This is a genomic window from uncultured Aliiroseovarius sp. (assembly GCF_947497285.1).
In the GTDB taxonomy this organism is placed as follows: Bacteria; Pseudomonadota; Alphaproteobacteria; order Rhodobacterales; family Rhodobacteraceae; genus Aliiroseovarius.
The window spans coordinates 1-52,436 of record NZ_CANMFT010000005.1 but is presented as its reverse complement, the minus strand read 5'-3'; the positions used below and the strand labels follow the sequence as shown (position 1 = coordinate 52,436).

Annotated in this window: 69 protein-coding genes (1 of these 69 running past the window's edge); 24 read left to right on the top strand and 45 right to left on the bottom strand. The window is 57.2% G+C overall.

Annotation, left to right across the window (positions count from 1 at the left end; genetic code table 11):
- Nucleotides 1-199: the end of a ribonuclease P protein component gene (gene rnpA / locus Q0864_RS10430; protein WP_298568985.1), read on the top strand. 242 nt of this gene lie to the left of the window's left edge; 199 of the gene's 441 nt are visible here — the last part of the coding sequence; the start codon falls outside the window, past its left edge; its stop codon occupies nt 197-199.
- The gene (gene yidD / locus Q0864_RS10425) at nt 196-450 is read left to right on the top strand and encodes a membrane protein insertion efficiency factor YidD (RefSeq protein WP_298568983.1); all 255 of its coding nucleotides are present in this window, start codon (nt 196-198) and stop codon (nt 448-450) included. Before rnpA ends, yidD begins: the two co-directional genes overlap by 4 nt.
- 321 nt (nt 451-771) lie before the next feature.
- Here yidD and Q0864_RS10420 read toward each other — a convergent pair whose 3' ends face one another.
- The gene (locus Q0864_RS10420) at nt 772-936 is read right to left on the bottom strand and encodes a hypothetical protein (RefSeq protein WP_298568981.1); all 165 of its coding nucleotides are present in this window, start codon (nt 934-936) and stop codon (nt 772-774) included.
- Between the two features lie 204 nt (nt 937-1,140).
- Here Q0864_RS10420 and Q0864_RS10415 point away from each other — a divergent pair, with 204 nt between their 5' ends.
- The 6 genes from Q0864_RS10415 (at nt 1,141) to yihA (ending at nt 7,316) form a co-directional block, all read left to right on the top strand.
- Nucleotides 1,141-1,371, top strand: coding sequence for a hypothetical protein (locus Q0864_RS10415; protein WP_298568979.1), 231 nt, complete (start codon nt 1,141-1,143; stop codon nt 1,369-1,371).
- A gap of 141 nt (nt 1,372-1,512) precedes the next feature.
- Nucleotides 1,513-2,358 carry a tRNA 2-thiocytidine(32) synthetase TtcA gene (ttcA, locus tag Q0864_RS10410; RefSeq protein ID WP_298569488.1) on the top strand — a complete coding sequence of 282 codons (846 nt, stop codon included), beginning with the start codon at nt 1,513-1,515 and terminating at the stop codon, nt 2,356-2,358.
- A 110-nt stretch (nt 2,359-2,468) separates the two neighbouring features.
- Nucleotides 2,469-4,001 (top strand): bifunctional diguanylate cyclase/phosphodiesterase, encoded by a 1,533-nt coding sequence (locus tag Q0864_RS10405; protein ID WP_298568977.1) that lies wholly within the window; start codon nt 2,469-2,471, stop codon nt 3,999-4,001.
- A 107-nt stretch (nt 4,002-4,108) separates the two neighbouring features.
- Complete coding sequence (gene yidC, locus Q0864_RS10400) at nt 4,109-5,914, top strand: membrane protein insertase YidC (RefSeq protein WP_298568975.1); 1,806 nt, start codon at nt 4,109-4,111, stop codon at nt 5,912-5,914.
- On the top strand, nt 5,914-6,666 hold the full coding sequence (locus Q0864_RS10395; RefSeq protein WP_298568973.1) for an MOSC domain-containing protein: 753 nt from the start codon (nt 5,914-5,916) through the stop codon (nt 6,664-6,666). Before yidC ends, Q0864_RS10395 begins: the two co-directional genes overlap by 1 nt.
- A complete protein-coding gene (yihA, locus tag Q0864_RS10390; protein ID WP_298568971.1) occupies nt 6,663-7,316 on the top strand; it encodes a ribosome biogenesis GTP-binding protein YihA/YsxC in 654 nt (217 codons plus the stop codon). Before Q0864_RS10395 ends, yihA begins: the two co-directional genes overlap by 4 nt.
- Before the next feature lie 12 nt (nt 7,317-7,328).
- Here the strand turns inward: yihA and Q0864_RS10385 are convergent, their stop codons facing one another.
- A complete protein-coding gene (locus Q0864_RS10385; RefSeq protein ID WP_298569485.1) occupies nt 7,329-8,072 on the bottom strand; it encodes an SDR family oxidoreductase in 744 nt (247 codons plus the stop codon).
- A gap of 108 nt (nt 8,073-8,180) precedes the next feature.
- On the opposite strand from Q0864_RS10385, the gene argB reads away from it, so the two are divergent.
- The 4 genes from argB (at nt 8,181) to Q0864_RS10365 (ending at nt 11,026) form a co-directional block, all read left to right on the top strand.
- On the top strand, nt 8,181-9,041 hold the full coding sequence (gene argB, locus Q0864_RS10380) for an acetylglutamate kinase (RefSeq protein WP_298568969.1): 861 nt from the start codon (nt 8,181-8,183) through the stop codon (nt 9,039-9,041).
- Between the two features lie 67 nt (nt 9,042-9,108).
- Nucleotides 9,109-9,903 carry a sterol desaturase family protein gene (locus tag Q0864_RS10375; protein WP_298568967.1) on the top strand — a complete coding sequence of 265 codons (795 nt, stop codon included), beginning with the start codon at nt 9,109-9,111 and terminating at the stop codon, nt 9,901-9,903.
- Nucleotides 9,840-10,526, top strand: a complete 687-nt coding sequence (locus Q0864_RS10370; RefSeq protein ID WP_298568965.1) for a ferredoxin — start codon at nt 9,840-9,842, stop codon at nt 10,524-10,526. The genes Q0864_RS10375 and Q0864_RS10370 overlap by 64 nt, the downstream gene beginning before the upstream one ends.
- Entirely contained in the window at nt 10,523-11,026 is a 504-nt protein-coding gene (locus tag Q0864_RS10365; RefSeq protein WP_298568963.1) for a histidine phosphatase family protein, read from the top strand. Before Q0864_RS10370 ends, Q0864_RS10365 begins: the two co-directional genes overlap by 4 nt.
- Nucleotides 11,027-11,117: 91 nt before the next feature.
- Here the strand turns inward: Q0864_RS10365 and Q0864_RS10360 are convergent, their stop codons facing one another.
- From Q0864_RS10360 to Q0864_RS10215, 30 genes are all read right to left on the bottom strand, one after another.
- Entirely contained in the window at nt 11,118-11,903 is a 786-nt protein-coding gene (locus Q0864_RS10360; RefSeq protein ID WP_298568961.1) for an amino acid ABC transporter ATP-binding protein, read from the bottom strand.
- An 11-nt stretch (nt 11,904-11,914) separates the two neighbouring features.
- A complete protein-coding gene (locus tag Q0864_RS10355; protein WP_298568959.1) occupies nt 11,915-13,393 on the bottom strand; it encodes an amino acid ABC transporter permease in 1,479 nt (492 codons plus the stop codon).
- 1 nt (nt 13,394) lies between these two features.
- Entirely contained in the window at nt 13,395-14,657 is a 1,263-nt protein-coding gene (locus Q0864_RS10350) for an ABC transporter permease subunit (RefSeq protein WP_298568957.1), read from the bottom strand.
- Nucleotides 14,658-14,777: 120 nt separating this feature from the next.
- Nucleotides 14,778-15,797 (bottom strand): amino acid ABC transporter substrate-binding protein, encoded by a 1,020-nt coding sequence (locus tag Q0864_RS10345; RefSeq protein ID WP_298568956.1) that lies wholly within the window; start codon nt 15,795-15,797, stop codon nt 14,778-14,780.
- A 210-nt stretch (nt 15,798-16,007) separates the two neighbouring features.
- Nucleotides 16,008-16,724 (bottom strand): ATP12 family protein, encoded by a 717-nt coding sequence (locus tag Q0864_RS10340; protein ID WP_298568955.1) that lies wholly within the window; start codon nt 16,722-16,724, stop codon nt 16,008-16,010.
- Nucleotides 16,721-17,410, bottom strand: a complete 690-nt coding sequence (locus Q0864_RS10335) for an HAD-IA family hydrolase (protein ID WP_298568953.1) — start codon at nt 17,408-17,410, stop codon at nt 16,721-16,723. The genes Q0864_RS10340 and Q0864_RS10335 overlap by 4 nt, the downstream gene beginning before the upstream one ends.
- Nucleotides 17,407-18,456 carry an RluA family pseudouridine synthase gene (locus Q0864_RS10330; RefSeq protein ID WP_298568952.1) on the bottom strand — a complete coding sequence of 350 codons (1,050 nt, stop codon included), beginning with the start codon at nt 18,454-18,456 and terminating at the stop codon, nt 17,407-17,409. Before Q0864_RS10330 ends, Q0864_RS10335 begins: the two co-directional genes overlap by 4 nt.
- Nucleotides 18,453-18,830 (bottom strand): fluoride efflux transporter CrcB, encoded by a 378-nt coding sequence (gene crcB, locus Q0864_RS10325; RefSeq protein ID WP_298568951.1) that lies wholly within the window; start codon nt 18,828-18,830, stop codon nt 18,453-18,455. The genes Q0864_RS10330 and crcB overlap by 4 nt, the downstream gene beginning before the upstream one ends.
- A gap of 54 nt (nt 18,831-18,884) precedes the next feature.
- Nucleotides 18,885-19,478 (bottom strand): cytochrome b/b6 domain-containing protein, encoded by a 594-nt coding sequence (locus Q0864_RS10320; RefSeq protein ID WP_298568949.1) that lies wholly within the window; start codon nt 19,476-19,478, stop codon nt 18,885-18,887.
- Nucleotides 19,479-19,522: 44 nt separating this feature from the next.
- Complete coding sequence (locus Q0864_RS10315) at nt 19,523-20,845, bottom strand: replication-associated recombination protein A (RefSeq protein ID WP_298568947.1); 1,323 nt, start codon at nt 20,843-20,845, stop codon at nt 19,523-19,525.
- Nucleotides 20,846-20,905: 60 nt separating this feature from the next.
- Nucleotides 20,906-21,517, bottom strand: coding sequence for an autoinducer binding domain-containing protein (locus Q0864_RS10310; protein ID WP_298568945.1), 612 nt, complete (start codon nt 21,515-21,517; stop codon nt 20,906-20,908).
- A 211-nt stretch (nt 21,518-21,728) separates the two neighbouring features.
- Nucleotides 21,729-22,151 (bottom strand): 50S ribosomal protein L17, encoded by a 423-nt coding sequence (gene rplQ, locus Q0864_RS10305; protein WP_298568943.1) that lies wholly within the window; start codon nt 22,149-22,151, stop codon nt 21,729-21,731.
- Between the two features lie 150 nt (nt 22,152-22,301).
- Complete coding sequence (locus Q0864_RS10300) at nt 22,302-23,318, bottom strand: DNA-directed RNA polymerase subunit alpha (protein WP_298568941.1); 1,017 nt, start codon at nt 23,316-23,318, stop codon at nt 22,302-22,304.
- A 105-nt stretch (nt 23,319-23,423) separates the two neighbouring features.
- Nucleotides 23,424-23,813 carry a 30S ribosomal protein S11 gene (gene rpsK, locus Q0864_RS10295; RefSeq protein WP_298568939.1) on the bottom strand — a complete coding sequence of 130 codons (390 nt, stop codon included), beginning with the start codon at nt 23,811-23,813 and terminating at the stop codon, nt 23,424-23,426.
- 15 nt (nt 23,814-23,828) lie between these two features.
- Complete coding sequence (gene rpsM / locus Q0864_RS10290; RefSeq protein ID WP_298568936.1) at nt 23,829-24,197, bottom strand: 30S ribosomal protein S13; 369 nt, start codon at nt 24,195-24,197, stop codon at nt 23,829-23,831.
- A 287-nt stretch (nt 24,198-24,484) separates the two neighbouring features.
- Nucleotides 24,485-25,129: an adenylate kinase gene (locus Q0864_RS10285; RefSeq protein WP_298568934.1), complete on the bottom strand. Its 645-nt coding sequence runs from the start codon at nt 25,127-25,129 to the stop codon at nt 24,485-24,487.
- The gene (gene secY / locus Q0864_RS10280; RefSeq protein ID WP_298568932.1) at nt 25,126-26,481 is read right to left on the bottom strand and encodes a preprotein translocase subunit SecY; all 1,356 of its coding nucleotides are present in this window, start codon (nt 26,479-26,481) and stop codon (nt 25,126-25,128) included. The genes Q0864_RS10285 and secY overlap by 4 nt, the downstream gene beginning before the upstream one ends.
- A gap of 106 nt (nt 26,482-26,587) precedes the next feature.
- On the bottom strand, nt 26,588-27,058 hold the full coding sequence (rplO, locus tag Q0864_RS10275; protein WP_298568930.1) for a 50S ribosomal protein L15: 471 nt from the start codon (nt 27,056-27,058) through the stop codon (nt 26,588-26,590).
- An 824-nt stretch (nt 27,059-27,882) separates the two neighbouring features.
- Nucleotides 27,883-28,071 (bottom strand): 50S ribosomal protein L30, encoded by a 189-nt coding sequence (gene rpmD, locus Q0864_RS10270; RefSeq protein WP_298568928.1) that lies wholly within the window; start codon nt 28,069-28,071, stop codon nt 27,883-27,885.
- Nucleotides 28,072-28,083: 12 nt separating this feature from the next.
- The gene (rpsE, locus tag Q0864_RS10265; RefSeq protein ID WP_298568926.1) at nt 28,084-28,653 is read right to left on the bottom strand and encodes a 30S ribosomal protein S5; all 570 of its coding nucleotides are present in this window, start codon (nt 28,651-28,653) and stop codon (nt 28,084-28,086) included.
- 119 nt (nt 28,654-28,772) lie between these two features.
- On the bottom strand, nt 28,773-29,132 hold the full coding sequence (gene rplR / locus Q0864_RS10260; protein WP_298568924.1) for a 50S ribosomal protein L18: 360 nt from the start codon (nt 29,130-29,132) through the stop codon (nt 28,773-28,775).
- Nucleotides 29,133-29,143: 11 nt separating this feature from the next.
- Nucleotides 29,144-29,677, bottom strand: coding sequence for a 50S ribosomal protein L6 (rplF, locus tag Q0864_RS10255; protein WP_298568922.1), 534 nt, complete (start codon nt 29,675-29,677; stop codon nt 29,144-29,146).
- Between the two features lie 10 nt (nt 29,678-29,687).
- Nucleotides 29,688-30,080 (bottom strand): 30S ribosomal protein S8, encoded by a 393-nt coding sequence (gene rpsH, locus Q0864_RS10250; RefSeq protein WP_275394163.1) that lies wholly within the window; start codon nt 30,078-30,080, stop codon nt 29,688-29,690.
- A gap of 13 nt (nt 30,081-30,093) precedes the next feature.
- Nucleotides 30,094-30,399 (bottom strand): 30S ribosomal protein S14, encoded by a 306-nt coding sequence (gene rpsN / locus Q0864_RS10245; RefSeq protein ID WP_260518123.1) that lies wholly within the window; start codon nt 30,397-30,399, stop codon nt 30,094-30,096.
- A gap of 19 nt (nt 30,400-30,418) precedes the next feature.
- On the bottom strand, nt 30,419-30,982 hold the full coding sequence (gene rplE, locus Q0864_RS10240) for a 50S ribosomal protein L5 (protein WP_298568917.1): 564 nt from the start codon (nt 30,980-30,982) through the stop codon (nt 30,419-30,421).
- Entirely contained in the window at nt 30,982-31,287 is a 306-nt protein-coding gene (rplX, locus tag Q0864_RS10235) for a 50S ribosomal protein L24 (RefSeq protein ID WP_298568915.1), read from the bottom strand. The genes rplE and rplX overlap by 1 nt, the downstream gene beginning before the upstream one ends.
- Before the next feature lies 1 nt (nt 31,288).
- Nucleotides 31,289-31,657 carry a 50S ribosomal protein L14 gene (gene rplN, locus Q0864_RS10230; protein ID WP_248368122.1) on the bottom strand — a complete coding sequence of 123 codons (369 nt, stop codon included), beginning with the start codon at nt 31,655-31,657 and terminating at the stop codon, nt 31,289-31,291.
- Nucleotides 31,658-31,741: 84 nt separating this feature from the next.
- Nucleotides 31,742-31,972 carry a 30S ribosomal protein S17 gene (rpsQ, locus tag Q0864_RS10225; protein ID WP_260518120.1) on the bottom strand — a complete coding sequence of 77 codons (231 nt, stop codon included), beginning with the start codon at nt 31,970-31,972 and terminating at the stop codon, nt 31,742-31,744.
- Between the two features lie 14 nt (nt 31,973-31,986).
- The gene (gene rpmC, locus Q0864_RS10220) at nt 31,987-32,187 is read right to left on the bottom strand and encodes a 50S ribosomal protein L29 (RefSeq protein ID WP_298568911.1); all 201 of its coding nucleotides are present in this window, start codon (nt 32,185-32,187) and stop codon (nt 31,987-31,989) included.
- Nucleotides 32,188-32,367: 180 nt separating this feature from the next.
- Complete coding sequence (locus tag Q0864_RS10215; RefSeq protein WP_298568909.1) at nt 32,368-32,853, bottom strand: bacterioferritin; 486 nt, start codon at nt 32,851-32,853, stop codon at nt 32,368-32,370.
- Nucleotides 32,854-32,974: 121 nt separating this feature from the next.
- Between Q0864_RS10215 and Q0864_RS10210 the strand changes: the two genes are divergently transcribed.
- The 3 genes from Q0864_RS10210 to Q0864_RS10200 all read left to right on the top strand — a co-directional run bounded on the left by Q0864_RS10210 (nt 32,975) and on the right by Q0864_RS10200 (nt 34,760).
- A complete protein-coding gene (locus Q0864_RS10210; RefSeq protein ID WP_298568907.1) occupies nt 32,975-33,598 on the top strand; it encodes a TIGR02466 family protein in 624 nt (207 codons plus the stop codon).
- Between the two features lie 169 nt (nt 33,599-33,767).
- Nucleotides 33,768-34,136, top strand: a complete 369-nt coding sequence (locus Q0864_RS10205) for a hypothetical protein (RefSeq protein WP_298568905.1) — start codon at nt 33,768-33,770, stop codon at nt 34,134-34,136.
- A gap of 42 nt (nt 34,137-34,178) precedes the next feature.
- Nucleotides 34,179-34,760, top strand: coding sequence for a hemerythrin domain-containing protein (locus tag Q0864_RS10200; RefSeq protein WP_298568903.1), 582 nt, complete (start codon nt 34,179-34,181; stop codon nt 34,758-34,760).
- 693 nt (nt 34,761-35,453) lie between these two features.
- On the opposite strand, the gene rplP is transcribed toward Q0864_RS10200, so the two are convergent.
- Genes rplP through rplB form a run of 5 tightly spaced genes read right to left on the bottom strand, consistent with a single transcriptional unit; the run spans nt 35,454 to nt 38,095 of the window.
- Nucleotides 35,454-35,867, bottom strand: coding sequence for a 50S ribosomal protein L16 (gene rplP / locus Q0864_RS10195; RefSeq protein ID WP_298568901.1), 414 nt, complete (start codon nt 35,865-35,867; stop codon nt 35,454-35,456).
- Between the two features lie 12 nt (nt 35,868-35,879).
- Nucleotides 35,880-36,587, bottom strand: coding sequence for a 30S ribosomal protein S3 (rpsC, locus tag Q0864_RS10190; RefSeq protein ID WP_298568899.1), 708 nt, complete (start codon nt 36,585-36,587; stop codon nt 35,880-35,882).
- Nucleotides 36,587-36,967 (bottom strand): 50S ribosomal protein L22, encoded by a 381-nt coding sequence (gene rplV, locus Q0864_RS10185; RefSeq protein ID WP_298568877.1) that lies wholly within the window; start codon nt 36,965-36,967, stop codon nt 36,587-36,589. The genes rpsC and rplV overlap by 1 nt, the downstream gene beginning before the upstream one ends.
- Nucleotides 36,968-36,970: 3 nt before the next feature.
- Nucleotides 36,971-37,249: a 30S ribosomal protein S19 gene (gene rpsS / locus Q0864_RS10180; RefSeq protein ID WP_246928015.1), complete on the bottom strand. Its 279-nt coding sequence runs from the start codon at nt 37,247-37,249 to the stop codon at nt 36,971-36,973.
- Nucleotides 37,250-37,252: 3 nt separating this feature from the next.
- Nucleotides 37,253-38,095, bottom strand: coding sequence for a 50S ribosomal protein L2 (gene rplB, locus Q0864_RS10175; protein WP_298568873.1), 843 nt, complete (start codon nt 38,093-38,095; stop codon nt 37,253-37,255).
- 284 nt (nt 38,096-38,379) lie between these two features.
- Here rplB and xylB point away from each other — a divergent pair, with 284 nt between their 5' ends.
- Both xylB and Q0864_RS10165 read left to right on the top strand, forming a co-directional pair.
- Complete coding sequence (gene xylB / locus Q0864_RS10170; protein WP_298568871.1) at nt 38,380-39,834, top strand: xylulokinase; 1,455 nt, start codon at nt 38,380-38,382, stop codon at nt 39,832-39,834.
- A 131-nt stretch (nt 39,835-39,965) separates the two neighbouring features.
- Nucleotides 39,966-40,253, top strand: a complete 288-nt coding sequence (locus tag Q0864_RS10165; RefSeq protein ID WP_298568869.1) for a hypothetical protein — start codon at nt 39,966-39,968, stop codon at nt 40,251-40,253.
- 6 nt (nt 40,254-40,259) lie between these two features.
- Here Q0864_RS10165 and Q0864_RS10160 read toward each other — a convergent pair whose 3' ends face one another.
- The 3 genes from Q0864_RS10160 to Q0864_RS10150 all read right to left on the bottom strand — a co-directional run bounded on the left by Q0864_RS10160 (nt 40,260) and on the right by Q0864_RS10150 (nt 43,357).
- Nucleotides 40,260-40,919, bottom strand: a complete 660-nt coding sequence (locus tag Q0864_RS10160; protein WP_298568867.1) for a L,D-transpeptidase — start codon at nt 40,917-40,919, stop codon at nt 40,260-40,262.
- A gap of 252 nt (nt 40,920-41,171) precedes the next feature.
- Nucleotides 41,172-42,539 (bottom strand): HAMP domain-containing sensor histidine kinase, encoded by a 1,368-nt coding sequence (locus tag Q0864_RS10155; RefSeq protein ID WP_298568865.1) that lies wholly within the window; start codon nt 42,537-42,539, stop codon nt 41,172-41,174.
- 80 nt (nt 42,540-42,619) lie between these two features.
- Nucleotides 42,620-43,357 (bottom strand): response regulator transcription factor, encoded by a 738-nt coding sequence (locus Q0864_RS10150; protein ID WP_298568863.1) that lies wholly within the window; start codon nt 43,355-43,357, stop codon nt 42,620-42,622.
- Between the two features lie 198 nt (nt 43,358-43,555).
- Here Q0864_RS10150 and Q0864_RS10145 point away from each other — a divergent pair, with 198 nt between their 5' ends.
- The 6 genes from Q0864_RS10145 to Q0864_RS16570 all read left to right on the top strand — a co-directional run bounded on the left by Q0864_RS10145 (nt 43,556) and on the right by Q0864_RS16570 (nt 48,070).
- The gene (locus Q0864_RS10145; RefSeq protein WP_298568861.1) at nt 43,556-44,806 is read left to right on the top strand and encodes an ABC transporter substrate-binding protein; all 1,251 of its coding nucleotides are present in this window, start codon (nt 43,556-43,558) and stop codon (nt 44,804-44,806) included.
- 70 nt (nt 44,807-44,876) lie between these two features.
- Nucleotides 44,877-45,749: a sugar ABC transporter permease gene (locus tag Q0864_RS10140; RefSeq protein ID WP_298568859.1), complete on the top strand. Its 873-nt coding sequence runs from the start codon at nt 44,877-44,879 to the stop codon at nt 45,747-45,749.
- Nucleotides 45,742-46,635 carry a carbohydrate ABC transporter permease gene (locus Q0864_RS10135; RefSeq protein WP_298568857.1) on the top strand — a complete coding sequence of 298 codons (894 nt, stop codon included), beginning with the start codon at nt 45,742-45,744 and terminating at the stop codon, nt 46,633-46,635. Before Q0864_RS10140 ends, Q0864_RS10135 begins: the two co-directional genes overlap by 8 nt.
- A 5-nt stretch (nt 46,636-46,640) precedes the next feature.
- Nucleotides 46,641-47,738 (top strand): sn-glycerol-3-phosphate ABC transporter ATP-binding protein UgpC, encoded by a 1,098-nt coding sequence (gene ugpC, locus Q0864_RS10130; protein ID WP_298568855.1) that lies wholly within the window; start codon nt 46,641-46,643, stop codon nt 47,736-47,738.
- A gap of 4 nt (nt 47,739-47,742) precedes the next feature.
- Nucleotides 47,743-47,982 (top strand): glucokinase, encoded by a 240-nt coding sequence (locus Q0864_RS16575; RefSeq protein WP_363317618.1) that lies wholly within the window; start codon nt 47,743-47,745, stop codon nt 47,980-47,982.
- The gene (locus Q0864_RS16570; protein ID WP_363317617.1) at nt 47,948-48,070 is read left to right on the top strand and encodes a glucokinase; all 123 of its coding nucleotides are present in this window, start codon (nt 47,948-47,950) and stop codon (nt 48,068-48,070) included. Before Q0864_RS16575 ends, Q0864_RS16570 begins: the two co-directional genes overlap by 35 nt.
- Before the next feature lie 426 nt (nt 48,071-48,496).
- Here Q0864_RS16570 and Q0864_RS10125 read toward each other — a convergent pair whose 3' ends face one another.
- Genes Q0864_RS10125 through rpsJ form a run of 4 tightly spaced genes read right to left on the bottom strand, consistent with a single transcriptional unit; the run spans nt 48,497 to nt 50,464 of the window.
- On the bottom strand, nt 48,497-48,793 hold the full coding sequence (locus Q0864_RS10125) for a 50S ribosomal protein L23 (protein ID WP_248368181.1): 297 nt from the start codon (nt 48,791-48,793) through the stop codon (nt 48,497-48,499).
- Nucleotides 48,790-49,407: a 50S ribosomal protein L4 gene (gene rplD / locus Q0864_RS10120; RefSeq protein WP_298568850.1), complete on the bottom strand. Its 618-nt coding sequence runs from the start codon at nt 49,405-49,407 to the stop codon at nt 48,790-48,792. The genes Q0864_RS10125 and rplD overlap by 4 nt, the downstream gene beginning before the upstream one ends.
- A complete protein-coding gene (gene rplC, locus Q0864_RS10115) occupies nt 49,404-50,141 on the bottom strand; it encodes a 50S ribosomal protein L3 (protein ID WP_298568848.1) in 738 nt (245 codons plus the stop codon). The genes rplD and rplC overlap by 4 nt, the downstream gene beginning before the upstream one ends.
- 14 nt (nt 50,142-50,155) lie before the next feature.
- The gene (rpsJ, locus tag Q0864_RS10110) at nt 50,156-50,464 is read right to left on the bottom strand and encodes a 30S ribosomal protein S10 (RefSeq protein WP_091428130.1); all 309 of its coding nucleotides are present in this window, start codon (nt 50,462-50,464) and stop codon (nt 50,156-50,158) included.
- 333 nt (nt 50,465-50,797) lie between these two features.
- On the opposite strand from rpsJ, the gene Q0864_RS10105 reads away from it, so the two are divergent.
- Nucleotides 50,798-51,598 (top strand): hypothetical protein, encoded by an 801-nt coding sequence (locus Q0864_RS10105; RefSeq protein WP_298568844.1) that lies wholly within the window; start codon nt 50,798-50,800, stop codon nt 51,596-51,598.
- A 232-nt stretch (nt 51,599-51,830) separates the two neighbouring features.
- Here the strand turns inward: Q0864_RS10105 and Q0864_RS10100 are convergent.
- Nucleotides 51,831-52,436 (bottom strand): EF-Tu/IF-2/RF-3 family GTPase (locus Q0864_RS10100; protein WP_298568842.1); only part of this gene is annotated, 606 nt, incomplete at its 5' end.

Here is a 52,436-nt window from a genome sequence, read left to right as displayed (position 1 = left end):
GAACGCTGTGGCCCGCAACCATGCCAAGCGGCGGCTGCGCGCCATCGCGCGCGACGTGCTGCCCACCTTTGGCAAACCGGGCTGGGACTATGTGCTGATCGGTCGCGCGGAAAAAACCGCAAGCCGCAGCTATGTTGATATGAAAGCGGATCTTGTCCGCGCCCTGCAACAGATCCACGCCAAGCGCAAAAAGCCATGACCCCTGCTGCCTTCATTCTGTCTCTTCCCATCCGGGCGTATCGGATGATCTTCAGCCCTTGGGTTGGCTTTAACTGTCGCTATCAACCAACCTGTAGCGCCTATGCGCTTGAGGCATTGCAGAAACATGGGGCGATCAAAGGTGGCTGGCTGGCGGCCAAGCGCATAGCGCGCTGCAACCCTTGGGGGTCATGCGGCTTTGACCCGGTGCCTGACAATCGAACGGATTGCAGTCACGACCACCGGCACTGATCGGGCTGTGACTGTCAGGCCACAACTCGTGGCGCAACGGCCACCGACGTTGATTTCCAAGCTGATTGCGCTATAAGCCCCTCACCCGCAACGCTTGAGCAAGAAGGAGGCGTTTTATGACAGATACCAGCGCTTATCACCTTGCCTGTGCCTTTGCGGTGCTTTGGGGCAGCCACGCTTCGTGACCTTCGTGTCGCGACGCTGACCACCCCTCTCCATCGCCTGTAATCAGGCAATCTCGCACCCCAAATCTCGGTTCTTCGTGACGCTCCTATTGCGTCTGCGACTTCGCCGCTTTCAGGGGTTTCAAAAACCACAACTTCAAAAAAGAGGGCCGGTGTTCGCATCGGTATCCAACCCATGATGGACTCGAATTTCCATTCTGAGCCGCTTCGGCTCAACGATCTCGTCGGCGAGCTTGTCACACATCACGGCGCTTGGCGCGTCTTGCGTGTGCTGGTCGCGCACCTTGCCACTCGGCGCCATCGGCGACCGCGCGTGGACCACATGTCCGACCACCTGCGTCGCGACGTAGGGCTTGCGCCCGGCCGCCCTCCGCCAGGGCTGCGCGACCCGCGGCTGTGATCCTTCGGGCCGTCCAAAGCGCCTACAGCGGACGGCCCAAATTACGCCTTGACCTAAAGTTTACTTGAGGTCCGAGGATCGCAAAAAATCGCCAGGAGACCCTGTATGACATATGTTTTGACACTTCCCCCGCGCAGTCGGCACCGCAAAAGGCTGCAATCCACCCTGATTGGTTTGATCGAACGCCACGGCCGCTGGCGTGTGATCCGGGCAGCCCTGTTTGCGCGCCCGTCGCAAAAGCTGCGCTACGAGGATCTGACACCGCATATGCGCCGAGATCTGAACCTGCTGGATGCGCCCCAGTCTTTGCCGTCCCAGCGACAGCATTTTCTGTGACGCCATGGGTTCGAATCAGATCACGCGGAATGTCACCGATTTCAACGCAGGTCCCGACAGGCGTTTCCCCCCGTGGCGCATCGACCCAACGCCCGACGCCTGACCCTTGCCCGGCCACCCGTTTTCCCCTATGCCGCGCCTATGTTGGACGATCTCGACGATATTCACCCGCTGTTTCACGGCGCGCCCTCGACCACCGAGTTCAAGAAGCTGCGCAAGCGGATCATTCGCAATGTCCGCGAGGCAGTGGACCAATACGGTATGGTTGAACGCGGGGCGAAATGGCTGGTCTGCCTATCCGGCGGCAAGGACAGCTACACGATGCTCGCCGCGCTTTACGAGCTGAAGTGGCGCGGCATTTTGCCCGTCGAACTGTTGGCCTGCAATCTTGATCAGGGACAACCAGGCTTTCCAGCCACTGTCTTGCCGGAATTTCTGAAAAAGATGAAAGTGCCCAACCGGATCGAATACGAAGACACCTATTCGATCGTCATGGATAAGATCCCGCAAGGTCGGACGTTTTGTTCGCTGTGTTCGCGGCTGCGGCGCGGCAATCTGTATCGCATCGCCCGCGAAGAGGGATGTTCAGCCGTGGTTCTGGGCCATCATCGCGACGATATCCTCGAGACATTCTTCATGAACCTGTTTCACGGCGGGCGCCTTGCGACCATGCCGCCCAAACTGGTGAACGAAGAAGGGGATCTGTTCGTCTACCGCCCCCTTGCCCATGTGGCAGAGGTCGACTGCGAAAAGTTTGCCACACAGATGAATTATCCGATTATTCCCTGTGACTTGTGCGGTTCGCAAGACGGGTTGCAACGTCAACAGGTCAAGAAAATCCTCGACGGGTGGGAGGCAAACTTTCCCGGCCGCCGCCAGATCATGTTCAGATCCCTGATGAACACCCGGCCCAGTCATTTGCTGGACGCACAGCTGTTCGATTTCGCGGGGCTCGCCCGACCAAACGCTGCAAATACAGAAAATTAGCAGCAGTTTTCTCGATCCCGTTAACGGCTGATTGACCAAACGTTCCTAGTTTGTCCCTGACGGGAAAAGCGGGCGCCTTAGCGGTGGCCAACACAGCAAGGGAACATAATATGGCTGCCAAATGGGATCAGTCCTCTGCGAAAAGACACCTGCGGGCACTTTTAACGGCCCCGCATCTGGCCGCGTTCTTACCGGCCGTGATGTTTGGTGCCTATTGGTATGGTGGCGAAAACCTGATGCTTCTAATCGCCATCCTGTTTCCCGGGTTGCTGGCGCTTGCAGGCTCGCTGACGCGCACACCGCCAGTTGACGCGCGGGCAAGTGATGCCATTACCGGGCTGCCCATGAAGGGCAAGCTTCTTGAATATCTTGATCGCGGTTTCACGTCGGATGCCGAGTTCGAAAAATCCTGCCTTCTGCTTGAGGTCGACGACCTTTCCGACCTGGCGCAGCAAATGGGGCACGCCGCGCGCGATCTGGTTCTGGAAACTTTGGCTGACCGCATACGGTCTGCATTGCGGCGCGACGACCTTGTTTGCTTTCTTGGCGATGGCACCTTCGGTATTGCCATCGATAAACACCAGCGCGCTGATCTGGAAGCCACCCTTCAGCTTGCCGGACGGCTGCAAACTGCTGTCAGCGACCCGATTATGGTTGATAACGCGCGCGTCCATCTTTCGGCATGCATTGGGTTTGTGCTTCCCTCGCGAGCGCCTGAGGCGACGGGCGAGGCGCTCTTTGCCGCCGCTCAGGGTGCCCTGATTGCAGCTCAGGCTGCCGGCCCGGGTAGCATTCGCGCCTTTTCCAACGGAATGCCAGGCCGATCTGCGCGGTCTGACCACACAAATGCCGACCTTGTCCAGGCGCTGGATTCGGGTCAGATCCGCCCATGGTTTCAACCCCAGATCAGCACCGATACCGGTCAACTTACCGGGGTTGAGGCGTTGGCACGCTGGCAGCACCCCAGCCTCGGCCTAATTGCCCCGGGCGCATTCCTGCCCGCCCTCGCCAAGGCTGGCTTGCTGGAGCGGCTTGGCGAAGTCATGCTTTTTGGCGCTCTCAAAGCGCTACAGGATTGGGACAAGCGTGAACTAGGGGTCCCGTCGGTTGCCTTGAACCTGTCTACGGACGAGTTGAACAATCCGAAACTATTTGAAAAAATTCGTTGGGAACTGGATCGGTTCGAAATGCCCGCAAACCGTCTGACTTGCGAAATACTTGAAAACGTCATCGCTGACGGTGACGACGAAGTCGTGACCCACAATATTGCGTCGCTCAGACGCTTGGGCTGCAACATCGACCTGGATGACTTCGGAACCGGTCATGCATCGATTGCGAACATTCGCCGTTTCGACATCAACCGGATCAAGATAGACCGCTCGTTTGTCACCCATGTAGATACTGACAGGGACCAACAAAGCATGGTCGCAGCGGTGCTGACCATGGCAGAGCAACTTGGTGTTGGCACGGTCGCCGAAGGCGTCGAAAGCCATGGCGAACATGCAATTCTGGCGCAGCTTGGTTGCGATCATGTTCAGGGATTTTCCATTGCCAAGCCAATGCCAGCCGAAAGCCTTGCCAGTTGGATTGAAAGCCACCAGACTCAAACTCCTGCTATTTCGTCCCTTCCTCGGCGGGCATAGCACTTCGTTCAGCCCAATGTTTCATAGCCGCGACGCTTAAAACTGCTTGACCTTTCGCCCCCTGCCCTGTTGAACCAGCCTGACCGAAATCTACAGTGGTGGGCCCAATGGACGACCAGAACAAGAACCTGATCCTCGCAACAGTGTTGAGCTTCCTTGTCATCACTGGCTGGATGATCTTGTTCCCACCTGCGGAACCCGTTGGCGAAACGGGTGCAGCGGTGACGGAACAGGCCGCGGGCCAAGGTCAACTGGCGCCAGCGGCACCAGTGCCGCCAAGCGCCGCAACCACCACCGACGTGACGCAACAACAAGCAAATGTCGGCCGGATCAAAATTGACACACCCGAGCTTTCTGGGTCGATTTCACTGCTTGGTGGCCGTCTGGATGATCTGAAACTCAAAGACTATCATGTCGAGCTCTCGAAGGAGAGCGACATCGTGACACTGTTGCGCCCAACCGGCGAACCCGAGGCATATTACGCCCTTTACGGTTGGACTCCCGGCGGCCAGACGGCGCTTGAAGATGTGCCCGGGCCCTCGACCATATGGACCGTAGAAAAGGGCGTAAAACTGACGCCCGAAACGCCCGTCACACTGCGCTGGGACAACAACAGTGGGCTTATCTTCCGGCGCTCCATCTCGGTTGATGAGAATTTCATGTTTACCATCAATCAGTCGGTTGAAAACGCCAGCGACAAAACGCATCGCATGGCACCCTATGGTGTTCTGGCCCGTCACGGTGAACCCACGACTCTGAAAGGGTTCTTCATTCTGCACGAAGGCGTGGTGCGCCAGGTCGATGCCGAATTGGAGGAAACTGATTATTCTGACCTCACCGATCTGTCTTATGACGAACGCGAAGGCGCGCGCGCAAGCGTGAGCCAGGTCGAGGAAAACGGCTGGATCGGTTTCACAGATCACTATTGGATGACGACCCTGATCCCTGAACCGGGCCAAGCGTTCACCTCGGTCGTTCGCTATGCTGACAATGCTGACATCTACCAGACCCAAATCCGGATGCCCACGCAAGACGTTGCGCCGGGTGCGTCGGCCAGCGTTGAAACACGATTGTTTGCCGGCGCCAAAGAATGGGAAACCATCCGCGCTTACCAAAACGATGAAGGAATCTATCGCTTCATCGACTCGATCGACTGGGGCTGGTTCTTCTTCCTGACGAAGCCGATTTTCGCCGTGCTGCACTGGCTGAATGGTGTCATCGGCAATATGGGCTGGGCCATCATCGGCCTCACCTTGGTGATCAAGGCGGTTCTATTCCCGCTCGCCTACAAATCCTATGTCTCTATGGCGAAGATGAAAGAGCTTCAGCCCGAGATGGAAAAGATCAAGGAACGCGCAGGCGACGATCGCGCGAAAGTTCAGCAGGAAATGATGGAGCTTTACAAGAGCGAGAAAGTTAACCCCGCCTCTGGTTGTCTTCCGATCCTGCTGCAAATCCCGATCTTCTTTTCGCTCTACAAGGTGATCTTCGTGACGCTGGAACTGCGTCACGCGCATTGGATCGGCTGGATCAACGACCTTTCGGCGCCCGACCCCAGCTCGATCCTGAACTTGTTCGGCCTGCTGCCCTACGCCCCTCCGGGTCCGGAAAGCCTGCTTGCGATCCTGTCGCTCGGCGTCTTGCCGATTATTCTTGGTATCTCGATGTGGCTACAGCAGAAGCTGAACCCGGCACCCACCGATGCGACACAAGCGATGATCTTCGCGTGGATGCCGTGGGTGTTCATGTTCATGTTGGGTCAATTTGCCTCGGGCCTTGTAGTTTACTGGATTGCGAACAACACGATCACGTTCATTCAGCAATACACAATCATGCGCAGCCATGGGCACAAGCCTGACGTGTTGGGCAATGTGTTGAAGACCTTCAAGCGCAAGTCGAAGGACGCGAGTTAATGGCGCACGTCGCCGAAATATGGCGACATCCGATCAAGTCGCATGGGCGTGAAGCGCTTTTGCAGGTCATGCTGAAAGTGGGTGAATGCCTGCCCCATGATCGCCAATGGGCGGTGGCGCATGAAGCTGCGAAGCTGGTTGAAACTGGCGAATGGGCGCCATGTTCGAATTTCTCACGCGGGGCGAAGGCCCCATTGCTGATGGCGTTGTCTGCAAGTTTTGACGCGACCAGCAACACGATCACGCTGACGCATCCGCTCCAGCCCGGCCTTACCTTCAATCCCGACCGCCCTGACGACAACGCGCGGTTCATCGAGTGGGTCACCCCCCTTTGCCCGCCAGAACGCGCAGCGCCTGTGCAGCTTGTAGCGGCTGATCGCGGGATGACGGACACAGATTTCCCCTCGATCTCGTTGATCAATCTGACCTCGCATAAAGCGGTCGAGGCGCATCTGAACCAAGAACTTTCACCGCAACGCTGGCGCGGAAACCTGTTGCTGGCCGGACTTGCGGCCTGGGATGAAAAAAGCTGGGGGGGCAAACATATTCAGGTGGGCGAAGCGGAGCTGGAGGTCCGCGAAGAGATTACACGTTGCCTTGCCACCACAGCCAATACGCGCTCGGGCGAGCGTGACGCAGATACATTGGGGGCGCTGAAGCAAGGCTGGGGTCATCAGGAGTTCGGCGTCTACGGCTACGTCGTAAGACCCGGTATCGTCCATGTCGACAGTCCGGTGCAGGTGATCGCATGAGCCAGTTGCCCTTCCCCTTGGCAGAAGACCCGGACGCACCGGAACGTGAAGCGGGCCGCCTGCTATTTGCCGCTAACACTGACTTTCTGAAAGGTGTTGTGGCGATGGACGGACTACCCGACCCAGACCGGATCGAGGTATGCTTCGCCGGGCGATCGAATGTTGGGAAGTCTAGCCTGATCAACGCCCTGACGGGCCGTAAGGGACTCGCACGCGCGTCAAACACGCCGGGCCGGACGCAAGAGATTAACTTCTTCACGACGACCAACGGCCCCTATCTGGTGGACCTTCCCGGCTATGGTTATGCCAACGCACCGGTAAAGGTGGTCGAGAAATGGCAGCGGCTGCTTAAATCTTACCTCTCGGGGCGTCAAAACCTGCGCCGCGCCTTCGTTTTGATCGACGCCCGCCACGGCGTGAAACCTGTGGACGACGAGATCATGTCGCTTTTGGACAAATCCGCTGTGACATTTCAGGCGGTTCTGACAAAGGCTGATAAGGTCAAGGAAAAAGACCGCGAGAAGATGCTGACGCAAGTGCGAAGCGCACTGTCCAAACACCCGGCGGCCTTTCCGGAAATGGTGCTGACATCCTCGGAAAAAGGCCTGGGCATCGAGACATTGCGCGCCATCATCGCGTCGCTGGACTAACCAAACGCGGGCCTACACGTGCTGGGCGCCATTCACCTCGATCTCGGTTCCCGAGATATACGAGCTGTCATCCGAACACAGGAAATAGATCGCGGCGGCGACTTCCTCGGGCTGACCGAGGCGGCGCATTGGCAGTTTCTCGACAATTTTTTCGGTTCCCGGCGACAAGATCGAGGTTTCGACCTCTCCGGGCGCAATCGCATTGACCCGAACACCCAGCGGCCCGAAATCATGCGCCATTTCACGGGTCAGCGCGGCAAGCGCCGCTTTTGAGGTCGCATAGGCCGCGCCAGCAAATGGGTGGACGCGCACGCCTGCGATTGACGTCACATTCACCACAGCCCCTTTGGCCGCCGCCAGTTCGTCTTTCAACCCCCGCGCCAGAACCACGGATGCAAAGAAGTTTACATGGAACACCTTGCCCCAATCCATCAGGTCAGTGTTCAGCGTGCTCAGCCGCTCTCCATTCGGCCCCTTCGGAGAAATACCGGCGTTGTTGACCAGCGCATCGAGGCGTCCATCCAGTTTATCTTGAATGACCCCAACAGCATTAATCGTATCTGTGGGGTCGGACAGGTCCACTTGCACGTGATCTTCACCAGCTCCGCCCCAGGGACATTCTTCAGGGATCGCGTGGCGCGAACAGGTGATGACCCGCCAGCCTTCAAGATTGAACCGGCGCACGGTTGCATGGCCGATACCGCGGCTTGCACCAGTCAGAAGAAGGGTCTTTTGTCGCTCGGCCATGATCACCATTCCTGTCGGTTGGGTTCGCCGCAACCCTAGCAGCACGCGGGCCGGGCGCAATGCCCCTTGGCAGCGGGTTGCCGACGCTCTAACACGGGGTGGCACGAGGAATAAAAGATGAAGACGCAAGAAATGAACCGCGACTGGATCGCCACCGCCCGCACTCTTTCCCAAGCCCTGCCCTATTTGCAGCGCTATGCCGGGGCCACTGTTGTCATCAAGTTTGGCGGCAATGCCATGGGCGATGACGAGGCGATGGCGAGCTTTGCGCGCGACATTGTCCTGATGCGTCAGGTGGGCGTGATGCCTGTGGTCGTGCATGGCGGCGGGCCGATGATCAACTCCATGCTGGATCGGTTGCAGATCAAAAGCGAGTTTGTGAACGGCAAGCGCGTGACAGACGCCGCCACCGTGGAAGTGGTCGAAATGGTGCTGTCGGGCAGCGTCAACAAGCGGATCGTGCAGGCGATCAACGCAGAAGGCGGCAAAGCCGTCGGGCTTTCGGGCAAGGACGCGAACCTTGTGATATGCGACCAGACCAACCCCGATCTGGGCTTTGTAGGCACGCCGGTCGATGTGGACGTGTCCGTTCTGCACGATCTGGCCACCACTGAAACCATACCTGTCATCGCCCCATTGGGGGCGGGCCGCAACGGTGAGACGTTCAACATCAACGGTGACACGATGGCCGGGGCAATCGCGGCTGGCCTGAAGGCGGACCGCTTGTTGCTTTTGACTGATGTCGAGGGCGTCAAGAACGCGGACGGAGAGGTTCTGACCGAACTGACGCCCACGCAAATTCGAGAGATGACGGCCGCGGGCGTGATTGCTGGGGGGATGATCCCCAAAACCGAAACCGCGCTTGCTGCGATTGACGGCGGCGTGCGGGCGGTGGTCATCCTTGATGGACGCGCGCCCAATGCCTGCCTGCTGGAACTTTACACCGATCACGGTGCAGGGTCGTTGATCCGCGCCTAGACGTCGCGGCACAATTCGTCGCGGGAATGTGTCTTGCGCTTGGGTGGGTAGTCCATAAATACGCTGTATGGAATATGAACTCATCCTTCGCCTTGGCACGTTTCTTGGCCTATTCGCGCTTTTCGCAACTGTCGAGGCCAAAGTGCCGCGACGGCCGCGCACCCAACCAAGGCAGACGCGTTGGTTCACCAATTTGTCGATCATTGTTGTCGACACCCTGACCCTGCGCTTGATGAATGTTCTTCTGCCCTTGTTGGCCGTCGGTGCAGCTTTGGATGCTGCCGCCCAAGGCTGGGGGCTGTTCAACATGATCACGCTGTCCGTCTGGGTCGAGGTCATCGCCGCCATGGTGATCCTTGATCTTGCCATCTGGGCGCAGCACCTCGTCTTTCACAAAGTGCCTGTCTTGTGGCGCCTGCACCGCGTGCATCACGCCGACCGCGATTTCGACGTGACCACCGCGCTTAGGTTTCACCCGGTCGAGATTGCGGCCTCGATGATCATCAAGATCGGGGTTGTCTATCTGATCGGCGCACCCGCGCTTGGCGTGATCTTGTTTGAGGTCGTGTTGAACGGCTCGGCCATGTTCAACCACGCCAATATGCGTCTGCCGCTGGGTCTGGACCGCTGGCTAAGGCTGATCCTCGTCACCCCCGACATGCACCGCGTGCACCATTCCGTTCACCGGGACGAAACGGACAGCAACTATGGCTTCTGTCTGTCGATCTGGGATCGTATATTCAAGACATACACGGATCAGCCCCGCGACGGGCATGACGACATGGTGATCGGGCTGCAATGGCAAGACGACAATCCATCAAAACTGGGCTGGAGCCTGATGCTGCCGTTTCGCCGGAAATGACGCTGGAGCGGCTGGCGCGGAATGCGCGTGCCGTGCAGTTGGACGTGTTCGGCGTGTTGCATGATGGGCCGGATACGGTGGTTCTGTTGGGCCCGTATGAGCCCGGTTTCTGGACGACCTTCACCGCAAGCCCTGAATACGCCGATCAAGTCGCAGACCCGATGGATCGTTGGTCCAAACGCACGATCGGGGACTTGGCAAACCGCTGGCGCGGGACTGCGGTCTTTCCATCCGATGGTCCGCCCTATCCACCGTTTTTCGACTGGGCGTTGCGATCTGGTCGGGCGTGGCAATCCCCCGTGGCGCTATTGGTTCATGATACGGCGGGGCTGTGGGTCAGCTATCGCGGCGCGGTAAGGGTGCCGGGCCATCTGACCTTGCCAGACGCGGTGGCACGCCCCTGCGACGGGTGCGCTGCCCCGTGCCGCACTGCTTGCCCGGTGGATGCGCTAGGGGCGGCAGACTACGAAGTTTCGGCCTGCATCACCCATCTGAACGGGCCCGACAGCGTTGATTGCATGGGGGAAGGATGCGCGGTTCGCCGCTCTTGCCCTGTCAGTCGGTCTTATGGCAGGTTGGCCGCTCAGTCTGCCTTCCATATGAAAGCATTTAACCCGACATGACACTGACACTGATCCTGACCCGACATGCGAAATCCAGCTGGGGCGATGCTGATCTGGAAGATCACGCCCGCCCGCTGAACAAGCGGGGACGCGCATCGGCCAAGGCGATCGGGCGTTGGCTGGTCAGCAAGGCGCTTTTCCCGGACACCGTTCTGTGTTCCGACGCCGAACGCACGCGCGAAACATGGGCGTTGATCGCTGACAAGTTCGTTGGTGCGCCGAAGGCTACGTATCTTCGCGAGCTTTATTTGGCTGACCCGGACACGATGCTGGCGGCACTCAAGAAAGCACAAAGCGAAACGGCGATGATGATTGCCCATAATCCGGGCTCGGCATATATGGCGCGTCGGCTCGCCTCCGAGCCTTTTGCCCACCCGAAATTCTTTCACTATCCGACCGCCGCGACAGCCGTAATCGAGTTTGACGTGGACAAATGGGAAGACGTGGATTGGGGCACAGGCCGGGTGGTCGACTTCGTTGTGCCGCGTGAATTGATTTAGCGACGACCCACACAGGCACGGCCCAACAGCGGGCAAAGAAAAAGCCCTGCCGGATGATGGCAGGGCTTTCGTTTTTCTGACTTATCAAGGCTCAGAGGATCTGGCTCAGGAACAGTTTGGTGCGTTCGTTCTGTGGGTTGTTGAAGAACTCTTCCGGTTCGTTCTGTTCCACGATCTGACCCGCATCCATGAAGATCACGCGGTTGGCGACTTCCTTGGCGAAGCCCATTTCGTGGGTGACGCACAGCATGGTCATGCCTTCTTCGGCAAGCTCGACCATGGTTTCAAGCACTTCCTTGATCATCTCGGGGTCAAGTGCTGAGGTGGGTTCGTCAAACAGCATGATACGCGGCATCATGCACAGCGAGCGGGCGATGGCCACACGCTGCTGCTGCCCCCCCGACAACATGCCGGGATATTTCAGCGCCTGTTCCGGGATCTTCACCTTCTCAAGAAAATGCATCGCAATTTCTTCCGCCTCTTTGCGGGGCGTCTTGCGCACCCAGATCGGCGCCAGCGTGCAGTTTTCCAGAATGGTCAGGTGCGGGAAAAGGTTGAAGTGCTGAAACACCATCCCCACTTCCGAACGCACCTTATCCACGTTCTTCAAGTCCGAGGTCAGCTCGGTTCCATCGACGATGATCTGCCCTTCCTGGTGCTCCTCCAACCGGTTGATGCAGCGGATCAGCGTCGATTTACCAGACCCTGATGGCCCCGCGATGACGATCCGTTCGCCTTGATAGACTTTCAGGTCGATGTCACGCAGCACGTGAAAGGCACCATACCACTTGTTCATGCCACGGATTTCGATGGCAACTTCGTCCGAGACTTCCATCTTGGAACGGTCGGCGTGGGTTTCGAGAGTAATAGACGACATAGGTCGCTCCTTTAACTATGGTCCGTGCGAAGTCGACGTTCGAGATACATCGAATAACGCGACATCGAGAAACAGAAGACGAAGAACATGAAGGCGATGAAGCCGTAAAGCTCCCACACCACCCCGTTCCAGTCCTGGTCTGCACGGATAGCATTTGACAGTCCCAACGGATCAAGCAGGCCGATGATCGACACCAGCACCGTGTCTTTGAACACGCCGATAAACGTCGACACGATCCCGGGGATCGAGATCTTCAGGGCTTGCGGCATGATGATCAGACGCTGGGCTTTCCAGTAGTCCAGCCCAAGCGCATCCGCGGCCTCGTATTGGCCTTTGGGAAGGGCCGCAAGCCCGCCCCGGACGACCTCGGCCATATAGGCTGCGGCGAACAGGGTCACCATGATCAGCACCCGTAGGATGATGTCAAAATTGGTGCCGGGTGGCAGGAAGATGTTCAAAAGCGTGGACGCCACGAACAGAAGCGTGATCAGCGGCACACCGCGAATGAACTCGATAAAGCCCACGCATAGCGCCTTGACGATCAACAGATCGGATTGACGCCCCAAGGCCAGAACGACGCCAATGGGCAACGAACAGGCAATGGCCACGACGCCGATGGTGATCGACAGCATGAAGCCCCCGAAATTTCGGCTTTCGACAGCCTCAAGCCCGATGGGGATGATGCTTTGCATAATGCTGGCAAAGCCACCTGTCAGAAACAGCCACCAGACCAGCGCTGCCAACACTGCGATGATCAACCCTGCAAGACTGCCAACGATAGGCGCAAGGAAGCGGTAGGCGAAGTAACCAACCACAAAACCCAGCGCGGCACCGACGGGCAACCAGATCGACCCACCCCACAGCAACCAAGGCGCGATGAAGGGGTAGATCGCCGAGAAGATGAAGGGGTTGGGCAGACGCTTGGCCCCTGATGCGATTTCGGCGGCACGATCCTCTTTCGACGTGGTGAAGGCCTTGAAGCCAACAAAGCCAGCCGCGCCAAGAAGCACCAGACCCGCGATGATACCCAATGCACCACCAAGATAGAGCCCCGCCAGACCAAGCACTACCAGCAGCAACACCCAGTTCATCCGACGCGATATCATGTTGAACAGCACCGGGATCAGCGCCACGAACAAAAGCCCAAAGCCGACGATCGGGCGCCAACGCTCTGCTTCTGGATAGAAGCCGAACAATAGCTGCACCCAGCGTTCACGGATTACGCCCCAGCAGGCAGCACCATGACCGCCATCAGCGCCAAAAATCTCGCGACATTCATTCAGCGAACCGCTGTTCCAGGTCGGCGCGAAAATCCAAGGCAGAAGTGCGGACAGAATGTACCACAGGAAAATGAGCGACAGGATGGTCAGGATCGAGTTGCCAACTCCATTGAACAGATTGGCGCGGATCCAGCCGACAAACCCAATCTGCGATGCAGGTGGAGCGCGTTCAGGCAACATTTCAGAGCGAACGTAGGACATATCAGACATATCAGCGCTCCTTCAGCTTCACGGATTCATTGTACCAGTTCATCACCGCCGAAATCGTCAGCGAGATGGTCAGGTAGACCAGCATCAGCAACAAAACCGTTTCAAGCTCGCGGCCTGTCTGGTTCATCGTGATGCCACCCAAAGTGCCCGTGATGTCCATGTAACCCACGGCAATCGCCAGCGAGCTGTTCTTGGTGAGGTTCAGGTAATTCGAAATGAGCGGCGGGATGATCACCCGCAGCGCTTGGGGCAGAACCACAAGGCTCATAGTGCGGTTCGGACGCATGCCCAAGGCACTGGCGGCTTCGGTCTGTCCTTTTGACACGGCCAGAATACCAGACCGCACGATTTCGGCGATGAAGGCCCCGGTGTAAAGCGACAGCGCCAGCCAAAGCGCAATAAGCGAGTTGCGCAGGTGCGTGCCGCCTTTGAAGTTGAAGCCCTTCAGCTCGGGATAGCCGAGGTAGAACCCCAAAACGGCCAGAACCAAAATGAACGGAACAACAATGGCGCCAAGGCGCAAGTGCCATGTGCGCGGGCGCTCACCCGTTGCCTCTTGAATAACATCGGCGCGACGTTTGATCAGCACTGAGGTCAGAATGCCCGCGATCAAAACCGCCAGAAGCGCCAGCAAGTCAAGGCTGACATCAAATCGCAGGGCAGAGGAGCCCAGAACGTGGATATCACCCAAGCTGCGCGAGAAAAGCGGCTCGGGGATATAAACACCCCGGTTCGTAATGGCCACAGTGTCCCACAGGGACATGCTGGCCTCGCCTTTGCGGAACGCGCTTGGTTGCGGCAGTGTTTCGATCAGCACCGCCATTATGAACACGATCCACAACAGAACCGGGACATTGCGGAAGCCTTCCACATACACAGCGGACAGGCGCGCGACGATCCAGTTTGGCGACAAGCGCAAAACGCCAATGATCACGCCGATGACTGTTGCAGCAATGCAGCCCATGGCTGCCACAAGAAGCGTGTTCAGAAGCCCCATAAGGGACGCGCGCAAGTGCGAATCCTGCGAATTGTAGTCGAGCAAGCGCTGATTGATGTCATAGCCCGAGGGTTCAAGCATAAAGCTGAAGCCGGGCTCTTTCCCAAGATCTGCAAGGTTTTGTGCTGTGTTGGACAGCAGCCAGCCGATCAGCATCAGAAAGCCAATCAACGCGACAATCTGAATGGTCATCGAGCGGTACCGGCTGTCATACAAAAGCATGGATAGCCGGAACTGGCCCTGATGAGGGTCGGTTGTAGTTGTCATAGAAGACGTCCCCGTTGCCCTTGGCTATTTTTATAAGACGGCGGCTTTTGCCGCGGTGCCAAGGTGCGTTCAGTTAGAAAGGAAAAGGGCGTGGATGAACCACGCCCTTCCCAATTGGTTTTACCGGAACGGCGGCGAGTAGATCAGACCGCCATCTGTCCACTGAGCGTTCAGGCCACGGGCCAGAGCGATCGGTGTGCTTTCGCCGATGTTCTTGGCGAAGACTTCACCGTAGTTACCGCCCGCCATGATGGCGCGCTTCGCCCAGTCAGCGTCAAGGCCGAGCATTTCGCCCAAGTTGCCTTCGGTGCCGAGGATCCGGTTGATTTCCGGGTTGTCGCCTGCAGCCGCCGACAGTTCGCCGATATTGGCCGAGGTGATGCCCATCTCTTCAGCCGAGATCAGCGCGTTCAGCGTCCAGCGAACGATGTCGCCCCACTCGTTGTCGCCGTGACGGACCAGCGGGCCCAGCGGCTCTTTCGAGATGATTTCAGGCAGAACGACGTGGTCCGACGGGTTTTCGAAGGTGGCGCGCGTTGCGGCCAGACCCGAAGCGTCGGTGGTGTAGGCGTCGCATGCACCAGCAAGATACTGCTGCTGACCTTCAGCGTTGGTTTCGATCGGCACGGGTTCGTAGCTGATGTTGTTTGCGCGGAAGAAGTCCGCCAGGTTCAGCTCGGTGGTGGTGCCGGTCTGGATGCAGACGGTTGCGCCGTCCAGATCCTTGGCCGAGCTTACGCCCATCTCTTTCGAGACAAGGAAGCCCTGGCCGTCATAGTAGTTCACGCCAATGAAGTCGAACTTCAGGTCGACATCGCGCGACAGCGTCCAAGTGGTGTTACGAGCCAGCATGTCAACCTCGCCCGAAGCAAGGGCGGTGAAGCGCGTTTTGCCGGTGGTCGGCACAAACTCGACTGCGTTGGCGTCGCCAAGCACTGCAGCTGCGACTGCGCGGCAAAAGTCAACGTCGAAACCTTCCCATTTGCCGTTTGCGTCCGGCGCGGCGAAGCCGACAAGACCGGTGGTCACACCGCAGTTCAGCTTGCCACGCGCCTTGACATCATCAAGGGTCGCCGCAGCCGATGCGCCAGCTGCCAAGCCAGCGACAGTCAGTGCGCCAAGAAAAACGGTTCTTTTCATGTTTACCTCTTCCTGAATATTTTACCCGCAGTTTCGGGTCATTAAGCAGCCGTTGTGACTGCGGTCATGTTTGCGAAAGGAAAGACCCCTCTCAACATGGGAAAGAGTTTGAAAGATTTGATTTGTTTTCGTCAAGGGTAACATCATCAATTGAGATGATTAACCTAAGGGAAAGATACAATGTTAGCCTAACCTAAGGTATTGGTTGCGTTATGTTTCGCGGCTACAGGCCCGAAAAAACCAAGCGGCGTTCACAAAGTCGGCACGTTTCTTTTCAGAAAGCGCAGATGCCTCTTCGTCGCTTCCCCACTGTTCTTCTTGCCAAGCCTCATCCAGCCGAGCGATCTTCCATGCGTGTTCTACGGGCAGATATTCGTCCACAACGGCCAGTGCCAGCACCAGCGAACCAGAAATCGCCACGAGATCGTGGAAAGCCGCGAGTTCAAAATTCGTCAGTCTGTGGACACGATCTTTCAAAGGCACCAATGCACTCGCAGATTGGGGCTGGTGCATCACGCCCGCAACGGGCACCAGATGCGCACTCAATGCCTGTTTTGCCCAGTCAAGAACCGGATCCCATTGATCTGCCTGACGCTGCACAAGCTCTGCCGGCGAAGTCGCGCGATAGCACAGCAAATCACTGTCGCCATAGGCGGCCAGCATTTCGGCCACGTCCTTGAATTGAACCGCCACCTTGTCGATCGCCGAATTTGCCGTGCGAGTCACGGGCATCATCGCCGGGTCGATGATTTCGACCTGCGCGTCCCATTCGTTTGCAATCGCTTGGGCTAAGGTATGGGTTGGCACGACAAGCGGGGCTTTGGCCGGCGTTTTGACAGAACGACCGTCAAGTTCGACGGAATAACCCCCATCGACCTTGATGGTGTCTGCGTGGTTCCAAAACCGTTTCGCTGTCCAAACGCTCATCCCTGCCCCCAAAGCTGTGCCAGCGCAGCCGGCAGTTCGTCAAACGCCTCGATCAACAGATCGGCGCCAGCGGCCAAAAGCCCTTCACGCGGGTGATAGCCCCATGTCACACCAATCGTGCGAAAACCTGCGGCGTGTCCCATCTCGATATCGAAGCTCGTGTCGCCGATCATCACGGCCTGAACCGCCTCGGCGCCCGTTTCCTTCAGCGCAGCATGAAGCATGGACGGATGAGGTTTCGAAGGATGGTCGTCGGCTGTTTGGCTGGTCATGAAGAAGTGGCGCAAATCGTGCGCGTCATAGGCGTGGTCAAGCCCGCGCCGCGCCTTGCCAGTTGCGACGCCAAGCAGCACCTCATCCTGCGCGTGAAGCTGTTCCAGTGCAGCACGCGCACCGGGGTATAGTGGGGCGGCAGCCTCGCCCCCTTTTTCGGCGCGCAATTTGATGAACATGTCCTTGTATCGCTGAGCGGCGATTGCCACGTCGGCCTTCGACATCGCAGGTACAAGTCGCCCGATGGCTTGATCAAGCGACAAACCCACGATTGCCAGCACCTCGGCCCGCGTAGGCAGGGGCACTCCCATTTCGCCAAAGGCACGGTTCATTGCCTCGACGATGAAGTCCTGACTGTCGATCAGGGTGCCGTCTACGTCGAACACCACAAGACGCAAGGGCGTTTCCGTCATTCCAGATCCTCAAATGGATCGGCAGGCACATCACCGTCTTGCCAGCCCATGTAGTCCCACGTGCGCTGCATGTGATCGGGCAGCGGCGCGGTGATGGTCACGGGCTTGCCTGTGGCCGGATGGGTAAAGCTGATCGAGCGTGCATGAAGGTGCAGCTTCTTCGACAGCTCGCCACCCAGTTGGGCACCCCACCCATCACCAAGGTTTTCCTGACTGGACCCACCATATTTTCCGTCACCCGCGATCGGGTGACCCAGTTCAGCCATATGGGCGCGCAATTGGTGGGTTCGCCCAGTGACAGGCACCAGCGCCACCCATGCAGCGCGGCTGGCGAGCGTCGTCAACACGGCGTAATCCGTGGTTGCGCGCTTTGCACCGGGGGTTTCATCGACATGGCGCGGATGCACGCAGATCATCTTTTCAGCCTCGCCCTTGCCGCCATGACCCGGCGCCTTGACCAGCCCCCAGCGCAGCGTTCCCCAACGCGGTTGCGGCACACCGGCAACAAGCGCCCAATAGATCTTGCGGGTGTCGCGTGCACGAAAGGCTTGCGTCAGCTCTCCGGCCATTTTCTGTGTGCGGGCCAGAAGCAGTACGCCCGACGTGTCTTTGTCGAGCCGGTGCACAAGACGTGGCTTGTCCTCGCGGCCAAATTTCAGCGCCTCGGCCAGCCCGTCTACGTGGCGGGTCTGCTTGCTGCCACCCTGACTGGGCAGGCCGGGCGGTTTGTTCAGCGCGATGATATGCTCGTCACGATACAGAACGCAGCTTTGGATAAGTTTCGCATCGGCGTCCGACACACGGGGTTGCGGCTTGGGCCGGTCTCGATCTTCTCCGGCATCCGGCAGGGGCGGCAAGCGCACCTCAGTCCCCGGTCCAACCCGCGACGACGGTTTGACCTTGGCACCATCAACCCGGATTTCGCCCTTGCGACATGCCTTCTCAATTCGCCCCTGCCCGACATGTGGGAAGTTGCGCCGCACCCAGCGGTCAAGCCGCTGTTCGGCTTCATCTTCGGCGACCGTGATCGTTTGAACACCGCTCATGCCAGTACCATTCGGGCCACGAATAGCCCGCCCAAAAACCCAAGAAGAGACAGCACCACCGAGCCGACCACATAACCGCTTGCCGTTCCGATCTGGCCACGTTCAAACAACGTGACCGCGTCCAGCGAAAAAGCAGAAAAGGTGGTGAAGCCGCCAAGCACCCCGGTCATCAGGAATGGCGCCGCAGCTTGTCCCCCCTTACGCGCCAAGACCACAACCAGAACACCCATCAGGATCGAGCCAAGCACATTCACAACCATCGTTCCCGCAGGAAAGCCATGCCCCAGCGCCCGCGTCACCGCGTTTCCGGTCAAATACCGGGCCGAAGCGCCAATCGCGCCACCAAGAGCGACTTGAAGAAGGGGTGTCATCATGGGGCTTAACTCGGATGCACGGGGCCGGTTGTCAAGCATTGCGTCTGTTTTTGGCTAGGCCTCAGGGTGGTCCTCGCGCACTTCTTTCCAGCCGGTGATCATAGGGCGGACCAGATCCTCGCCTTTCCAAAAGCGGTAATACAGAATTGCGCCAAGATGCAGGACCACAAGGGCCAACAGGAGCTTGGAAGAAAGCCGGTGCGTGTTTGCCGCCCAGCGCGCGGTGTCAAAATCCACCCAACCGGCAAGCGGTCCGGCATTCACGAAATCATCGGGATCAGCAAACAGCCCCGTCCCCACTTGCAGCGCCAAAACCGCCAGCATCGCAAAGACCGATAAGGCGCCAACCGGGTTATGTCCCGGCCAATGGCTTGGCACGCGTTTTGTCATGCGTTTGACATAGGCCCATGTGGCGCGTGGCCCGTAGATGAACGACCGAAAGCGGATCGGCTTAGGCCCCCGAAAGCCCCAATAGAGCCGCAGAGCCAACAAGCCAGCGACGGTGTAGCCCATGTAATAATGCAAGGACAGAACCGTCGGGCCAAACCGACCCAGGGACCAACCCGTCACGACAGCAATGACCAGCGACCAGTGAAACAGGCGTGTGACCGGGTCCCATATCCGTTTTTTAGGTGCGCTATGTTCCATCGTGGCTCTTTCTTTCCATTTGGCTTGCCGCCTTGCGCCCGCACTTATTCGCTGCGCTTCGCCCTCAGGCGCGCAAAATAATCGACGCGCTTCTTCAATTCCCGCTCGAACCCGCGCTCAACCGGTAGGTAATAGACACCGCGCTTCATCCCGTCGGGAAAGTAGTTCTGGCCGGAAAATCCGTCCGGCGCATCGTGATCATAGGCATAGCCTTCGCCAAAGCCCTGATCCTTCATCAACTGGGTTGGCGCGTTCAGGATGTGACTGGGCGGCGGCTCTGATCCGGTTTTTTTCGCCGCTGACATTGCCGATTTGTAAGCGGCATAGGCAGCGTTCGATTTCGGTGCCAATGCCAGATAGGCGACGGCCTGTGCCAGTGCCAACTCTCCTTCAGGGCTGCCAAGACGTTCGTAGGTTTCCCATGCATCAAGACACACGCGATGGGCTTGAAGGTCTGCCAGCCCGATATCTTCGACCGCCATCCGCGTGATGCGCCGCGCCAAATAGCGGGGGTCTTCGCCCCCGGTCAGCATCCGCGCCAACCAGTAAAGCGCCGCATCCGGGTCCGAGCCGCGCACAGATTTGTGCAGGGCCGATATCAGGTTGAAATGCTCATCCCCGGACTTGTCATAGATGGCCGCGCGGCGCATCAGCCGGGACGACAGCCCTGCGACATCCAGCTTTTCGTCAACATTCCAGGCTGCCACTTGTTCGACCAGGTTCAAAAGGGCCCGACCGTCTCCGTCCGCCATTTCAAGCAAGGCTTCGCGCGCCTCGCCTGTCAGCGGTAGCGCCTGCCCCAATTCCTGCTCTGCCCGCTGAACCAGACGTTCAAGATCCGCGAGCGTCAAACGCTTCAACACCAAGACCTGCGCGCGCGACAAGACAGCCGCGTTCAGCTCGAACGATGGGTTTTCAGTCGTGGCGCCGACCAGAAGGATGGTGCCATCCTCCATATGCGGCAGAAACCCATCTTGCTGCGCCTTGTTAAAACGATGGATTTCGTCAACGAACAACAGCGTGCCCTGCCCGTTGGACCGGCGGTGACGGGCTGCTTCGAAAACCTTGCGCAGCTCGGGCACACCGGTGAAAATCGCGCTGATCTGGATGAAATGCAGATCGGTTTCGCGCGCGAGCAGGCGCGCTATCGTCGTTTTGCCAACCCCCGGCGGACCCCAAAGAATCAATGACCCAAGGCTGCCTGACGCCAACATGGTGCCCAACGGCGCATCCGGCCCCAAAACTTGCTCCTGCCCGATCACGTCACCCAACGACTGAGGGCGCAATCGATCCGCAAGCGGCCGCGGGGCGGGTTTGCCGCCCTCACGTTGCGTGTCATTTTCCGTGGTATCGAACAGATCTGCCATAGAGCAAATCTAAGGGGCCGCGCCACCGGTTGAAAGATGTAATGATGCGGTTTGGCTGCGTTAGAGCAGATTGTATTCCTGCGCGCGCTGAATGGCTTCGGCGGTCGTGCGCACAAACAGCCGCTCGCGCGCGCTGCGCAACCGCGCTTTGAATGCGCTTTCCGATATGCCAAGCAACGCGGCCGCTTCAGCGTGGCGGCTGCCCTTGGCGATCAGCCGCAACGCCATGCGCTGTGCCGCTGTCAGTTGCTCGGGCGGCGTGGATCTATCATGTAGGTCACAAACGATTTGGTGGATCGTAGCGATCTCTGCGTCGGAAAATTCCCGATCTTCGCGCGCAAAACCACAAATGGTGCGCGACGAGGTGGGGCCGTGTGCCACCGCTATACCGTATTTCAAGCCAAAGTTGGCCGCTTGCGCCAAAATCCCATGAGGGTCGGGCAGGTCAAGTTCGCTCCACCGGATGGTGCCGGCATTGCCAAACCCCCAGAAAACCATTGGATCCGCAAGCATATAGCCCTTTTCGGTGTAAATCTGGCTCCAACGCGGGTCGTAGGTTTGGATCATGATATGCGCCGAGGCATAGCGAATATGCAGCCCCAGAGCATAGCCCTTTGGCGCCAAGTCGGACAACTTGGCCAACCCCTGATCCAGTCCAAAATGTTCTTCCATTGATGGTTCGATCCCCAAACCCCTGCACCTATCCTTTTAGACAGTGGGGGCAAAGTCAAACAACCATTAATTGTATTTTAACGCCTTTTTGGCCTCATCGCTCGAAAAGGCGTCGAATTCAACGCGCGCGCGATGCCGCCCCTTTGCAACGAAAAACCCCGCGCCAACAAGAGCGCGGGGTTCAAGAAAACCGAACAAATCGGCGAAGTGCTTAAGCGTTTTCCGCTTCTTCCTCTGCCTCAAGGCGGGCACGATCAGCAGCGCCTTTGGCGTCGGCATCGCGGTCAACGAATTCGATGATCGCCATCGGCGCCATGTCGCCATAACGGAAGCCAGCTTTCAGAACGCGAACATAACCACCTTGGCGCTCAGCGAAGCGCGGGCCCAGAACGTCGAACAATTTGGCGACGTGCTGGTCTTGCTTCAGACGCGACGCAGCCTGACGACGGGCGTGAACGTCACCGCGTTTGGCCAGCGTGATCATTTTTTCAATGATCGGGCGCAGTTCTTTTGCTTTCGGCAGGGTCGTTTTGATCTGTTCGTGTTCGATCAGCGAACCAGCCATATTTGCGAACATCGCTTTGCGGTGTTCATGTGTGCGATTCAGGCGGCGGTAACCACGAGCGTGACGCATTTTCTTAATCCTTCTTTGGTGCTCTTGAACGAGCGGTGCTTTGTCTGAGAACCGATGCGTGTCGGTCCCTCTCCTTGGGGCAGGATCGCCCAGATGTTCCCCGCCAAGTGCGGGCATGTGGGGGGCCAGAAACCCGGCCCCCGTCGATGATCAGAACTGATCTTCGAATTTCTTAGCAAGCTCTTCGATGTTCTCAGGCGGCCATTCTTCGACATCCATGCCGAGGTGCAGACCCATGCCCGAAAGCACTTCCTTGATCTCGTTCAGCGACTTGCGGCCGAAGTTCGGGGTGCGAAGCATCTCGGCTTCGGTTTTCTGGATCAAATCGCCAATATACACGATGTTGTCGTTCTTCAGGCAGTTTGCCGAACGCACAGACAGTTCCAGCTCGTCCACTTTCTTCAGCAGAAGCGGGTTGAACTCGAGCCCATCGTCTTCGTCCTGACGACCAGCCGCTTCCGGCTCGTCGAAGTTCACGAAGATCGACAGTTGGTCCTGAACGATGCGCGCGGCAAAAGCCACGGCGTCTTCCGGGGTGACCGACCCATCTGTCTCCAGCTTCAGCGTCAGCTTGTCATAGTCCAGAACCTGACCTTCACGGGTCGGTTGAACGTCATAGCTGACCTTCTTGACCGGCGAATAGATCGCATCGACCGGGATCAGGCCAATCGGCGCATCTTCCGGCTTGTTCTTGTCCGACGCAACATAGCCCTTACCGGTGTTAACGGTCAGTTCCATGAACAGGTCGGCGCCATCGTCGAGGTGACAGATCACGTGATCTTTATTCAGAATCTCAATGCCAGCGGTTTCCGAGATGTCACCAGCGGTAACAACCATCGGACCTTTGGCTGAAATCGACAGGCGCTTGGGCCCTTCGACTTCCATGTTGATCGCGACACCTTTGAGGTTCAGAACGATGTCGGTCACGTCTTCACGCACGCCGGCAACCGAGCTAAACTCGTGCAGCACGTTGTCGATCTGCACCGACGTTACGGCCGCACCTTGCAGGCTGCTCATCAGCACGCGGCGCAGGGCGTTACCCAAGGTCAGACCAAAGCCACGCTCCAGCGGCTCGGCTACAACAGTTGCCTGCCGTGCGGGATCATTGCCCGGCTTAATGTCCAGCTGTGTCGGCTTGATCAATTCAGCCCAATTTTTATGGATCATGCGTCCCTCCATACCAGTCCTGTCCCCATGTCCAAAGGGCAGGACGCCCGAGGTTAAAATGACGGAAAACCGGGCGGCGACTATCGCAGCCCGGTGAAAACTTGATTATACGCGGCGGCGCTTCGGCGGGCGGCAGCCGTTGTGGGCAATCGGGGTCACATCACGGATCGAAGTGATGTTGAAGCCGACAGCAGCCAAAGCACGCAGAGCCGATTCACGGCCCGAACCGGGGCCTTGCACTTCGACTTCCAGCGTCTTGACGCCGTGTTCCTGGGCCTTCTTGCCAGCATCTTCTGCCGCCATCTGAGCCGCATAAGGGGTCGATTTGCGCGAACCCTTGAAGCCCATGGTGCCAGCCGATGACCAGGCAATTGCGTTGCCTTGCACGTCCGAGATCAGGATCTTTGTGTTGTTGAACGAAGAGTTCACATGAGCAACGCCAGAGGCAATGTTCTTACGCTCTTTACGCTTGGTACGAGTCTTTTCGCGAGCCATTGGTCAAACCCTCCCTTATTTCTTCTTACCGGCAATAGCCTTTGCGGGGCCTTTGCGGGTACGAGCGTTGGTGTGAGTACGCTGACCGCGCACAGGGAGGTTGCGGCGATGACGCAGGCCGCGATAGCAACCAAGATCCATCAAACGCTTGATGTTCATCTGCGTTTCACGACGCAGGTCGCCTTCGACGGAATAGGTCGCGTCAATGTGCTCGCGAATGGCAAGGACTTCCGCGTCCGACAGTTCGTTGACACGACGGGTTTCGTCGATCTTGACTGCTTCGCAAATGGCTTTGGCCGAAGTATGACCAATTCCGGTGATATATGTCAGGGCGATCGGGACCCGTTTGTGGGTCGGGATGTTTACGCCGGCGATACGTGCCACGTGTCACTTTCCTTTTCGTTGCGGTTCCGTAGCTCCGGAACCTTTTTTCACAACGGAAGCCCGCCGGATTTTTCCTGCGGGCCGCGCTGAATTTCTGGTCTGGCGGCCTAGGGGAGCGACCCCCGAACACACGCCGATTCCCATTAGGGATGGGGTGACTTAGATGGGAATGCCTTGGGCGTCAACCCGTCATGTCCTTCGGGCCGGGGATTCCGGCATCCATCCCAAAAAAAGAACAAGCGCCGCTTGAAACTTGCGGCGCTTGGGTTGTTCTTGGTCGGAAAAGATCAGGCGTCCAGAACGCCCGCGATTTCGGCCTTCACCTCGTCAATCTCGCCCAGCCCATTCACCGACTGCAAGTCGCCCTTGGCATGGTAATACCCAATCAACGGCGAGGTCTTCTTGTAGTATTCCATCAGGCGCGTGCGCAGGCTTTCTTCGTTGTCGTCTGCGCGGCGCTTGAAATCAGTTCCACCGCAGTTCGCGCATTTGCCATCTGCCGGGATTGGCTTTGAGATATCGTTATATCCCTCACCGCAAGTGCCGCAGGTCGACCGGGCCGTGATCCGCGATACCAACGCGTCATCATCGACGCGCATTTCGACCACCGCATCTAGCTTGGCTCCATGCTTTTTCAGCAATGCGCCCAACGCATCCGCTTGGGCCAATGTGCGCGGGAAGCCGTCAAAGATGAAACCGCCCGCTTGGTCACCTTCCAGCTTCTCGTCGATCAGGCCGATGACGATCTCGTCTGTGACAAGCTCGCCCGCATCCATGATCGCGGCAACCTTCTTGCCCATCTCGGTGCCCGAGTCTTTCGCCTCACGCAACATGTCGCCGGTCGACAGTTGGATCATGCCACGCTCATCAACCAGGATACGGGCTTGCGTGCCTTTGCCGGCACCGGGCGGTCCAAGCAGAATGATGTTCATCGACGCGACGGAGCCTTCTTCGAGCGTTTCTTGCCGCGAAGCTGCGACTTCTCGATCAGGCCCTCATACTGGTGCGCCAGCAGATGCGACTGAACCTGTTGGATCGTGTCCATCGTCACCGACACCACGATCAGCACCGAGGTGCCGCCGAAGTAGAACGGGATTGCCAATTGGCTGCGCAGAATTTCCGGCAGAAGACAAACAGCGGCCAGATAGCCCGACCCCAGAACCAGCAGTCGTGTCACGACATAGTCCAGATACTCGGCAGTCTTTTTGCCGGGGCGAATACCGGGCACGAAACCGTTTTGGTTCTTCAGATTGTCGGCGACCTCGTCCGTCTTGAATGCGACTTCCTTGGTGTAGAAGAACGTGAAAAACACGATCATCGCCGTGAAGAACAGCAGATACAGCGGTTGGCCGGGACCGAAATAGGCAAGGACGGTCGACATGACCGGGCCTGCCTGACCGGACGAAAAGGTCGAGATCGTGGTCGGCAGCAGCAACAACGCCGAGGCGAAGATCGCAGGGATAACCCCTGCCGGGTTCACCTTGATCGGCAAGTGGCTGGAGCCACCGTCATAGACCTTCATGCCGACCTGACGGCGCGGATATTGAATGTGGATCTTGCGCAGCGCGCGTTCCATGAACACCACGAATGCAATCACCGCAACGATCATTACCATGACGCCAATGATCACCGCGGGGCTGATGGCGCCTGAGCGGCCCGAAGCCAGGAATTGGCCCAAAGCGGCCGGGATCTCGGCGACGATGCCGACGAAGATGATCAGGGAAATACCGTTGCCGATACCGCGCGCCGTGATCTGCTCGCCGAGCCACATCAGGAACATGGTGCCGCCCACAAGGGTGATCACGCAAGCTGCGATGAAGAACATGCCGGGGTCGGTGACCAGATCACCAGCCTGAAGGCTATTTGCCAAAGCAAATGCCTGCCCGGTCGCCAACAGCACAGTGCCATAGCGGGTGTATTGGTTGATCTTCTTGCGGCCCTGCTCGCCTTCTTTCTTCAGCTGCTTCAGCGGTTCCCACATGGAACTGAGAAGCTGCACGATGATCGAGGCCGAGATGTAGGGCATGATGCCAAGGGCAAACACACCCATACGGCTCAGCGCGCCACCGGTGAACATACCAAGCACGCCAGCGATGCCGGACTGGGCTTGCTCCATGAATTCCCGCAGGGCTGCTCCGTCGATCCCCGGAATGGGGATATACGTGCCGATACGATAGATGATCAGAAGCCCGATCGTGAAGAAAATCCGCTGTCGAAGCTCGGTCGCCTTACCAAAGGCGCCCCAGCTCATGTTTGCGGCCATTTGTTCTGCTGCAGATGCCATAAGGCCCCCTAGATCCAAGTAAAACGCCGCCGGACCGTTCCCGGCTCCGGCGGCGCTTGAAAACATAGCAAGATATGTAAGGGGCAGCGACGCCCCTCACAAGGTCTTATTCAGCTGCAGCCGGAGCAGCGACGGTCAATTTACCGCCAGCTTTTTCGACAGCTTCAACAGCCGATTTCGACGCGCCGGTTACGGTGATGGTGGCTTTGGCGGTCAAGTCGCCCTTCGCCAGCACGCGAACACCGTCCAGCTTGCGGCGCACCAGACCCGAAGCAACCAATGTGTCTTCGGTGATGTCTTTGGCGTCCAGCTTTTTCTCGTCGATGAATTTCTGGATCAGACCCAGGTTGATCACAGCGAACTTCTTGCGGTTCGGCTTGTTAAATCCACGCTTGGGCAGACGTTGATAGAGCGGCATTTGGCCGCCTTCGTAGCCTTTGATGGCCACACCCGAACGGGATTTCTGACCTTTGATACCGCGGCCACCCATTTTACCGGTGCCGGAGCCCGGACCACGGCCAACGCGTTTGCGGGGTTTGGTTGCGCCGGGATTGTCGCGCAGTTCGTTCAGTTTCATGTCGCTTCTCCTTGCCGGAACTGACCCATGAAGCGTAGGGGGCCAAACACGGCTTTTCTTGGTTTTGATTCTGTGACGCAACACGCCACCGGGGGCGTATAGACCCAAGTAGACCGCCACGCAAGCCTTGCATCGGCAAGATCGCCTGCCAATGGAGCGGAAGGATTAGGAGGGCGTTCATGTTGGTCGCCCAGAAAAACAAGTGGCGTGCTGGCGAACACAATGGAGCGGGCCGGCCTGATCAACACCCGCGATTGGGAGCGGCCGGGGTGCGGGGAGCCGTTAAGGGCAGTGCCTGACCCTGGGGGGGCGAAGCGCCCTCCCAGGGCGAGGGTCGGGCGCTGCCCGGCGATGCCGGGTGAAATTAACAGCTTCGAGGCGTCTGTGAAAATTCGGTGTTCCAGCAGAGGTCTGTCATTTCGTTCGATGCCACTTTTGCACGGTGGCAAAGACCAGAAAGATAATCAATGAAGCAGCCGACCAGACCAGTTGCAGAAAGAACCCCATAAACGCAGTGAGATCGGAGCCTACTGGCAGTTCTCGCTCATACAGTTGTTTCAAGAGAAGCTGCTCCAGACCGATGATCTAAAACGTATATCCATTCAGAAAAAGCCAAGGCCAAAACCGCTTCAAAACAAATGGCGCAAGCAACGTGATGAGTGGATTAATTGGCATCACCAAGAATGCGACAAAAGCCTCAGCGTCAAAAAAAAAGAGCATTCCACATAGACCAACCCAATCAATTGCCAGTGGCGTAAAAGAAACACCCCGGCCATCTCTGACCGGGGTGCTTTAAATCTTCAAGAGATGGTCTAAGCCTTAGCTCAGCCCTTCTCCTCGATGATTTCAACCATATGCGGGATCTTGGCGATCATGCCGCGCACGGCTGGGGTGTCTTCCAGCTCGCGGGTCTTGTGCATCTTATTCAGGCCCAGGCCGATCAGCGTTTGATGCTGCTTGGCGGGGCGGCGGATCGGAGAGCCGATCTGCTTGACGACGATGGTTTTGGCCATGGATCAGTCTCCTTACGCGTCTTCGGCTTCGGCAGCTGCCGGAGCTTCAGATTTTGCACCCAGGATGTCGGCGACCTTCTTGCCGCGACGTTGAGCGATCATGCGGGGGCTGGATTCTTTTTGCAGCCCGTCGATGGTGGCGCGGATCATGTTGTAAGGGTTCGCAGACCCCAACGACTTGGAAACCACGTCTTTGATGCCCAGCATTTCGAACACGGCACGCATCGGACCACCGGCGATGATACCAGTACCTTCCGGGGCGGTCCGCATAACCACTTTACCAGCGCCATGACGGCCTTCGATATCGTGGTGCAGGGTGCGGCCTTCACGAAGCGGCACGCGGATCATTTGGCGCTTGGCTTGCTCGGTGGCTTTGCGGATGGCCTCGGGGACCTCTTTCGCTTTACCTTTACCAAAGCCGACACGGCCTTTTTGGTCGCCAACAACGACAAGCGCGGCGAAGCCAAAGCGCTTACCACCCTTAACGGTTTTCGATACGCGGTTGATCGCAACCAGACGATCGGCGAATTCCGGAGTTTCATCGCGGTCGCGACGGCCCCGGCGGTTATCACGTTCTGCCATCAGGCATTCCTTTCATGGTGGCGCGGTTTGGCGCCTTTATTGTCAATCCTGGTGGGCCACGCGACGGATCGAGTGGCCCCCGGATCATCGGGAGGGCGTCACCGCCCCCCACAGGTTTCTTAGAACTTCAAGCCGCCTTCACGCGCAGCGTCGGCCAATGCCTTCACTTTGCCATGAAACAGGAAGCCACCGCGGTCGAAATAGCAGTCTTCGACACCGGCTTTCTTGGCCCGCTCTGCGATCGCAGCGCCCACTTTCGTGGCCGCATCGACGTTGTTTTTGCCAACCACGCCCAGATCCTTCTCGAGAGAAGAAGCCGAAGCCAGGGTGACGCCATTCACGTCGTCGATCAGCTGAACGCTGATGTTCTTGTTCGAGCGATGCACCGACAGGCGCATTTTGCCCACGTTGTGCTTGCGCAGTCTGTTCCGGACGCGCAGGCGGCGCTTGAGGAACAGGGTCCGTTTGCTGTTTGCCATCTGTCTGGTCCTTACTTCTTCTTACCTTCCTTGCGGAAGATATACTCGTCTTTGTATTTGATACCTTTGCCTTTGTAGGGCTCGGGTTTCCGCCAGGCGCGGATGTTGGCCGCGACTTGGCCGACGAGTTGTGGATCAATGCCTTCAACGACGATTTCGGTCTGCTTCGGAGCGGTCACGGTGACGCCCTCCGGTGGAACGAAATCAACGTCATGCGACAGGCCAAGGTTCAGCTTCAGAACATTGCCCTGCATTTGGGCACGGTAACCAACACCGTTGATTTCCAGCTCTTTCTTGAAACCGTCGGTGACACCGGTGACCATGTTGGCAACCACTGTGCGGCTCATGCCCCACTGCTGACGGGCGCGCTTGGACTTGCCACGCGGCGCGACGTTCAGCTGGTTGTCCTCTACGGTGATGGTGACATCATCGGTTGCGGTGAAGCTCAGGACGCCTTTCGGGCCCTTCACTTCGACGGTCTGACCAGACTGCGTGACGGTTACGCCAGCAGGCAGCTCGACCGGTTTTTTACCAATACGAGACATACAGACCTCCTTAGAAGACGGTGCAAAGCACTTCGCCACCAACATTCTGGTTGCGAGCGTTTGCATCGGACATGACGCCTTTGGGGGTCGAGACAATCGAAACGCCAAGGCCCTGACGGACCTGCGGGATGTCTTTCACGCCCATATAGACGCGACGGCCAGGGGTCGAAACCCGCTGAAGTTCACGGATAACCGGAACACCGTCAAAGTATTTCAGGCTGATTTCGAGGGTGGGGTGCCCACGCTCGTCTGTGCCTTTTTCGTAGCCGCGGATGTAGCCTTCGTCAGCCAGAACATCCAAAACCCAAGCGCGCAGCTTGGAAGCCGGTGTCGAAACAACCGATTTGCCGCGCATTTGCGAGTTGCGGATACGGGTGAGCATATCGCCGATAGGATCGTTCATATCTATCTCTCCCTTACCAGCTTGATTTCACCAGGCCGGGGATTTGGCCATTCGAGCCAAGTTCCCGCAGCGCGATCCGCGACACTTTGAGCTTACGATAGTAAGCGTGCGGACGACCGGTCAGCTGGCAACGGTTGTGCAGCCGGGTCGCCGAGCTATTGCGCGGCAGTTTTGCAAGCTTCAGGCGGGCGGTGAACCGCTCTTCCATCGTCTTGCTCTCATCGTTTGCGATCTCTTTCAGCGCAGCACGCTTGGCGGCGTATTTTTCCACCAGCTTCTGACGCTTCTTCTCGCGTTCGATCATTGCTTTTTTAGCCATGTCTATTCCTTCCCGCGGATCAGCTGTTAAAGGGCATGTTGAAATGCTTCAGCATGCTCTTTGCTTCCGCGTCGGTTTTCGCGGTGGTGGCAATTACGATATCCATGCCCCAGTTTTCATCGACCTTATCAAAGTCGATTTCCGGGAACACGATGTGCTCTTTCAGGCCCATGGCATAGTTGCCACGGCCGTCGAACGAGTTACCCGAAACGCCACGGAAGTCGCGGATACGGGGCATCGCAATGGTGATCAGACGGTCCAGAAATTCATACATCCGGTCGCCGCGAAGGGTCACTTTCGCACCCAGCGGCATTTCCTCGCGAACGCGGAAACCAGCGATGGATTTCTTGGCTTTCGTCGACACGGCCTGCTGACCAGCAATCGCGGTCAGGTCAGCCACAGCGGACTTGGCTTTCTTCGAGTCACGAACAGCTTCGGCACCACAGCCGATGTTCAGAACGATCTTGTCCAAACGAGGGATCATCATTTCGTTCTTGTAGCCGAACTCTTCCTTCAGGGCAGCACGGATGCTGTCCTTGTAGGCTGCCTTCAAGCGGGGGGTGTAGTTTGCGGTATCCAGCATCAGACAGTCTCCCCGGTCGATTTGGCGAAACGCACTTTCTTGCCGTCTTCCTCGCGGAAGCCAACGCGCGTTGCTTTGCCGTTTTTGTCCAGAAGGGCCAGGTTCGACAATTGGATCGGCATCGCTTGCGGGATGCGGCCACCTTGTGCGTTCTGGCTCTGGCGGGTGTGGCGGATTGCGATGTTCACACCATCAACGATGGCTTTGCCGGCTTTCGGGTTAACCGAGGTGATCTCACCTTGCTTGCCCTTGTCTTTGCCAGCCAGAACGACAACCTTGTCGCCTTTTTTCAACTTAGCAGCCATCTTACAGCACCTCCGGAGCCAGCGAGATGATCTTCATGAAGTTCTTCGCGCGAAGTTCGCGAACAACCGGGCCGAAGATACGGGTTCCCATAGGCTCGTTGTTGTTGTTCAGAATAACCGCGGCGTTGCGGTCAAACCGGATGGCAGTGCCGTCATCACGACGGACTTCTTTGGCGGTGCGAACGACGACGGCCTTACGGACATCACCTTTCTTAACGCGACCGCGCGGAATGGCTTCCTTAACCGAGACGACAATGATGTCGCCAACGGATGCGTATTTACGCTTGGAACCACCCAGAACCTTGATGCACTGAACACGGCGAGCGCCGCTGTTGTCAGCTACATCCAGATTTGTTTGCATCTGGATCATGTGGTTTCTCCCGACCTTTGGGGCGCCGATGCTTGGCGGAACCCCCAGGGTTTCGACTTGTTAAGTCGTCCGGGAAGGCTTGTTTTAGCCTTCCAGAACTTCCCAACGCTTGGTTTTCGACTTCGGCGCGCATTCAATGATGCGAACGGTGTCGCCAGCCTTATAGGCATTCTTCTCATCGTGAGCCCGATACTTCTTGGACTTACGGATGGTTTTCTTCAGAACCGGGTGGGTGAAGCGGCGTTCAACCGACACGGTGACTGTTTGTTCGTTGGCGGCGCTTGTTACAGTGCCTGACAGGATACGTTTGGGCATTCTCAGGGCTCCTCTTACTCAGCCGCAGCTTTGGCTTGTTCATTCAGAACGGTTTTGACGCGAGCAGCGTCGCGACGGACCTTACGCATACGGGCAGTGTTTTCGAGGGCACCAGTGGCCTGCTGGAAACGCAGGTTGAAAGCCTCTTTTTTCAGATCGGCCAGTTGCTCACGCAGCTGATCCGGCGTCTGATCACGCAGTTCCTTGGCGTTCATTCGCCTTTTCCTTTCCTTGCACCAGAGAGCTCTGCCCTTGTTGTTGGCAGGTCACCCCATGTCTGGTGGGTGAATGTAAAAACACACGAATCCCGTTGCCGGAATCCGTGAGATGTGGGTCTATATGAAACAACAGCGCTTATAGCAACAGCAAAGCGCCTGTTTCTGTTCAGATAGCGATTAAGTTTCTTCTTCGGTGGTGCCACTGACGAATTTGGACGCATAGCGTTGCTCGCCGATCCGCTCGATCAGGCTCAGCTGAAGCTCAAGCCATCCGCGATGTCCGACTTCGTCAATTGCGATCTCTTCGAACAGGGCTTTTGTCGCCAGGTCGTCTGCATCATAGGCAGCCTTGGAGGATTGCGTATAGAACGCGATGGCCTCTTTCTCGTCCTTCAAGTCGGCTTCGAACATTTCCTTCAACGTCTTGGCTGTTTTCGGCGTGGCGGCAAAGGCAATTTCCGGCTCACCACCCAGTTCCAGAATGCGTGTCATGAAGCGGCTGGAATGGACCAGCTCTTCTTCAAACTCGCCGCGCATCGTCTGAGCCAGCTTGTCCAGCCCCCAATCATCCAGCACATGGGCGTGTAATTGATACTGGTGTGCTGCGGTCATCTCCATTTGAAGAGCTGCATTCAAGTGTTTGCAAATCGTTTCGTTAGACATGTCCCAACTCCTTTTTCCGTGTTCCCCCTCAACGTAAGCATCTGCAAAATGCCTTCAACCAGCGTGCAAATATGTCGCATTAAGGCTCGCCCATTTTTGGCAACTGTTCTACAACGCCCCCATGCCCAAAATATCCTCCCTCTTCGTGACCCGCCTTTACCACGCTCACCTGTCCGAGTTTGACCCAAAGGTCAGCCAGGACGAGCTTTATGACAGCTGCTATTCTATCGCCGAGGATGACGAGGCAGGACAGGAATGGTGCGAGGCCGAGGGGTATCCCGGCTACACCTCCTATGCCTCGCTGACCGACCTGCCTTGGCGGTTCCCGATCTTCAAGGATCTGGTGGACAGCTTGGACAGGCATGTCGCGGCCTTTACCGAGGATCTGGAGTTCAATCTGGACGACCGCGAGCTGGTGCTGGAAGACATCTGGATCAACATTCTACCCCCCGGAGGATACCACTCGGCCCACATCCACCCGCATTCCGTGATCTCGGGCACCACCTATCTAGCCTTGCCCGAAGGTGCGGGCGCGCTGCGCTATGAAGACCCCCGCCATGCCATGATGATGGCCGCCCCTCCGCGTCGCAAGGACGCCCGCGAGGATCTGCAAAGCTTCATCACCAAACGCCCCGCCGAGGGCGATGTGCTGTTGTGGGAAAGCTGGCTGCGCCACGAGGTGATGCAGAACACGGGTGACGAAGAGCGGCTGTCGGTGAGTTTTAATTATAGATGGGGTGAGTAGGCGCGTTCATCAGAGCCTTCTACGGCGGAAAACCGCAACCCGTGTTAGATGCCTAGCACGTGATATTGTATATCAACCCAGCCCTGCGCAATTTCACTCCAGTTGTAAGCTGAAAGATGGCGGTCCGTAATCTATCTAGGACCGCCTCAACTAACGAACGGAGAGAATGATGAATACCATTGCGAAGGCTGCTTTGGTCCTTGTTCTGGTCCCATTGATGGCGACGGCAAGTCTTGCCGAAAACGGCAAGGGCCACGGTAAGGTAAAAGGCAACGCGACCAACAAGGGCGTCGCCACAAAGTGGTGCCCACCCGGACTGGCCAAAAAGAACCCGCCCTGCATTCCACCGGGACTCGCGAAACCGCGGATTGGCGATGATCTGGACGATTATGAGTATTATCACTTCACCGATTACGACCGTTATCGGCTTGACCCAAGCTATCGCTACTATCGTGTGGGAGAGATGATTTATCGCGCCGATCCGACAACATTTAGAATTCTTGAAGTGATCGGCCTGATGGATGAATTATTGCGCTAGTGCTCCGTGGTCGTTGTGGCCCGCGGTGCGGTAGAGGACACCATGAACACGCTTCACGACACACCACTGGCGGACCTGACGGTTGAGTTTGGCACGCGCCCGGAAATGTCTGCCCTGCCCGAGGCAACTGAACAGGACCGCCGTATGGGCCGGCGGTTGGCCGCGATCCATCGGATGCATCTGAATGATGTGGGTCGGATCGGGATTGTGTTGGACAGGATCGAGGCAGATGAGGCGTCGGGTGAAGACCTTTCGGCTGCACTCCTCTCGGCTAGTTTCGCACAGAATGTCCGGCAGTTCGGATCACTCTGCGGGCGGGAATGCAAGGTGCTGACCTTCCACCACGACGCCGAGGAATATAGCCTGTTTCCCGAGCTTGCAGGCAAAGGTAACGACGCCCTGCGTGCCGTGGTCGCGCGGTTGGTCGAAGAACATAAGGTCGTGCACGAGTTGCTGATCCGGCTTGAACGCGCCGCGATGGCGCTGATGTTCGAGGTGGACGCAGAAAAGTTCAACGAGGCCCGTGCGGTGTTCCGACAGCTGGAAAGCGTTGTGCACTCGCATTTCGGCTATGAAGAGACCCAACTGGAAGAGGCGATTGGGGTCTTGGGGGTTGGGGTGTAGGACCACGCCGCGCGCCCCTGCCTAATACGACCCAACAAAGGGCCACGCCCGACCCTGGGTGAGCGTTTCACCAACGCTGCATTACGCGCGGCAGCTCTTCAATCACAACGGTGCAATTGTCTGGAATGCCGCAATACGCCCTCCCGGGGGGGGGGAGGGTCGGGCGTGGCCCGTGCTGGCACGGGACGGTGTTCGCCAAATTGATTTAAGTACCTATTGCCTACCAAAAACAGAATGAAGACCGCTCGTTCACCCAACACGCTTCATTGCGAATGAGATCGAACTGACTGTTGTGTGCATGGCTCGCGTATGGCTCTCCGTTCCAGAAGACTTCCCCAACACCTTTCGACACCACATTCAGATGCCCCCAGAATTGGCCATTGTAAGTCTTAAAGTGAAACGACCCGTCTCTTTCGCTAGGTGTGAATTCGCAGATCCCGTCCACAAATCGCGTTCCGTCTTCTATGACAAGGCATTTGGCCTCACGACCGACGCCGATCTCGGCTGTGGCCGATTGAAGGGTTGCGGCAAGAACGAATGGAACAAATACAAGGGATCGCATAGCGGAGACTTTCAAATAGATTAATTTCACCTAGAGATAGAAGTGTCACCTCAAGCAATCCAGCAAAAACCCCCGCCGATTTCTCGACGGGGGTTTTAATCATTTCACCAGAATTTTCGCGTCAGCGAAAATTACCAGTCCTCACGAACCACAATGCGCGATTTGATTGGCAGCTTCATCGCGGCCAAACGCAGGGCTTCACGCGCCACGTCGTCCGTTACGCCATCAATCTCGAACATCACGCGACCCGGTTTCACACGGCACGCCCAGTAGTCCACGGAACCTTTACCTTTACCCATACGGACTTCGGTCGGTTTCGAGGTCACCGGAGTGTCCGGGAAGATGCGGATCCAGACACGGCCCTGACGCTTCATGTGACGCGTCATGGCACGACGAGCGGCTTCGATCTGACGGGCGGTTACGCGTTCAGGCTGGAGAGCCTTCAGGCCGTAAGTGCCGAAGTTCAGATCCGATCCACCTTTGGCCAGACCTTTGATCCGACCTTTGTGCATCTTGCGGAATTTAGTACGCTTTGGTTGCAGCATATCTCAGGCTCCTTAGCGACGGCCGCCAGCGCCACGAGGCGCGGGACCTTCCTGAAGCTCTGCCTGGCGACGATCACGAGCAGCAGGGTCGTGCTCCATAATCTCACCTTTGAAGATCCAGGTTTTGATGCCGATGATGCCGTAAGGCGTCATTGCTTCAGCATGTGCATAATCGATGTCAGCGCGCAGAGTGTGCAGCGGCACACGGCCTTCGCGATACCATTCGGTCCGCGCGATCTCGGCACCACCAAGGCGGCCCGCGACGTTTACACGGATGCCCAGAGCGCCCATACGCATTGCGTTCTGCACGCCGCGCTTCATGGCACGACGGAAGGACACACGGCGCTCAAGCTGCTGAGCGATCGATTCTGCGACCAATGCGGCGTCCAGCTCGGGCTTGCGAACCTCAACGATGTTGAGATGCAGTTCCGAGTCCGTCATCTTGGCGATTTTCTTGCGCAGGGTTTCGATGTCTGCGCCTTTCTTGCCGATGATGACGCCGGGGCGGGCAGTGTGGATCGTGACGCGGCACTTTTTGTGCGGACGTTCGATGATCACACGGCTGATGCCTGCTTGCTTGCATTCGGTTTTGATGAAGTCACGAATTTTCAGATCTTCCATCAGAAGATCGCCGTAATCTTTCGTGTCTGCATACCAGCGGCTGTCCCAGGTGCGGTTGACCTGAAGGCGCATGCCAATCGGATTTACCTTTTGACCCATTAGGCTTGCTCCTCAACTTGACGCACCTTGATGGTGAGTTCCGAGAACGGTTTGATGATTTTGCCGAAACGACCACGGGCGCGCGGACGTCCGCGTTTCATGGTCAGGTTTTTGCCGACATAAGCCTCGGCGACGATCAGTTCATCGACGTCCAGGTTGTGGTTGTTCTCGGCATTGGCGATGGCGGACTGAAGGCATTTCTTCACGTCCTGCGCGATCCGCTTGTTCGAGAAGGTGAGGTCCGTCAGGGCCTTGTCCACCTTCTTGCCGCGGATCATGCCAGCAACCAAGTTCAGCTTCTGCGGGGACGTACGAAGCATGCGGGTTTTCGCCATTGCTTCGTTATCGGCCACGCGGCGGGGATTTTTATCCTTACCCATGGCTTACTTCCTCTTCGCTTTTTTATCAGCCGCGTGACCGTAGTAGGTCCGCGTCGGCGAATACTCACCGAACTTCTGGCCAATCATGTCTTCGGTCACATTCACAGGGATGTGCTTGTGGCCGTTATAGACGCCAAAGGTCAGACCCACGAACTGGGGCAGAATGGTCGAACGACGCGACCAGATCTTGATGACCTCGTTTTTACCCGACTCGCGGGTTTTCTCGGCTTTTTTGAGGACGTAAGCGTCAACAAAAGGGCCTTTCCAGACAGAACGTGCCATGTGTTAGCGGCCCTTCTTCTTGGCGTGACGCGAGCGGATGATCAGCTTCGACGACGCCTTGTTCTTATTGCGGGTACGTGCACCCTTGGTCGGCTTACCCCAAGGGGTAACCGGGTGACGACCACCCGAGGTCCGACCCTCACCACCACCGTGCGGGTGATCTACAGGGTTCATAACCACACCACGGACGCTGGGGCGGATGCCTTTGTGGCGCATACGACCGGCTTTACCGTAGTTTTGGTTCGAGTTGTCGGGGTTCGACACGGCACCAACGGTGGCCATGCATTCCTGACGCACAAGGCGCAGTTCACCCGAGCTCAAGCGGATCTGAGCGTAGCCACCATCACGACCAACGAACTGAGCATACGTGCCGGCTGCACGAGCGATCTGGCCGCCCTTGCCTGGCTTCATCTCGATGTTGTGAACGATGGTACCAATCGGCATGCCCGAGAAGGGCATCGCGTTGCCAGGCTTCACGTCGGCTTTTGCCGATGCGATCACCGTGTCACCAACAGCCAAACGCTGCGGGGCAAGGATGTAGGCCTGTTCGCCGTCTTCGTATTTTACGAGGGCGATGAACGCGGTCCGGTTGGGGTCATATTCGATCCGCTCAACTGTAGCGGCGACGTCAAACTTGTTCCGTTTGAAGTCAACGATGCGATAGAGACGCTTCGCACCACCACCACGGCGGCGCGACGTAATCCGTCCGGTATTGTTCCGACCACCCGATTTCGTCAGACCCTCTGTAAGGGACTTGACTGGGCGACCTTTCCAAAGCTCCGAACGGTCGATCAGAACCAGCCCACGCTGGCCTGGCGTCGTCGGTTTGTACGACTTGAGTGCCATGCTTTCTGTCTTCCGTTTGCTTTGCGGCAGTTTCCTGCCTCGTTTACAGGGCCCCGAAGGTCCCCAAATTCCAAATATCATGGGCCCCGGAACGAATCCGAGGCCACACGATTGGGGGGATGTATCAGGGAAGGTTGGGGGTGTCTATAGTGCGTGGCGTTTTCAGCCGGCTGTTTTACGGGTCAAGCAGCACACCCTGACTTTGTGCCTGCCGTCTTCTCTATACGCAAGGCGAAGGTTGACCTAAAACAGTGGTCAAGTGGAGCGGGCGGGGTGTGAACGCGATGATATTTCTGGGAATCGATCTGGGCACTTCCGCGATCAAGTTGCTGGCGATTGATCCGGAGCAGAAAACCATCGCAACCCATACGGTTCCTCTGACAGTGACACATGCTCACTCCGGCTGGTCTGAACAGACCCCTTCGGACTGGATTGACGCACTAGAGACCGGGCTTGATGCGCTGAAGTTGGAAATCGGTTCGGCAATGAGCGATATCAAAGGTATCGGTCTGTCGGGGCAAATGCATGGCGCAACCTTGCTGGACAAGACAGGCAAGGTTCTACGGCCATGCATTCTTTGGAATGACACGCGCAGCCATGTCGAAGCCGCAGCGCTGGACGCTGATCCGCAGTTCCGTCGGATCACTGGCAATATCGTCTTTCCGGGCTTCACCGCCCCCAAGCTGGTTTGGCTTCAGAAGCACGAGCCAGAAGTTTTTGGCCAAATCGCGCAGGTTCTTCTGCCAAAAGATTATTTGCGGCTCTACCTGACCGGCGAATACGCGTCCGAAATGTCAGATGCCTCTGGCACCGCGTGGCTGGATACTGGCGCGCGGCAGTGGTCGGAACAACTGCTTGGCGCATGTGATCTGACCATAAATCAGGTGCCAAAGCTGATCGAAGGCACAGAGGCCTCAGGACGACTGAAGCAACAGCACGCAGACCGCTGGGGAATGCAGAGAGATGTAGCAGTCGCAGGCGGTGCGGGCGACAACGCGGCTTCTGCTATTGGTTTGGGCACAGTCACAGAAGGCTCAGGCTTTTTGTCACTTGGGACATCGGGCGTCTTGTTCGCTGCGACAGAGGCTTTCCGCCCTGCCCCGGAAACCGCCGTTCACAGTTTCTGCCATACATTGCCCGACACATGGCACCAAATGGGTGTTGTGTTGTCTGCCGCATCGGCGCTTGGCTGGTGGTCGAACATCTGCGGTGTCGCCCCGGCCGCGCTGATCGCCGATCTGGGAACCGACCTGAACCCGCCCGGTTCCGTCACCTTCCTTCCCTACCTCGCGGGCGAGCGGACGCCCCATAACGACCCTGGTATGACCGCCAGTTTTTCCGGGTTAACGACTGCAACTTCAAGAGCCGAACTGACCCAAGCCGTCTTGGAGGGCGTCGCTTTTACCTTCCGGGAGAACCGCGACGCCTTATCCGCGGCTGGCACACAAATAGATCAGTTGATCGCGACCGGTGGCGGCGCGCGTTCGCAATATTGGCTTAAGCTTCTTGCAAGTGTCCTTGATATTCCCGTCTGGCTACCCACCCAAGGTGATCTTGGCGCAGCTCTTGGTGCGGCACGCCTGGGGATGATTGCAAGCGGCAGCGCGTCAGTTACACAAGCCTGTATTGCGCCGCGTATAGCTCACGCGTTTCAGGCGGATCGCAACCTGCAAGCCCCCTTGATGCAGGCATACGAAACATTCGTCGGCGACCGGAAGGCGCTCTTGCGGGGGTGTTGAAGTCAATAGTGCCGCGTGTTCCCTTGCAATACTGGCCCGCGCGCGCGCCAGATCTTCCCTTTCAAATCCCACTTCCCCTTTGATCCTAAATCGACCATCCTGCCCATGAAGAAGTCTGTGGGATATTTGTGATGAAGAAGATGGTTTTTTTGTCGGGCAGCGCGGTATTGCTGCTTTCGGCCTGTGTCAGCCCTGAAGGGGTAAGCGGCAATACGAACACACGGTCGTTTGCCGAAGTGCCGGAAAACGTGCGCGCGATTGCCGGGCCCGGTCAGGATCTGAGCGATGTGCGGATCAACAACGCGGACGGGTGCTTCGTGTATCGCTACAACGGCCCTGTCGAGACAACTTACCTGCCGCTGCGCAACCGCAAAGGGCAGCCGATCTGCGCCAAGCGTGACACCCCTGCAGAGGCCTGATTGCAATCAGTTGCGTGCGGTGACGATCTCTGTCGGGTAAAGGTGCGCGGTCACGCCGGTGTTCACCTGATCATACAGCCCGATGATATGCGCCATAACCATGCGCACACAGCCGGAACTGGCCCGCCCGCCGATAGAACGCGGTGCCGGAGAGCCATGGATGCGCAGATAGGTATCGCGGTTCCCTTTGAACAGGTAGAAGGCGCGCGAGCCCAGCGGGTTCTTCGGCCCACCATCCATGCCCTCTGCAAGCGGTCCATAAACATCGGGATCACGCTCGATCATGTCCTTGGTCGGAATCCATGTGGGCCATTTGGCTTTGCGACGGATCGTGTAGACACCCGGCTCGTACAGATTGCCACGCGCGATCGCTACCCCATACCGCATCGCTGTGCCGTTGTCGCGGATGTGGTAAAGATAGCGCGCCACGGCATCGACATGGATGTCGCCGGGTTTCAGGCCAGCATTCGCCTCGACCAATTGCGGCAGAAAACGCGGATGCAAGCCCCACGGGTTCGTCGTAGCAGGATCGTAATTCACAGGCGTCACCTGTGCGTCATAGGCAGCCCATTTCGAACGGTTCGACACAGGCCCGGCAAAAGCGGGCGCAATGGCGGCCGAAAACATCGCGGCGGATGTGATTACGAAGTGGCGTCTGGTCAACATAGGCGAAACCCTCATTTCACGATGAGTCGATAATCGAACTGCCCTAATCTATTCATGTTAGCGCAAATCGCGAGTCAAAATGCTGTGTGCAGCCCAATCGAGTGCGAAAGCGTGACTGGATATCCCCATTAGAGGAGTATGGAGAAACTGCAGGTTTGCGGGGCGCAAGCGGACATTCGCTGCTTGCGTTGGTCAAGAACGAGAGGGAAGTGCAGGATTGCCATTGCCGACAGGGCATCTTTTTAACTCCTGTCAGAAGCGCTGAATCTCCAAACGTGCGGACACACCGACCGACGTGTCCTCAAAGCTGAGCTTCCCGCCATGCAGTTTCGCGATTGTCGCGACGATCGTTAGGCCTAACCCATGGCCGTCAATCGTTGCGGTGTGCTCACCGCGCTGAAATGGGGCGAGGAGCTTTTCAATCTCGGCAGCGGAGCTTTCGGAACCTTCGTCTTCGATCACAACCGTCGCCGTCTGTGCGTCCGCTTCAAGCGAAACGGTCGCGCGGCGGCCATATTTCAGTGCGTTTTCGATCAGGTTGGTAATGGCGCGTTCTAGTGAAATTGGGCGGCCATAGATCACCGTATCGCGGTCAGTGGACACCACGCCATAGCCTTGGCGAGACATGAAAATGGATTGGCCACCCTGCACGATAACGTCTTTGGCTTTGCGATAAGTCACAGGCCGTCCGACGTCTTGGTAATTGGCGACAATGGCGTCGATCAATGACGTCAGCGAAAGGTTCCTGGGTTGTTCGGCGTCCATTTCGGCGTGAGTGTAGGTTAACACGCTTTCAATAATGCCCGTCATGCTGTCGATGTCCGCGTCAAATTTCTGCCGCAAGTCCGGGTCGTCGATCAATGCGGCGCGCAGGCGTAAACGCGTCGCGGGCGTTCCCAGGTCGTGGCTTACACCTGAAAGGACTGCCGCGCGGCTGGCCAGTTGATCGCGTTCAATTTCCAGATATCCATTCACAGCGGCCACGATCTCTTGCAGTTCCTGTGGACCCTGTGCGTCATATCGCGCGGGCCCACCGACGCGGCGGCGGTTGCGCAGTTGTCCCGCAAAGGCCGAGAATGTGGTCGGCAGGTTGAGCGCAACCGTCATCAAGATACTTATCCCGACGATTCCCAGCAGCGCCGCCAATATGCGACGATCTGCGGGCGCGACATCACAGTTCCAGACCGAGGCTCCATCCAGTTTCGCCCAGTCTGCCTCGCCCATACGGGCCACCACAAATGGATCGCTACAAAACACGGCCAGCTTGCGGGTCAGCTCTCCCATGGTTTCCGCCGCAGTCTGCCCGTCGCGATGCGGCAGGTCCGCCAAGCTATAGGTGAAATTCGGTGAAAGGATCGCGATCGTCAGAGACGCGCCTGTTGTTTGATTGGCAGCATCCGGCAAGATCGGAACGATAGTGATGCGCGGGGCCGCAGGCGTGCCAGCGATTTGACGAAAAGATCCAGCATTGGCGTGGGCTTGATCCAAGGCCGGCAGGGGCATGACTGACACCCCATCCGGCGGAGCAGTTCCGTTTTGCAGGGCGTAATACAGCGTCACTCCCGCGTTATAAGCGTCAGCGCCATGTGCGGACCAGTTTGACGTGGACTTTGCCCACATCAACATCGTCCCTGCGCCAGTCAAAAGTGAGGCGATGACCAGACAGGGCACTATCCATCGCAGGCTGTTGGGAATTGGGATCACGTGTCTGACACCGCGACATCAATGGCGAAGACATATCCTACACCGCGTTCTGTTTTCAGAATTTGCGGGTCCTTGGGGTTTGCTTCGATCTTGTTGCGCAAACGGCCGACCAGAACATCGATTGCCCGCCCCGAGGCTTCGTTTGCGGGCTGGGTTTCTCCTGTGACATCCAGAGACGTGGCGATTTCTTCGCGAGTCAGTGGGATGTGGGGGTTGGCGAGTAACACCTGCAAAAGTGCGGTTTCACGGCGCGACAGGGCAACTTGAATTTTGTCAGGCGAAAGAACCTGGCTTGATTTGGCGTCATAGGTCCAACCGTTGAACCGAAACGTCTTCGTGTTGCGTCGATGAACCAAGGATGACGTTCGACGGGTGCGCGATAACACGGCCTTCACGCGGGCAAGTAACAGTTCCGGGTTGAACGGCTTGGCAATATAGTCGTCAGCGCCAACCGCATACCCTTCCATGCGTTGATTGTCGGCAGATAAGGCGGACACCATGATGATGGGAACATCTTGTTCGCGTCGCAACTCTTGGCAAATTTTCAGACCGTTTTCATCCCCGAGCATGACGTCCAGCAACACAAGGTCCACGCGCCCGCCGTCGATATGGGCGCGGACCTCGGCACCATTGGCGGCAGGCAGTGCGATTGATCCATTCTGGCGCAGAAACTGAATCATCATCTGGCGCATGTCCATGTCATCATCGACCACCAGTATTCTTGGAATCGCCATTGCTTTGCCCCCTTTCACCTTCTGGCTATGTAACTTCATGCAACAGAATCCATGCTTTCGTAACGTTGTGTAACGGACTCCGCGTCTAATTGCATGATCGCAGTGAAAGCCCGCTATTCAACCGTTGCATGGCTGACGTGGCGGCACCAAGGTGGTTGTATCTTGCCCATAGCGGGCAATTCTTTGGGAGGAACTAAGATGAAATCATTTGTATTGAGCACCGCATCCGCGATCGCTGTATGTGCTGCTGGCGTAGCTTCTGCCGATGGTCATGCAGAAGCAGAAGTCCTGCATTATTGGACATCTGGCGGCGAAGCTCGTTCGGTGGCGGTCTTGCAAGAAGAGTTTGCTGCAAACGGCGGCACCTGGACAGATATGCCCGTTGCAGGTGGCGGCGGTGACGCTGCTGGAACGGCACTACGGGCACGCGTTCTGTCAGGCAACGCGCCGACAGCCGCACAAATCAAAGGCCCAGCCATTCAGGAATGGTTCCAAGAAGGCGTTCTGGCTGACATCTCATCTGTTGCAGAGGCAAATGACTGGGCAAACCTGCTGCCCGCATCCATTGCAGCACACATGCAATGTGACGGCACTTGGTGTGCCGCCCCCGTGAACGTTCACCGCGTTGACTGGATTTGGGCGAACACCGAAATCCTGGCCGCCAATGGCATCGAGATGCCAACAACTTGGGACGAGTTCAACGCTGCAGCAGAAGCGCTGCAAGCCGCTGGCATCATTCCACTGGCCCACGGTGGTCAGGCTTGGCAGGACGCGACAGTTTTCGAAACTGTTGTTCTTGGCCTCGGTGGTGCTGAGTTCTATCAGAAAGCACTCGTTGACCTCGACCCAGAAGCTTTGACGTCTGACACAATGGTTGCTGTCTTCGACCAGATGCGCACGATGCGCGGCTATGTTGACGACAACTTTTCTGGCCGTGACTGGAACCTTGCGACAGCTATGGTCATGAACGGCGAAGCCGCGTTCCAGATCATGGGTGACTGGGCAAAGGGTGAATTTCTTGCCGCTGGCAAAGTGCCGGGTGTAGATTTCACATGTGCCTCCACACCGGGCGACGGCTACCTCTACAACGTGGACAGCTTTGCCATGTTCTCTGTTGAGGGTGAAGGCAAAGCCGCGGGTCAGGAGCTTCTGGCGAAGCTCATCATGGGACCGAACTTCCAAGAAGTGTTCAACATGAACAAAGGGTCCATCCCAGCACGCACAGACGTTGATCTGTCCGGCTTTGATGAGTGTGCAAAGATCTCTGCCGCTGACATGGCCTCCACGAACGAGAGTGGCACTTTGATGCCGTCTTACGCCCACGGCATGGCCTTGTTTGGTGCACAGTCCGGCGCGATCACCGACGTTGTCACAGCACACTTCAATTCGGACATGTCATCAGCAGATGCTGTTCAGATGCTGGCGGACGCTGTCGCGAACTCCATGTAATCGCTAACGATTGTTGAAACCGGTCCTATCCCTTTGCGGGGTAGGACCAACAACCCAAGGGGGACATCACATGACACGCTGGCTGCAAGACAACATGCCAAAGATCGTTCTGGCGCCATCATTCATTGCAGTCATGGTGTTTGTGTATGGCTTTATCGCCTGGACCGCTTGGGTGTCGCTGACGCGGTCCCGACTGATGCCGCGCTATGAACTGGACAGCTTTATCCAGTATGAACGTCTTGCCGCCTCTCCCCGTTTTGAAACCGCGATGGTGAACCTCGCGATTTTCGGGACACTTTTTATCGTGATCGCCATGGTGCTTGGACTGCTTCTGGCAATCCTGTTGGATCAGAAAATTCGCACCGAAGGCGCGATCCGCACGATTTACTTGTATCCAATGGCTCTGTCGATGATCGTGACCGGCACGGCATGGAAGTGGATCCTGAACCCAGAACTTGGAATCGAGGCGACTGTGCAAGGCTGGGGGTTTGCCGGGTTCGAATTCGGCTGGCTCGTTGATCCGGACAAAGCGATCTACACCGTTGTGCTCGCCGCGATCTGGCAAAGCTCTGGTTTCGTCATGGCGCTATTCCTCGCCGGCCTTCGCTCTGTGGACGAAGAAATCATCAAGGCCGCGCAGGTCGATGGTATCCCCACATGGCGCGTTTATTCTGCCATCATCATTCCGTCGATGGCCCCGATTTTCCTTAGCGCGTTTATCGTGCTGGCCCACCTCGCGATCAAATCCTTCGACCTTGTCATTGCTTTGACAGGAGGAGGCCCCGGCTATGCCACCGATCTTCCGGCCACCTACATGTATGCCATGGCGTTTTCACGCGGCGACATCGGGCAGGCAGCAAGCTCGGCCATGGTGATGATGCTTGTCGTCTTCGCGATTGTCGTCCCTTACCTCTATTCCGAATTGAGGACTAAAGATGACTGATATGCCCTACGCCCCAACGCGTGGCCAAAGCCCTGTCACCAAACTGGTGTTGCGCTTTGTGCTTTATGTCCTGCTCGGCCTGTTCGCGCTGTTCTATCTGATGCCGCTGTTTGTGATGCTCACCACGTCGTTGAAGTCGCTGGATGAAATCCGCACGGGCGATCTGGTGTCATTGCCGCGCGAAGTCACCTTTGATGCGTGGCGTACTGCATGGGCCAGCGCTTGCACGGGCGTCCAGTGTGAAGGGGTGCGCCCCTACTTCCTGAACTCGCTTCTGATCGCAATACCTGCGGTGGCAATTTCGACCATCGTCGGAGCGCTGAACGGCTATGCTGTCGCACAGTGGCGGTTCAAAGGGGCAAACATCTTCTTTGCCTTGATGTTGTTCGGATGCTTCATCCCGTTCCAAGTTGTCCTGCTGCCCATGGCGCGGATGCTGGGGATCATGGGCGTCGCGGGCACCATTCCGGGTTTGATTTTTGTCCACGTGATCTATGGCCTTGGCTTCACCACGCTGTTTTTCCGCAACTACTACGTCAGCATCCCGTCCGAGCTGACAAAGGCCGCAAAAGTCGACGGAGCAGGGTTCTTTCGCATCTTCTGGTCGATCTTCTTGCCGCTATCGCTTCCCATCATCGTGGTCACGGTCATCTGGCAATTCACCCAAATCTGGAACGACTTCCTGTTCGGCGTGAGCTTTAGCCAGGCGGGCACGCAGCCTGTGACCGTTGCCCTGAACAACATCGTAAACTCAACCACAGGCGTCAAAGAATACAACGTTGATATGGCCGCTGCGATCATCGCCGCCCTGCCAACGTTGTTGGTCTATGTCGTCGCTGGCAAATATTTCATTCGCGGTCTGACCGCAGGTTCTGTGAAAGGATAAATCCCATGGCCCCCATTCTTGACGTGAAGAACCTGTACAAAAACTACGGCAGCACCGAAGTTCTGAAAGACATCAACGTGTCGATAGAAGAAGGTGATTTCCTTGTTCTTGTCGGGCCATCCGGTTGCGGTAAATCCACGCTGTTGAATTGCATCGCAGGCCTGGAGCCGATCACAGGCGGTGACTTGTTCATCGGCGGTCAGAACATGACCAACGTCAGCCCAAAAGACCGTGACATCGCCATGGTGTTTCAGTCTTACGCTTTATACCCAACCATGACCGTCGCAAAGAACATCACCTTTGGGATGAAAGTGCGCGGCATTGATCAGGCGACGCAGGATGCAAAACTGGCGCAAGTGGCCGCGCAACTTCAAATCGGCCCACTTTTGCATCGCAAACCGGGCCAATTGTCAGGCGGACAACGTCAACGGGTCGCTATGGGCCGTGCCTTGGTGCGTGATCCCAAGCTTTTCTTGTTCGACGAACCGCTATCCAACCTTGACGCCAAACTGCGGGTCGAGATGCGCACAGAGATCAAGGCCCTCCACCAGCGCCTTGGCGCATCGATGGTATATGTGACCCACGACCAAATTGAAGCGATGACGCTGGCTACCAAAATTGTCGTGATGAAAAGTGGTGTCATCCAGCAGATTGGAAGCCCCTCAGAAATCTACAACCGCCCTGCGAACCTGTTTGTGGCTGACTTCATGGGCAGCCCCGCGATGAACCTGATCCCTGCAAAAACACGGATGAATGGCAAAGGTATGCAGGTCGAGATCGCACGCAAAGACGGCGACCCGATCATTTTGACCGATGCACGCAATAAGGACCTGCCGGAGGACGTCATCCTTGGCGTTCGCCCAGAAGACATTGCAGATGCTGCCCTTGGACGCGCCGGAGAGACGCAGGAAGCTGATTGTGTGATAGATATCGTAGAGCCTGCGGGTGCGGATACGTTCGCGGTGCTAGAGCTGGGCGGCAAGCATGTGACTGCGCGTCTGCACGCAGAGACCACCGCGACTGCGGGTGCGGCTCAGCGCCTCACCTTTGATCTTGGCAAGGTGTCGTATTTTGAACCCGAAACGGGTCTGCGGCTGAACTAATCTAATGCGCTGGTCAGCGGATATCGGCGGCACGAAGGCCCGTTTGGCGCTTTGTGGGAACGGAGAAATCTTTCCGCAAACCGTCAGGTGTTTTGCAAACCACGGCGGGGTCCATTTCCGCGATACGCTGGGCGCGTATCTAGAGAGCCAATCGCGGCCACGCAGGACGGATTTGATCATCGCAGTGACGGGGCCAGTGCGAGACGACCATGCCTTGCTGCCCAAACGAAAACTGGATGATTAGCACGTCGGAATTGCAACGGTCGGCAAATTGCCAGTCAACGGTCATTCTCAATGATCTAACGGCCTTGGGTTATGCAGTCTCCGACTAAAGGCCAGATCAAGTACGGAAAATTCATTTTGGTGACACGCCACTGGCAGGCAGGGAACAGTCTTTGGTCGTGGGCATTGGGACCGGGTTCAATGTTAATCCAGTCATCAAGTCAGGCAAAACTGTTCGATGCTTTGCGGTCTAAGCCGGGCACGTTTCGATGCCGTTGAGCGTCTCCGCGAGGCTTGAGCAAATCGGTGGTGACCAGACGGCGTTGCCCAGCAGGCACTAAGTCCAGCGGCCCGGTATTGTGAACAAACAGCAAAACAGAGAACCGCATCACCGCAGTTTATCAACACATCAAAAGTCCGCTAAGGGCTGTCATTTCGAGGGTTCTTTCACCTGCTTCCCGAATGCGGACTCTGCTCATAGAAAAAAGCCCCCGCCTTTCGGCAGGGGCTTTTCATTTCTCAGTTAAGCCTGACGATCAGAGACCGGTGGTCACGTCGATCGTGTTGCCCTCTTCCAAGGTCACATAGGCTTTCTTGACGTCTTTGCGCTTGCCCAACTGGCCGCGGAAGCGTTTGACTTTACCCTTGGTGATGGACGTGTTGACGGCTTTCACCTTCACGCCAAACAGGGTTTCGACAGCTTCTTTGATCTGCGGCTTGTTGGCACCGATCGCCACTTCGAAAACAACTGCGCCATTTTCAGACGCCATGGTTGCTTTTTCAGTGATAAGCGGCTTGCGGATCACGTCGTAGAGTGCAGCTTTATCGGTCATTTCAGGCGAGCCTCCAGAGCTTCGACACCTGCTTTGGTGAGCACAAGTGTGTCACGCTTCAGGATGTCATAGACGTTGGCGCCCATCGACGGCAGGATATCCAGACCTTCGATGTTACGAGCGGCCTTGGCGAACATTTCGTTCACTTCTGCACCGTCGATAACCAGAGCGCGTTTCCAGCCCAGATCCTTGACCGCTTTGGCCAGAGCAGCAGTTTTGCCGTCAGCGTCTGCGGTGTCGATCACGACCAGTTCGCCAGCTTGCGCTTTGGCGGACAGGGCGTGCTTCAGACCCAGTTTGCGGAATTTCTTGGTCAGGTCGTGGCCGTGGCTGCGAACAACCGGGCCCTTATAGACACCACCACCACGGAAGATCGGGGCCGAGCGTGCACCGTGGCGTGCGCCACCGGTGCCTTTTTGGCGATAGATCTTCTTGGTCGAGTATTTGACTTCGGACCGTGTTTTCACCTTGTGAGTGCCAGCTTGCGCGTTGTTACGCTGCCAGCGGACCACACGGTGCAGGATGTCGGCGCGCGGCTCAAGACCGAACAGGGCCTCGTCCAAATCGACCGTACCGGCCTTTTTGCCGTCCAGTTTGATTACATCAAGTTTCATGCTTCACCACCTTCCGCGGGCGCGTCTTCCGCCACATCAGATGCCTTTGCTTCAGTTGCAGCCGACTTCAGACCTGCCGGGAACGGAACGTCCTCGGGCAGCTTCTTCTTCACGGCGTCTTTCACGGTGACCCAGCCACCTTTCGATCCAGGGACAGCGCCCTTGATGAAGACCAGGCCGCGATCGGCGTCGGTTTTCACGACTTCAAGGTTTTGTGTGGTCACACGAACCGAACCCATATGGCCGGCCATTTTCTTGCCTTTGAAAACCTTGCCCGGATCCTGACACTGGCCAGTTGAACCGTGCGAACGGTGGCTGATCGACACACCGTGCGTGGCGCGCAGACCGCCGAAGTTGTGGCGCTTCATTGCACCGGCAAAACCTTTACCGATCGAGGTGCCAGCAACGTCAACTTTTTGGCCTTCCAGGAAGTGCTCGGCCGACAGCTCTTCGCCAACGGCGATCAGGGCGTCTTCCGACACGCGGAATTCCACAAGCTTACGCTTCGGCGCCACTTTGGCAGCGGCAAAATAGCCGCGCATGGGCTTCGACGTGCGTTTGGCCTTGGCTTCACCAGCGCCCAACTGAACGGCGGTATAGCCGTCTTTGTCAGCGGTGCGGTTGGCCACGACCTGCAGGTTGTCCATATGAAGAACGGTTACAGGGATCTGTTTGCCGTCTTCCATGAAAAGCCGGGTCATGCCGACTTTCTTTGCGATAATACCAGAGCGCATCTGTGATACCCTCCTTAGACCGAGATCTGGACGTCAACGCCAGCAGCCAGGTCGAGCTTCATCAGCGCGTCCACGGTCTGTGGTGTCGGGTCAACAATGTCGAGCAGCCGCTTGTGCGTGCGGATCTCGAACTGATCGCGGGATTTCTTGTCAACGTGAGGACCACGGAGAACCGTGAACTTCTCGATCTTGTTCGGCAGCGGGATGGGGCCGCGAACGTTTGCACCGGTCCGTTTGGCAGTGTTGACGATCTCTTGTGTGGAAGCATCCAGCACGCGATAGTCAAACGCCTTAAGACGGATACGAATGTTTTGACTTGTCATAGCATTCGCCCTTTCAGGCAGAGAGTTGATAGGACGACAGGTGGCTCATTCCCCCTGCCCTCGTCGAACCCCGGACAAATTCAAAAAGCGGGACCGAATCCCGCTCTTCAATTCGCCCAGCGAACTCGCGCGTCTTACAGGGATTTGTGGGGGGGTGGCAAGGGGGAATGCTGGGATAATACTCAATGTGTGGATTGAGCCCTTTCTAACGACCATGCTGCGACCTAACGAATTTTGGCAATTAGTGAATGGCGCAAGCATCTCAAACCTGAGATATCTTGAAAGTCCAGCTGAGGGTACCATTGGTGGATTGTTGAGAGGACACTGAATTTCATGCAACATGCTGTCTGCTTCACAGAGCCTGAAAAGAGGCTCTTTGCCGAGTTGATCGTTCAGGGTATGCGCGTCAGCGGCGGGACCAGTCTGAAAGGTATTTGTTTTTGGTACTGTCACACAGATGACTTGAAGGGGATGAGGCAAGATTTCGGCGTTGTCTACGATAGTCGCTATGGTCTTGCAGAGGATATCTACGAACTATGCGGGCTGACCGAAAACGATGTCTGCCTGTTCACAGAGCAGGAAATCCGAGAGAAATTGCATGACCCTGGTCAATTTGGGGTGGATCTGACTTGGGTCATCGAAGGGTTTTTTCTTTACCTCCACGAACTCAATCTTGAAGGGGGCCATGCGTTTCTTTCTGCGCGGGATCGCTGCGGCTTCGTTGTACCCGAACAATTCGGCCCACTTTTTGAGGCTTTTGCGGACAGTGGCTACGGCCAGAAAATTGGGGATGTTTTCGCGTGGTCTGATCGGGCAGTCCCGCATCTGGCGGTGTTCAGACGGCCACGAGACTGCCGCTTCGAGTGGGTTTTCGACAGACATATCGACAGAATGATTGATACGATGCCCCCGGAATTGCGTACCCGGTTAGAGCAAGTCAGAAAAACCCTTGATGAAAGAAATAGTGCGCGGGCATATTTCCTGAAATTCTTGGAGCATCATTGGCACAATGATCAATGGAATGAAAATCCGGTTTTGACACACTCTGATCGTTTCATTGGCGAAACAGAAACGAGTGCGGTCTGGGGGCGCGCGATTGCGCGTCGATTGGATGTGCGTGATCTGTTCCCGTGACGTGAAGATGGCTTTGTAGCGGAGAATGTCCAACACGCGGCAAATTGGTCCAAGGGGTTTAAGATATTACTTGGCCGACGGTGGCCCTCGGGCGGTCGCTTCTTGGCTAAGGCCGAGAAGCGGACATTGCAAGCTACACAAGAAAGGCCGCTCCTCCCCGCTCTGTTGACATTCAAATGCAAAAAAGGCCGCCTTTCGGCGGCCTTTCTCGTTCGAACATCAACAAAGTTGATTATTCGATGATCTTCGAGACAACGCCCGAACCAACGGTGCGGCCGCCTTCGCGGATGGCGAAGCGCAGCTTCTCTTCCATCGCGATCGGGGCGATCAGTTCAACGTTGAACTTCAGGTTGTCGCCCGGCATCACCATCTCGGTGCCAGCAGGCAGTTCAACCGTGCCGGTCACGTCGGTGGTCCGGAAGTAGAACTGCGGACGGTAGTTCGCGAAGAACGGCGTGTGACGGCCACCCTCTTCCTTGGTCAGGATATAGACCTCGGCTTCGAACTTCGTGTGCGGGTTCACCGAGCCCGGCTTACACAGAACCTGGCCACGCTCAACCGCTTCACGGTCGATGCCGCGCAGCAGAACGCCAACGTTGTCGCCGGCTTCACCGCGATCCAGCAGCTTGCGGAACATTTCAACGCCCGTGCAGGTCGTTTTCTGGGTGTCTTTGATGCCGACGATCTCCATCTCGTCGCCAACATTCACAACGCCACGCTCAACACGACCGGTCACAACCGTGCCGCGGCCCGAGATCGAGAACACGTCTTCGATCGGCAGCAGGAACGCACCGTCAACCGGACGTGCCGGGGTCGGGATGAATTCGTCAACAGCCGC

Excerpts from the sequence above, each read along its gene's own strand:
- Q0864_RS10135 (WP_298568857.1), top strand. The coding sequence starts at position 45,742 with ATGACTGATATGCCCTACGCCCCAACGCGTGGCCAAAGCCCTGTCACC.
- Q0864_RS10415 (WP_298568979.1), top strand. The coding sequence starts at position 1,141 with ATGACATATGTTTTGACACTTCCCCCGCGCAGTCGGCACCGCAAAAGG.
- rpsS (WP_246928015.1), bottom strand. The coding sequence starts at position 37,249 with ATGGCACGTTCTGTCTGGAAAGGCCCTTTTGTTGACGCTTACGTCCTC.
- rpsN (WP_260518123.1), bottom strand. The coding sequence starts at position 30,399 with ATGGCTAAAAAAGCAATGATCGAACGCGAGAAGAAGCGTCAGAAGCTG.
- Q0864_RS10355 (WP_298568959.1), bottom strand. The coding sequence starts at position 13,393 with ATGTCTGATATGTCCTACGTTCGCTCTGAAATGTTGCCTGAACGCGCT.
- Q0864_RS10105 (WP_298568844.1), top strand. The coding sequence starts at position 50,798 with ATGCAACATGCTGTCTGCTTCACAGAGCCTGAAAAGAGGCTCTTTGCC.
- Q0864_RS10345 (WP_298568956.1), bottom strand. The coding sequence starts at position 15,797 with ATGAAAAGAACCGTTTTTCTTGGCGCACTGACTGTCGCTGGCTTGGCA.
- secY (WP_298568932.1), bottom strand. The coding sequence starts at position 26,481 with ATGGCATCTGCAGCAGAACAAATGGCCGCAAACATGAGCTGGGGCGCC.
- rplO (WP_298568930.1), bottom strand. The coding sequence starts at position 27,058 with ATGAAACTGAACGAACTGCGCGACAATCCCGGCGCAACCAAACCCCGC.
- yidD (WP_298568983.1), top strand. The coding sequence starts at position 196 with ATGACCCCTGCTGCCTTCATTCTGTCTCTTCCCATCCGGGCGTATCGG.
- rpsQ (WP_260518120.1), bottom strand. The coding sequence starts at position 31,972 with ATGCCCAAACGTATCCTGTCAGGCACTGTAACAAGCGCCGCCAACGAA.
- rplC (WP_298568848.1), bottom strand. The coding sequence starts at position 50,141 with ATGCGCTCTGGTATTATCGCAAAGAAAGTCGGCATGACCCGGCTTTTC.
- rpsE (WP_298568926.1), bottom strand. The coding sequence starts at position 28,653 with ATGGCAGAACGTGATAACCGCCGGGGCCGTCGCGACCGCGATGAAACT.
- crcB (WP_298568951.1), bottom strand. The coding sequence starts at position 18,830 with ATGATGACACCCCTTCTTCAAGTCGCTCTTGGTGGCGCGATTGGCGCT.
- argB (WP_298568969.1), top strand. The coding sequence starts at position 8,181 with ATGAAGACGCAAGAAATGAACCGCGACTGGATCGCCACCGCCCGCACT.
- Q0864_RS10320 (WP_298568949.1), bottom strand. The coding sequence starts at position 19,478 with ATGGAACATAGCGCACCTAAAAAACGGATATGGGACCCGGTCACACGC.
- Q0864_RS10285 (WP_298568934.1), bottom strand. The coding sequence starts at position 25,129 with ATGAACATCATTCTGCTTGGACCGCCCGGTGCCGGCAAAGGCACGCAA.
- yidC (WP_298568975.1), top strand. The coding sequence starts at position 4,109 with ATGGACGACCAGAACAAGAACCTGATCCTCGCAACAGTGTTGAGCTTC.
- xylB (WP_298568871.1), top strand. The coding sequence starts at position 38,380 with ATGATATTTCTGGGAATCGATCTGGGCACTTCCGCGATCAAGTTGCTG.
- Q0864_RS10340 (WP_298568955.1), bottom strand. The coding sequence starts at position 16,724 with ATGAGCGTTTGGACAGCGAAACGGTTTTGGAACCACGCAGACACCATC.
- Q0864_RS10395 (WP_298568973.1), top strand. The coding sequence starts at position 5,914 with ATGGCGCACGTCGCCGAAATATGGCGACATCCGATCAAGTCGCATGGG.
- Q0864_RS10405 (WP_298568977.1), top strand. The coding sequence starts at position 2,469 with ATGGCTGCCAAATGGGATCAGTCCTCTGCGAAAAGACACCTGCGGGCA.
- rplN (WP_248368122.1), bottom strand. The coding sequence starts at position 31,657 with ATGATCCAGATGCAAACAAATCTGGATGTAGCTGACAACAGCGGCGCT.
- rpmD (WP_298568928.1), bottom strand. The coding sequence starts at position 28,071 with ATGGCCAAAACCATCGTCGTCAAGCAGATCGGCTCTCCGATCCGCCGC.
- Q0864_RS10165 (WP_298568869.1), top strand. The coding sequence starts at position 39,966 with ATGAAGAAGATGGTTTTTTTGTCGGGCAGCGCGGTATTGCTGCTTTCG.
- rplR (WP_298568924.1), bottom strand. The coding sequence starts at position 29,132 with ATGGCAAACAGCAAACGGACCCTGTTCCTCAAGCGCCGCCTGCGCGTC.
- yihA (WP_298568971.1), top strand. The coding sequence starts at position 6,663 with ATGAGCCAGTTGCCCTTCCCCTTGGCAGAAGACCCGGACGCACCGGAA.
- rplE (WP_298568917.1), bottom strand. The coding sequence starts at position 30,982 with ATGCTGGATACCGCAAACTACACCCCCCGCTTGAAGGCAGCCTACAAG.
- Q0864_RS10385 (WP_298569485.1), bottom strand. The coding sequence starts at position 8,072 with ATGGTGATCATGGCCGAGCGACAAAAGACCCTTCTTCTGACTGGTGCA.
- ttcA (WP_298569488.1), top strand. The coding sequence starts at position 1,513 with ATGTTGGACGATCTCGACGATATTCACCCGCTGTTTCACGGCGCGCCC.
- rplP (WP_298568901.1), bottom strand. The coding sequence starts at position 35,867 with ATGCTGCAACCAAAGCGTACTAAATTCCGCAAGATGCACAAAGGTCGG.
- Q0864_RS10370 (WP_298568965.1), top strand. The coding sequence starts at position 9,840 with ATGGCAAGACGACAATCCATCAAAACTGGGCTGGAGCCTGATGCTGCC.
- Q0864_RS10160 (WP_298568867.1), bottom strand. The coding sequence starts at position 40,919 with ATGTTGACCAGACGCCACTTCGTAATCACATCCGCCGCGATGTTTTCG.
- rpsC (WP_298568899.1), bottom strand. The coding sequence starts at position 36,587 with ATGGGTCAAAAGGTAAATCCGATTGGCATGCGCCTTCAGGTCAACCGC.
- ugpC (WP_298568855.1), top strand. The coding sequence starts at position 46,641 with ATGGCCCCCATTCTTGACGTGAAGAACCTGTACAAAAACTACGGCAGC.
- Q0864_RS10200 (WP_298568903.1), top strand. The coding sequence starts at position 34,179 with ATGAACACGCTTCACGACACACCACTGGCGGACCTGACGGTTGAGTTT.
- rplB (WP_298568873.1), bottom strand. The coding sequence starts at position 38,095 with ATGGCACTCAAGTCGTACAAACCGACGACGCCAGGCCAGCGTGGGCTG.
- Q0864_RS10360 (WP_298568961.1), bottom strand. The coding sequence starts at position 11,903 with ATGTCGTCTATTACTCTCGAAACCCACGCCGACCGTTCCAAGATGGAA.
- Q0864_RS10330 (WP_298568952.1), bottom strand. The coding sequence starts at position 18,456 with ATGAGCGGTGTTCAAACGATCACGGTCGCCGAAGATGAAGCCGAACAG.
- Q0864_RS10125 (WP_248368181.1), bottom strand. The coding sequence starts at position 48,793 with ATGACCGATAAAGCTGCACTCTACGACGTGATCCGCAAGCCGCTTATC.
- Q0864_RS10420 (WP_298568981.1), bottom strand. The coding sequence starts at position 936 with ATGGCGCCGAGTGGCAAGGTGCGCGACCAGCACACGCAAGACGCGCCA.
- rplX (WP_298568915.1), bottom strand. The coding sequence starts at position 31,287 with ATGGCTGCTAAGTTGAAAAAAGGCGACAAGGTTGTCGTTCTGGCTGGC.
- Q0864_RS10140 (WP_298568859.1), top strand. The coding sequence starts at position 44,877 with ATGACACGCTGGCTGCAAGACAACATGCCAAAGATCGTTCTGGCGCCA.
- rpsK (WP_298568939.1), bottom strand. The coding sequence starts at position 23,813 with ATGGCTCGCGAAAAGACTCGTACCAAGCGTAAAGAGCGTAAGAACATT.
- Q0864_RS10335 (WP_298568953.1), bottom strand. The coding sequence starts at position 17,410 with ATGACGGAAACGCCCTTGCGTCTTGTGGTGTTCGACGTAGACGGCACC.
- Q0864_RS10315 (WP_298568947.1), bottom strand. The coding sequence starts at position 20,845 with ATGGCAGATCTGTTCGATACCACGGAAAATGACACGCAACGTGAGGGC.
- Q0864_RS16570 (WP_363317617.1), top strand. The coding sequence starts at position 47,948 with ATGCCTTGCTGCCCAAACGAAAACTGGATGATTAGCACGTCGGAATTG.
- Q0864_RS16575 (WP_363317618.1), top strand. The coding sequence starts at position 47,743 with ATGCGCTGGTCAGCGGATATCGGCGGCACGAAGGCCCGTTTGGCGCTT.
- rpmC (WP_298568911.1), bottom strand. The coding sequence starts at position 32,187 with ATGAACGCCAAGGAACTGCGTGATCAGACGCCGGATCAGCTGCGTGAG.
- rpsJ (WP_091428130.1), bottom strand. The coding sequence starts at position 50,464 with ATGACAAGTCAAAACATTCGTATCCGTCTTAAGGCGTTTGACTATCGC.
- Q0864_RS10145 (WP_298568861.1), top strand. The coding sequence starts at position 43,556 with ATGAAATCATTTGTATTGAGCACCGCATCCGCGATCGCTGTATGTGCT.
- rpsH (WP_275394163.1), bottom strand. The coding sequence starts at position 30,080 with ATGAACGATCCTATCGGCGATATGCTCACCCGTATCCGCAACTCGCAA.
- Q0864_RS10300 (WP_298568941.1), bottom strand. The coding sequence starts at position 23,318 with ATGATCCATAAAAATTGGGCTGAATTGATCAAGCCGACACAGCTGGAC.
- Q0864_RS10205 (WP_298568905.1), top strand. The coding sequence starts at position 33,768 with ATGAATACCATTGCGAAGGCTGCTTTGGTCCTTGTTCTGGTCCCATTG.
- Q0864_RS10150 (WP_298568863.1), bottom strand. The coding sequence starts at position 43,357 with ATGGCGATTCCAAGAATACTGGTGGTCGATGATGACATGGACATGCGC.
- Q0864_RS10215 (WP_298568909.1), bottom strand. The coding sequence starts at position 32,853 with ATGTCTAACGAAACGATTTGCAAACACTTGAATGCAGCTCTTCAAATG.
- rplD (WP_298568850.1), bottom strand. The coding sequence starts at position 49,407 with ATGAAACTTGATGTAATCAAACTGGACGGCAAAAAGGCCGGTACGGTC.
- rplQ (WP_298568943.1), bottom strand. The coding sequence starts at position 22,151 with ATGCGTCACGCTCGTGGTTACCGCCGCCTGAATCGCACACATGAACAC.
- rplV (WP_298568877.1), bottom strand. The coding sequence starts at position 36,967 with ATGGGTAAGGATAAAAATCCCCGCCGCGTGGCCGATAACGAAGCAATG.
- Q0864_RS10350 (WP_298568957.1), bottom strand. The coding sequence starts at position 14,657 with ATGACAACTACAACCGACCCTCATCAGGGCCAGTTCCGGCTATCCATG.
- rplF (WP_298568922.1), bottom strand. The coding sequence starts at position 29,677 with ATGTCTCGTATTGGTAAAAAACCGGTCGAGCTGCCTGCTGGCGTAACC.
- Q0864_RS10210 (WP_298568907.1), top strand. The coding sequence starts at position 32,975 with ATGCCCAAAATATCCTCCCTCTTCGTGACCCGCCTTTACCACGCTCAC.
- Q0864_RS10310 (WP_298568945.1), bottom strand. The coding sequence starts at position 21,517 with ATGGAAGAACATTTTGGACTGGATCAGGGGTTGGCCAAGTTGTCCGAC.
- Q0864_RS10365 (WP_298568963.1), top strand. The coding sequence starts at position 10,523 with ATGACACTGACACTGATCCTGACCCGACATGCGAAATCCAGCTGGGGC.
- Q0864_RS10375 (WP_298568967.1), top strand. The coding sequence starts at position 9,109 with ATGGAATATGAACTCATCCTTCGCCTTGGCACGTTTCTTGGCCTATTC.
- Q0864_RS10155 (WP_298568865.1), bottom strand. The coding sequence starts at position 42,539 with ATGTGGGCAAAGTCCACGTCAAACTGGTCCGCACATGGCGCTGACGCT.